Origin of the sequence: Sinorhizobium fredii NGR234 (assembly GCF_000018545.1) — a bacterium.
GTDB classification, from domain to species: Bacteria; Pseudomonadota; Alphaproteobacteria; order Rhizobiales; family Rhizobiaceae; genus Sinorhizobium; species Sinorhizobium fredii_A.
On record NC_000914.2, the window covers coordinates 57,672 to 115,342 of the forward strand.

46 protein-coding genes and 9 pseudogenes (2 of these 55 cut by a window edge) are annotated in these 57,671 nt (G+C 58.1%); 16 read left to right on the top strand and 39 right to left on the bottom strand.

Going from position 1 to position 57,671, the window contains the following annotated elements; all coding sequences use genetic code 11:
- Positions 1–730, top strand: partial view of a squalene--hopene cyclase gene (gene shc, locus NGR_RS29935; protein WP_164924766.1) — the 3' portion only. 1,163 nt of this gene lie to the left of the window's left edge; the window shows 730 of its 1,893 coding nt (coding positions 1,164–1,893); its start codon lies off the left edge, out of view; its stop codon occupies positions 728–730.
- Positions 731–1,003: 273 nt separating this feature from the next.
- On the opposite strand, the pseudogene NGR_RS29940 reads toward shc, so the two are convergent.
- From NGR_RS29940 to NGR_RS29965, 7 genes and pseudogenes are all read right to left on the bottom strand, one after another.
- A pseudogene (locus tag NGR_RS29940) lies at positions 1,004–1,169 on the bottom strand (1-aminocyclopropane-1-carboxylate deaminase); the annotation flags it as partial.
- A 3-nt stretch (positions 1,170–1,172) separates the two neighbouring features.
- Positions 1,173–1,421 carry a helix-turn-helix domain-containing protein gene (locus NGR_RS29945; protein ID WP_078070602.1) on the bottom strand — a complete coding sequence of 83 codons (249 nt, stop codon included), beginning with the start codon at positions 1,419–1,421 and terminating at the stop codon, positions 1,173–1,175.
- A 309-nt stretch (positions 1,422–1,730) separates the two neighbouring features.
- Positions 1,731–2,750, bottom strand: a complete 1,020-nt coding sequence (locus NGR_RS29950) for a LysR family transcriptional regulator (protein WP_010875089.1) — start codon at positions 2,748–2,750, stop codon at positions 1,731–1,733.
- A 693-nt stretch (positions 2,751–3,443) separates the two neighbouring features.
- A pseudogene (locus NGR_RS33705) lies at positions 3,444–4,174 on the bottom strand (Tn3 family transposase); the annotation flags it as partial.
- 1 nt (position 4,175) lies between these two features.
- Positions 4,176–4,665, bottom strand: a pseudogene (locus NGR_RS29955) (ATP-binding protein); the annotation flags it as partial.
- Positions 4,662–5,054 (bottom strand): annotated as a pseudogene (locus NGR_RS29960) (IS21 family transposase); the annotation flags it as partial. The pseudogenes NGR_RS29955 and NGR_RS29960, both read right to left, overlap by 4 nt.
- Positions 5,055–5,515: 461 nt before the next feature.
- On the bottom strand, positions 5,516–6,301 hold the full coding sequence (locus NGR_RS29965) for a YopT-type cysteine protease domain-containing protein (protein ID WP_010875091.1): 786 nt from the start codon (positions 6,299–6,301) through the stop codon (positions 5,516–5,518).
- 332 nt (positions 6,302–6,633) lie between these two features.
- On the opposite strand from NGR_RS29965, the gene NGR_RS29970 reads away from it, so the two are divergent.
- Both NGR_RS29970 and NGR_RS33340 read left to right on the top strand, forming a co-directional pair.
- On the top strand, positions 6,634–6,843 hold the full coding sequence (locus tag NGR_RS29970) for a hypothetical protein (protein WP_164924712.1): 210 nt from the start codon (positions 6,634–6,636) through the stop codon (positions 6,841–6,843).
- A 217-nt stretch (positions 6,844–7,060) separates the two neighbouring features.
- Positions 7,061–7,236 (top strand): annotated as a pseudogene (locus tag NGR_RS33340) (integrase); the annotation flags it as partial.
- A 287-nt stretch (positions 7,237–7,523) separates the two neighbouring features.
- Here NGR_RS33340 and NGR_RS29975 read toward each other — a convergent pair.
- The 18 genes and pseudogenes from NGR_RS29975 to nolB form a co-directional block, all read right to left on the bottom strand.
- Positions 7,524–7,853 (bottom strand): hypothetical protein, encoded by a 330-nt coding sequence (locus NGR_RS29975; RefSeq protein WP_164924713.1) that lies wholly within the window; start codon positions 7,851–7,853, stop codon positions 7,524–7,526.
- A gap of 451 nt (positions 7,854–8,304) precedes the next feature.
- Positions 8,305–9,448, bottom strand: a pseudogene (locus NGR_RS29980) (IS4 family transposase).
- A gap of 865 nt (positions 9,449–10,313) precedes the next feature.
- Positions 10,314–10,421, bottom strand: a pseudogene (locus NGR_RS32705) (ATP-binding protein); the annotation flags it as partial.
- Between the two features lie 986 nt (positions 10,422–11,407).
- Positions 11,408–11,956: a tetratricopeptide repeat protein gene (locus NGR_RS29995; RefSeq protein ID WP_010875093.1), complete on the bottom strand. Its 549-nt coding sequence runs from the start codon at positions 11,954–11,956 to the stop codon at positions 11,408–11,410.
- A gap of 16 nt (positions 11,957–11,972) precedes the next feature.
- On the bottom strand, positions 11,973–14,066 hold the full coding sequence (sctV, locus tag NGR_RS30000; protein ID WP_010875094.1) for a type III secretion system export apparatus subunit SctV: 2,094 nt from the start codon (positions 14,064–14,066) through the stop codon (positions 11,973–11,975).
- Between the two features lie 189 nt (positions 14,067–14,255).
- Positions 14,256–15,146, bottom strand: a complete 891-nt coding sequence (locus NGR_RS30005; protein ID WP_010875095.1) for a SctD/MshK family protein — start codon at positions 15,144–15,146, stop codon at positions 14,256–14,258.
- Positions 15,147–16,533: 1,387 nt separating this feature from the next.
- Positions 16,534–17,349, bottom strand: coding sequence for an effector protein NopP (gene nopP, locus NGR_RS30010; RefSeq protein ID WP_010875098.1), 816 nt, complete (start codon positions 17,347–17,349; stop codon positions 16,534–16,536).
- A 797-nt stretch (positions 17,350–18,146) separates the two neighbouring features.
- Positions 18,147–19,184 carry an EscU/YscU/HrcU family type III secretion system export apparatus switch protein gene (locus NGR_RS30015; protein WP_010875099.1) on the bottom strand — a complete coding sequence of 346 codons (1,038 nt, stop codon included), beginning with the start codon at positions 19,182–19,184 and terminating at the stop codon, positions 18,147–18,149.
- Positions 19,181–19,999, bottom strand: coding sequence for a type III secretion system export apparatus subunit SctT (gene sctT / locus NGR_RS30020; protein ID WP_010875100.1), 819 nt, complete (start codon positions 19,997–19,999; stop codon positions 19,181–19,183). The genes NGR_RS30015 and sctT overlap by 4 nt, the downstream gene beginning before the upstream one ends.
- Before the next feature lie 8 nt (positions 20,000–20,007).
- Positions 20,008–20,283, bottom strand: coding sequence for an EscS/YscS/HrcS family type III secretion system export apparatus protein (locus tag NGR_RS30025; RefSeq protein ID WP_010875101.1), 276 nt, complete (start codon positions 20,281–20,283; stop codon positions 20,008–20,010).
- Positions 20,283–20,951 carry a type III secretion system export apparatus subunit SctR gene (gene sctR / locus NGR_RS30030; RefSeq protein WP_010875102.1) on the bottom strand — a complete coding sequence of 223 codons (669 nt, stop codon included), beginning with the start codon at positions 20,949–20,951 and terminating at the stop codon, positions 20,283–20,285. The genes NGR_RS30025 and sctR overlap by 1 nt, the downstream gene beginning before the upstream one ends.
- Complete coding sequence (gene sctQ, locus NGR_RS30035) at positions 20,944–21,999, bottom strand: type III secretion system cytoplasmic ring protein SctQ (protein WP_164924714.1); 1,056 nt, start codon at positions 21,997–21,999, stop codon at positions 20,944–20,946. The genes sctR and sctQ overlap by 8 nt, the downstream gene beginning before the upstream one ends.
- A gap of 45 nt (positions 22,000–22,044) precedes the next feature.
- Complete coding sequence (locus NGR_RS30040; protein ID WP_010875104.1) at positions 22,045–22,581, bottom strand: hypothetical protein; 537 nt, start codon at positions 22,579–22,581, stop codon at positions 22,045–22,047.
- A complete protein-coding gene (sctN, locus tag NGR_RS30045) occupies positions 22,557–23,912 on the bottom strand; it encodes a type III secretion system ATPase SctN (RefSeq protein ID WP_010875105.1) in 1,356 nt (451 codons plus the stop codon). Before sctN ends, NGR_RS30040 begins: the two co-directional genes overlap by 25 nt.
- Positions 23,909–24,535, bottom strand: a complete 627-nt coding sequence (gene nolV, locus NGR_RS30050) for a nodulation protein NolV (protein WP_010875106.1) — start codon at positions 24,533–24,535, stop codon at positions 23,909–23,911. Before nolV ends, sctN begins: the two co-directional genes overlap by 4 nt.
- A 1-nt stretch (position 24,536) precedes the next feature.
- Positions 24,537–25,175, bottom strand: a complete 639-nt coding sequence (gene nolU / locus NGR_RS30055) for a nodulation protein NolU (protein WP_010875107.1) — start codon at positions 25,173–25,175, stop codon at positions 24,537–24,539.
- Positions 25,172–26,041, bottom strand: coding sequence for a nodulation protein NolT (nolT, locus tag NGR_RS30060; RefSeq protein ID WP_010875108.1), 870 nt, complete (start codon positions 26,039–26,041; stop codon positions 25,172–25,174). Before nolT ends, nolU begins: the two co-directional genes overlap by 4 nt.
- 9 nt (positions 26,042–26,050) lie before the next feature.
- On the bottom strand, positions 26,051–26,545 hold the full coding sequence (gene nolB / locus NGR_RS30065; RefSeq protein WP_010875109.1) for a nodulation protein NolB: 495 nt from the start codon (positions 26,543–26,545) through the stop codon (positions 26,051–26,053).
- A gap of 155 nt (positions 26,546–26,700) precedes the next feature.
- Here nolB and nolW point away from each other — a divergent pair, with 155 nt between their 5' ends.
- From nolW to nopL, 9 genes are all read left to right on the top strand, one after another.
- A complete protein-coding gene (gene nolW, locus NGR_RS30070; protein WP_010875110.1) occupies positions 26,701–27,405 on the top strand; it encodes a nodulation protein NolW in 705 nt (234 codons plus the stop codon).
- A 280-nt stretch (positions 27,406–27,685) separates the two neighbouring features.
- On the top strand, positions 27,686–29,476 hold the full coding sequence (gene nopX / locus NGR_RS30075; RefSeq protein ID WP_010875111.1) for a type II secretion system effector nodulation protein NopX: 1,791 nt from the start codon (positions 27,686–27,688) through the stop codon (positions 29,474–29,476).
- Between the two features lie 185 nt (positions 29,477–29,661).
- Positions 29,662–30,090, top strand: coding sequence for a ParB N-terminal domain-containing protein (locus NGR_RS30080; protein WP_164924715.1), 429 nt, complete (start codon positions 29,662–29,664; stop codon positions 30,088–30,090).
- Complete coding sequence (locus NGR_RS30085) at positions 30,090–31,463, top strand: Y4yA family PLP-dependent enzyme (RefSeq protein ID WP_010875113.1); 1,374 nt, start codon at positions 30,090–30,092, stop codon at positions 31,461–31,463. The genes NGR_RS30080 and NGR_RS30085 overlap by 1 nt, the downstream gene beginning before the upstream one ends.
- Complete coding sequence (locus NGR_RS30090; RefSeq protein ID WP_010875114.1) at positions 31,464–32,474, top strand: cysteine synthase family protein; 1,011 nt, start codon at positions 31,464–31,466, stop codon at positions 32,472–32,474.
- The gene (locus NGR_RS30095; RefSeq protein ID WP_010875115.1) at positions 32,471–33,610 is read left to right on the top strand and encodes an NAD/NADP octopine/nopaline dehydrogenase family protein; all 1,140 of its coding nucleotides are present in this window, start codon (positions 32,471–32,473) and stop codon (positions 33,608–33,610) included. The genes NGR_RS30090 and NGR_RS30095 overlap by 4 nt, the downstream gene beginning before the upstream one ends.
- On the top strand, positions 33,610–35,496 hold the full coding sequence (locus NGR_RS30100; protein WP_010875116.1) for an IucA/IucC family protein: 1,887 nt from the start codon (positions 33,610–33,612) through the stop codon (positions 35,494–35,496). The genes NGR_RS30095 and NGR_RS30100 overlap by 1 nt, the downstream gene beginning before the upstream one ends.
- Positions 35,493–36,707, top strand: a complete 1,215-nt coding sequence (locus tag NGR_RS30105) for an MFS transporter (protein ID WP_010875117.1) — start codon at positions 35,493–35,495, stop codon at positions 36,705–36,707. The genes NGR_RS30100 and NGR_RS30105 overlap by 4 nt, the downstream gene beginning before the upstream one ends.
- A 258-nt stretch (positions 36,708–36,965) precedes the next feature.
- A complete protein-coding gene (nopL, locus tag NGR_RS30110; protein WP_010875118.1) occupies positions 36,966–37,982 on the top strand; it encodes a type II secretion system effector nodulation protein NopL in 1,017 nt (338 codons plus the stop codon).
- Positions 37,983–38,421: 439 nt separating this feature from the next.
- On the opposite strand, the gene NGR_RS30115 is transcribed toward nopL, so the two are convergent.
- The 3 genes from NGR_RS30115 to NGR_RS30125 are packed head-to-tail and all read right to left on the bottom strand — an operon-like array spanning position 38,422 to position 41,129.
- Positions 38,422–38,988 (bottom strand): CpaD family pilus assembly protein, encoded by a 567-nt coding sequence (locus NGR_RS30115; protein ID WP_010875119.1) that lies wholly within the window; start codon positions 38,986–38,988, stop codon positions 38,422–38,424.
- Between the two features lie 9 nt (positions 38,989–38,997).
- Positions 38,998–40,425 (bottom strand): type II and III secretion system protein family protein, encoded by a 1,428-nt coding sequence (locus tag NGR_RS30120; RefSeq protein WP_164924716.1) that lies wholly within the window; start codon positions 40,423–40,425, stop codon positions 38,998–39,000.
- Positions 40,426–40,448: 23 nt separating this feature from the next.
- Positions 40,449–41,129 (bottom strand): response regulator, encoded by a 681-nt coding sequence (locus NGR_RS30125; protein ID WP_010875121.1) that lies wholly within the window; start codon positions 41,127–41,129, stop codon positions 40,449–40,451.
- A gap of 1,703 nt (positions 41,130–42,832) precedes the next feature.
- On the opposite strand from NGR_RS30125, the gene nodD2 reads away from it, so the two are divergent.
- A complete protein-coding gene (nodD2, locus tag NGR_RS30130) occupies positions 42,833–43,771 on the top strand; it encodes a transcriptional regulator NodD2 (protein WP_010875122.1) in 939 nt (312 codons plus the stop codon).
- 127 nt (positions 43,772–43,898) lie between these two features.
- Here nodD2 and NGR_RS30135 read toward each other — a convergent pair whose 3' ends face one another.
- The 11 genes and pseudogenes from NGR_RS30135 to NGR_RS30180 form a co-directional block, all read right to left on the bottom strand.
- Positions 43,899–45,413 carry a tryptophan halogenase family protein gene (locus NGR_RS30135; RefSeq protein ID WP_240545262.1) on the bottom strand — a complete coding sequence of 505 codons (1,515 nt, stop codon included), beginning with the start codon at positions 45,411–45,413 and terminating at the stop codon, positions 43,899–43,901.
- Positions 45,414–45,842: 429 nt separating this feature from the next.
- A complete protein-coding gene (locus NGR_RS33605) occupies positions 45,843–46,145 on the bottom strand; it encodes an exopolysaccharide production repressor protein (RefSeq protein WP_010875124.1) in 303 nt (100 codons plus the stop codon).
- A 131-nt stretch (positions 46,146–46,276) separates the two neighbouring features.
- The gene (locus NGR_RS32485; RefSeq protein WP_010875125.1) at positions 46,277–46,453 is read right to left on the bottom strand and encodes a hypothetical protein; all 177 of its coding nucleotides are present in this window, start codon (positions 46,451–46,453) and stop codon (positions 46,277–46,279) included.
- A complete protein-coding gene (locus tag NGR_RS30145) occupies positions 46,450–46,653 on the bottom strand; it encodes a CCE_0567 family metalloprotein (protein ID WP_010875126.1) in 204 nt (67 codons plus the stop codon). Before NGR_RS30145 ends, NGR_RS32485 begins: the two co-directional genes overlap by 4 nt.
- A gap of 22 nt (positions 46,654–46,675) precedes the next feature.
- The gene (locus NGR_RS30150; protein WP_010875127.1) at positions 46,676–47,164 is read right to left on the bottom strand and encodes a NifX-associated nitrogen fixation protein; all 489 of its coding nucleotides are present in this window, start codon (positions 47,162–47,164) and stop codon (positions 46,676–46,678) included.
- A 252-nt stretch (positions 47,165–47,416) separates the two neighbouring features.
- Positions 47,417–48,958, bottom strand: coding sequence for a nitrogenase molybdenum-iron protein subunit beta (gene nifK, locus NGR_RS30155; protein ID WP_010875128.1), 1,542 nt, complete (start codon positions 48,956–48,958; stop codon positions 47,417–47,419).
- A gap of 95 nt (positions 48,959–49,053) precedes the next feature.
- Positions 49,054–50,568, bottom strand: a complete 1,515-nt coding sequence (gene nifD / locus NGR_RS30160) for a nitrogenase molybdenum-iron protein alpha chain (protein ID WP_010875129.1) — start codon at positions 50,566–50,568, stop codon at positions 49,054–49,056.
- A 96-nt stretch (positions 50,569–50,664) separates the two neighbouring features.
- Positions 50,665–51,555, bottom strand: coding sequence for a nitrogenase iron protein (gene nifH / locus NGR_RS30165; RefSeq protein ID WP_010875130.1), 891 nt, complete (start codon positions 51,553–51,555; stop codon positions 50,665–50,667).
- A gap of 244 nt (positions 51,556–51,799) precedes the next feature.
- Positions 51,800–51,970: pseudogene (locus tag NGR_RS30170) on the bottom strand (LLM class flavin-dependent oxidoreductase); the annotation flags it as partial.
- A gap of 508 nt (positions 51,971–52,478) precedes the next feature.
- Positions 52,479–52,886, bottom strand: a complete 408-nt coding sequence (locus tag NGR_RS30175; protein ID WP_010875131.1) for a phasin family protein — start codon at positions 52,884–52,886, stop codon at positions 52,479–52,481.
- A gap of 438 nt (positions 52,887–53,324) precedes the next feature.
- Positions 53,325–53,498, bottom strand: a complete 174-nt coding sequence (locus NGR_RS30180) for a hypothetical protein (protein WP_164924717.1) — start codon at positions 53,496–53,498, stop codon at positions 53,325–53,327.
- Positions 53,499–53,591: 93 nt separating this feature from the next.
- On the opposite strand from NGR_RS30180, the pseudogene NGR_RS30185 reads away from it, so the two are divergent.
- The 3 genes and pseudogenes from NGR_RS30185 to nifS all read left to right on the top strand — a co-directional run.
- Positions 53,592–54,007, top strand: a pseudogene (locus tag NGR_RS30185) (C4-dicarboxylate transporter DctA); the annotation flags it as partial.
- A 282-nt stretch (positions 54,008–54,289) separates the two neighbouring features.
- On the top strand, positions 54,290–56,281 hold the full coding sequence (locus NGR_RS30190; protein ID WP_010875133.1) for an extracellular solute-binding protein: 1,992 nt from the start codon (positions 54,290–54,292) through the stop codon (positions 56,279–56,281).
- 846 nt (positions 56,282–57,127) lie between these two features.
- Positions 57,128–57,671 carry the start of a cysteine desulfurase NifS gene (nifS, locus tag NGR_RS30195; RefSeq protein WP_010875134.1) on the top strand. The gene runs 620 nt beyond the window's last position, so the window shows 544 of its 1,164 coding nt (coding positions 1–544); it begins with the start codon at positions 57,128–57,130; the stop codon falls past the right edge of the window.

Consider the following 57,671-nt stretch of genomic DNA (forward strand, 5'->3'; position numbering starts at 1 on the left):
CAGCAAGGAATACGCCACCGCGATCGCACGTGGCCGGGAATGGATCGAAGGCATGCAAAGCCGGGATGGCGGCTGGGCCGCCTTCGACGTCAACAATCTCGAATACTACCTGAATAACCTCCCATTCGCGGACCATGGCGCGCTGCTCGACCCGCCGACCGAAGACGTTACCGCACGGTGCGTCTCGATGTTGGCCCAGGTCGGCGAATTCACCCAAAGGAGCAAGGCAGTCGCCGAGGGGATTGCATATTTGCGCCGCACCCAACACGCGGAAGGATCATGGTACGGCCGCTGGGGCCTGAACTACATCTACGGTACCTGGTCGGTGTTGTGCGCGCTGAATGCCGCAGGGATCGATCACCAAGACCCCATGATAAGGAAGGCGGTGGAATGGCTAGTATCCATCCAGAGTTGGGACGGCGGTTGGGGCGAGGATGCAATCAGCTACCGACTCGACTATAGCGGATATGAGCAGGCGCCTTCCACGTCCTCCCAAACGGCGTGGGCCTTGCTTGGACTGATGGCGGCCGGCGAGGTGGAGCATCCGGCCGTCGCACGCGGGGTGAACTACCTAAAAAACGCACAAACCGAGAACGGTCTGTGGGATGAGCAGCGCTACACCGCCACGGGTTTTCCGCGGGTGTTTTATTTGCGATATCACGGCTACTCCAAGTTCTTTCCGCTCTGGGCATTAGCACGGTACCGGAACTTGAGGAGCACGAACGTTTGATGAGAAGAGTTTGGTCGTTAGGAGAACTCGTGAGGGTGAATGTCGACTCGATTGCATTTAAGTTTTCACCTGCGCCCATTTGCCTGACTTTATGGAGGTGACGAAGCACTTTGTTGTTGACGAAGAGGTTCCAGGCCTGACTGATTTATCGATGATTTCGCCGCCGACGCAGATGGTGAAGTCGTTCTCGCACAGATACCGAGATGTTCTCGGCTGGATTGATGTGCATAGGAATGCAGAAGCGCCGGGTCGTGTATCACGGCCGATGGCACAACTGTTCTGAACCAGGAGGCATTTCATGCCGGTCTTCGCTGCAACCGCAGCGACACTCCGCGTGTGGTTCGACTGTACGCCACCTATTGAAATGAGGGTGTCGGCATAGGTGGCAATCGCGTCGGGGACTATACTCGAGCTTGCGGAGCTTGTTTCCACTGAATGCTGTTCATGAATGTTTCAATGCGAAGGTGGTGGCTGGCACTCGAAGGGCAGCGACTACACGCCTGAGCCGTTCAGGGTCGACATCAGCACCTAATTCGATCCTTGAAATTTCGGCGCATGTCAGACCGCATGTTAATGCGAGGTCGTCGACGCTATATCCGACCGCTTCGCGAGATCGCCGAACCGCATCACCTATATCGACGTGGTCCCTACGGGCGTCGTTTGGGCCCACGTTGTGGATTAAATTTTTCATGAGATGGAACTCCTTCTATCGTGCGCAGCGAGCGCGCGTTCCCGCTTGAAGGGAACCTGTGACCATAATGGTGGATCAGGCAAGCCTACCATTGTTGCAGTGCAATATAGGTCAAATGTTGACGATGCAAAGCGGCACTTAGCAGAGTGGCGCCAGCGTCCACGGCGAGTGCGATGACATGGCAGCGAGAACCCCGAGATGAACTGATGCCTTGAGGAAGCTAAAGCGTCAAACACCCGGCGCTTGATGGGATCAATCGCACGCGGTGTCGGGCTGTCCTTCGCTGCACCCTTCCGTTCAGCGGTGAGTTCAACTATCGTTCTGCCGCCTCGCCCTTTGGTCTTGTGACACGTCTAGCCGGCCCATCCGCGCTGCGGCGGCGATTTCGCGACGCAGCACGCGATGTTCCAAGTCATGATGGCAGCGCTGGTGCCAGATCAACGCAACTTCGTATGGCTTCAGCTCCACGGGTGGATCTACAATAGCGAGCGGCAGCATAGTCGCCACCCGAGTTGCAACTCGGTTCGGTATCATCAGCACTAGGTCAGTCATCGCCACTACAACTGCCGCAGTCAGCACGTTGGAGACCACTATCGGACCGGGTAGTCCGAACCTGACCAGCCCATCATAGACTTGACCCAGGCCCTCGTTGGAATCCGAGGCAATAGAGGCGTGACGCAGCGCCGCGAAGGTTCCGACGCTCCACTCCTGCTCTAATGCAGGGTGGTCGTGGCGAAGCAGGCAAGTGAAGCGGTCCGCATAGAGACCGCGCCGCAAGTAGCCTGGAGGAGCGGCACCAATCTGCCCGATCGCAAAGTCAATCTCACCTTGCTCGAGACGCCGTAGAGCGCCGTCCAAAAGTGGCTCGGTGACGATGTCAACATGAGGCACACGCTCACCTAAACGCGGCAATAGATATGGCAGCAGAACTAGCGATTGGTGATCGGGCATTGCCATAGTTACCTTCGACCGCAAATCCCTTAAGCCGGAACTGCAGCTCACCAGTTCGCGGATAGCATTCAATACCGACGGCAGCATTTGCGCCAAGTGTTCGGCCTGCGGTGTTGGGACTAGGCCACTCGAGCCGCGTACCAAGAGATCGTCATTGAACATGTCACGCAGCCTTGATAGGGCTCTACTCATTGCCGGTTGGCTCCTACCGACATGTTGAGCCGCATGCGTGATGTTTCGATACTGCAATAAGGCCTCGAGCTCCACTAGCAGGTTTAGGTCGACCGACGCCAGATTCGGTATACGCCGTTGACGTGCAGCGTCACTGCCATCGACGATCAGGGCCGTACGCGGATTCTTCCAAGCGGGCTGATCCATTGATGTCTTCTCCTCGTAAGTGGTGTTTGTGGGCCACAAGATGGCACCCGCGATAAACTGAGCTTCAACGGAGCCGATGAGATGCGTTACCTGGCGATGCAGTGTCTCGGGAAGTGTCTTCCGAACTCAAGCCGGAGCAGGTCTCCTCAAAAAACGCTTGGCGGGTTCGGCGTTGCGCTGCCGTTGTAAAGCAAAGAACAGCTATGTTGCCCCGCTCGTCGCCGAAGCGGCCAATAGATCGACCGAGCTTTGCTTTCAAACAAGTGCCTCATGAATCTGCCAGTTGCGCCAATTCAGCACCCTCGGCGGCGGCGCCTGTCGATTTCCGTCGCACCGAGCTAAACCAAGCGAGGGCTTGTGATGTACTGGAGGGCACGCACGTACGGGTGAGCACCCGAGATTGCGCTGCCTGCGGCTATAGCTGGGGAGCCGAGAATTCAGATCGCCGCGAATGTGACCCCACTTGAATTCGCTCATGAAGCCTGCCTCAATGCATCCGCGGACGGATTGCCAATCATATCTGCGTGGCCGGTGTCTGACTGTCCACTCTGCCTCCAACCTGTACGAGTTTCTTAATCGAATTTCGCGAGAATGGAAAAATCGAGTTTTTGCATAGCTATCATCCATACCGTGGATGAACATGTAACATGCTCACTCAGTCGGGCTTGGGCATAAGGTGTTCGTCTATAGCCCCCGGGGCGAGTCGAACGTGAACGCCTGGAAGGAAGCCTCCCGCGAGCTTACGAACGTGTGCTCGTTGCTGGTCGCTATCACCAGAGGCGATACCTCCCCTTTCTCCACCATCCCCTCAAGACCGGGCTTGATCTGCAGCAGCCGGTGTCAGCGACTTTCCGGTCTATAGTCCCGATCGCATCTTCATCGGCGTCATTGGCAGCCTGCAGGGGCCAAAAATCGCGGCGAGGAACAGTCACAGCGCCTTAGATGTTTCTATGCGAGCGTTCATATGGCGCTGCATTTTGCGGTTGTTGACCTGCGAGAGCAGGCAGCCGATTGGCTTGATGAACATCGTCTGCCGCGTCATCAGTGAGCTTCTGGCGGAGTTTGATGCCTGCGTTATGACTGTCGCGTACCGACGGCTGGCGTTGAAGTCACCAGCGAGCCAGGCTAAGTGGCGTCACCCTCCCGGATGTCCCACCCCCCAGACCGGATGCGGGGCCTGCAAGCGAGGATCGATCTCGAGCGCGTAAGCGTCAGCTCCGATCAGAGCTGCCTAGGCACGACGCCGGGCAATGGCGCGGGCCGACAACCCATGCGTTCGATCACGGTTGCCATTGGCAGCAGGGCCCGGCGTACCCGGTACGTAGCACTGATTGTTTTTGCGATCGTTGACCCTGGTCTGTCGTTGAAGCTGTCTCGATCGCTGCCCGCAGCGCAGCGCGACTGTCCATGTCGGTTGGGCTTCGTGGCGATGGCGGATTCGAGCTGGAGTTCACGACGTGCCACCTGCAGCTTCTGAACGAGCTCGGTCGTACGCATGAACAGCACCCGCCAACCGTTCTCGATGAGCGCGAGGCCGATTGCGGCGGCGAGATGGCTCTTGCCGCCACCGGGCGGGCCGAACAACAGGATGTTCGCTCCCTTGGCGAGCCAGCTATCGCCCGGCGGCGATCGCCATGACCTGTGCCTTGGAGACCATCGGCACGGCGTCGAAGTCAAAGCTGTCGAGCGTCTTTCCCGGTGGCAATCGCGCCTCGGCGAGATGGCGTTCGATGCGGCGGCGATCGCGTTCGGCCAGTTCGTGCTCGGCGATCACCGACAGGAACCGGGCCGCTGGCCACCCCTCCTTGTCGGCCCGTTCGGCAAAGTCCGGCCAAAGGACCTTGATGGCCGGAAGGCGGAGTTCATTGCGCAGCGTGCTGAGCGTGGCGGCGTCGATGGCAGGGGCGTTTTTCATGCGGCGTCCTCCAGATGACGCGCGTCGATCAGGGCCTCATAGCCCTGGAGGGAGGCGAGACGAACGTTGACGGTGGGCAACTGTGCCGGATCGGGCGCGAAGAAAGTCCTCAGCGCGATGATGTCCGGCAGTTCGTCCGCATCGAGTGTTTTAGCGAGCCGCTCTGCCAGTTCCCGCTCGCAGCCCCGATCGTGGGCCAAGGCCAAGAGCTCGACGGTGATCTTGCAGGCCTGCTTGTCGGAAAGCCGGTCGAGCAGGGTCTCGAAGGCCCTTCGGTATTCCTGCCGCGGAAACAGCTTGTCGCGATAGACAAGCTGAAGGAGCGCCATCGGCTTTTTGCGCAGCGAATGGATGACATGCCGATAATCGACGACCTGGTCGTGCTTGCCGCTGGCGTCTCATCTTGGTTGTCGCGCTGCAAAGCTGTCTTCATCGGCTGGAATGTCGAAAAGTCCTGTTGCGCAAGTCAGATGGAGAACCTTGCATGACCGCGAATGTGGGCGCGAGGAACGTCGACCTGTGCCGCGACACTGCTGAACCGATTGTCCTGCCAGTTGGATTGCGGCGGCATCAGCATCGAACCGCGGAGGCTAATGCGCTGAATACCTCCATGCACCTCTACCGAACCAGTGTCGGGCGAAATCGGCTCGGCGGAGTTCTCCGATAAGCTGAGCTGCAGATGGCCAGCTGCTGCTCAAACCCACCTGGTCCGCCGGCGCGTCGTCCAATTCCTGCCCCGCACGCAGCAGCTATTGCTGCTCAGCGTACCAAAATCCCACCTCTTCAGCACAAGCATCGACGAGGATTTACGTGGACTTCAGTGAACACTACGCCGCGCAGGACGCCCGACTCATGTCATCTTTTGGGTGGTCACCGTTGTTAAATGCTGCCGGTTTGGATTGCTGTAGCGATTGGCTAGGCTTCGGAACAAATCATCTATCTGATCTGATTGCACAGTAAATTCGCCGAAATTAGGATCGAAGAGCGTGGTGTTTCCATCCATTGCCGAGGTCGCAACGGTGTGTGCGCCGCCCTCAGCGAAATACAAGCTGAGCAAATGGTTGGATCCGTCGGCTGTAATCTTGGTTAGCATGCGCGGGAAGTTAGGCTCGCCGACTTTGTATACTTTCTCCTTTCCGGATGGAGCAAGGCCTGCTTTCTGCAACATAGTGTTTTGCGCCGCGAAGTCGGCCTCAGAAGGTCCTGCTCCTTGTCTTCGGAGGTGAACCTTCAGATTCTCGTACTCCTTCTGCCGAACAGTGGCTGAGGCGTGCCTTTGCGATCCGGGTACTAGGGCCTCCATTCGGATTGACGGATGACTGTTGAGGTTACGCAGCCACTCCGCAGTCAAGCCGACGCAGATTCCATCTGCGTTCGCCTGGGCCAATTCGGCCGTCCTGTATCGGAACAGGGAGGTGCTCGGTCTCGCAGGAGAGGAGGTACTGGGATTGTTCGGATCAGATGCTTGTGGCTTGCTGGCGCAGCACCCCATCTTATCGGGGCACTCCGCACTTGGTGATTTCGTCCGGAGTTCAACATTCGCAAGCGTCTCCCTGAAACCATCGCTGTTCGCTGGATGAATCGGATCGTGAACTTGCGTAGAGCTTGTGAATGAACCACTGATGGGACTGTGCATGGCGTTCGTTTCCCTTCGCACGGTTATTGCCAATATGGGGCCGCTTAGACCGCGCTTCGCACGATGCTTCGTTAAGCTGACGGCGAACTTACGGTCCGTTGCTCACCTCGCGAGGTGCATCGGTTTCTTTAAGCTTCAGCTATGCCGGCAACGGTGTAGGCTGCCTCAAAAATGGCCCGCGCTTGGCGATAGCCGACCCGCTGTAGAAGCTCAATTCTTGGCGATCTCCTGGTGCCGCGCTCCTGACCGAGAATGATGTTGAAACCCTGAGCGGGATCGGGGAGCGCTGCGACTGTTCCGCCACACGATTTTGGCCCTCCAGGCTGCCAATGATGCCGATGAAGATGCGATCGAAAGTCGGCTGGATTCGGCAGCTGCAGATCAAGCCCAGTCTCGAGGCGATTGTGGAGAAAGGGAACTTATCGGTGATGGCGACCGAGCAACATGCATACGTCCGTAAGCTCGCTGGAGTCTTTCTTCAGGCATTCAAGCCCACTCGCGCCGGGGCGGCACCATCCGCTGCTTGCGACGATCGCGACTGATGTGCTCCGAACTGAGCAGCGAGACGTGCTTGAGCAGTTCGTCGGGAGAAGGATCGACCGGTGCCCTACTCCCCTTCGCCAATTGGGCCTATTTGCATGGAGACGCCCCGAAACAGCTTTCAAGATAAGGAATGGCGGTTTCTGCTCCACGAACTGCCTATCTCAAGAATCCCCCGGCCCTCCAAATGCAACCAAAATAGTCAAATGCGATTCCCTACTCCCCTGCCCCGGGCCGGAAGCCCTGCTCCTGATATTCGTGCCCAGGGGTCCGTGTAAGCGCAGGGAGGACCCGAGCCACGGCATGCCGGCGGTGGCGAGGCCCGATTACGGGCCGAGCGCCTGCTGAGGGCCGACCGCCCGCACGCACCAGGCACGGTGCAACGGCGGCTGACCTACCGTAGTCCGCCGCGCACATTCACTATCCCCCGGCGACAGGTTTTCTATTGTAGTGCGGCGGCTCGGGCCGATGCTCTCGCAGGTCAACCACCACAAAAAGCAGCGCCATATAAACGCCCGCATAGAAACATCCAAGGCGACACGGCGCTCAGGCATGGAAGTGATCAACGCACCAACGACGATAGCCAGTGCCGCAGACACTCTGGACCTGTTAGCCATTCCCCGAAGAACACGGCTGCGAAGAGCGCGGAAAAGCTTCCATGCGAAGATAAAGCTGGCGTAACCTAGGCCGGCGACAAGAGCGAGGCTGACGCGACAATGCTTCCGGTCGTCAGGCCGTCACCAGCAATCAGGAAGCTGCCTCCAAGGAAGGCCATGATCATAGATGAGATCTGCTTTGACGCTTGGCTGACGATCGCGTGGGCAGAACCTCCATTGCATGCGTGTTGATATTCGTTGACGAGCCTCCCCGATTGTTTTGGAAACACAACCGTCAATGACCACGGATTGAGCAATACCAAGACGCCCACTGAGCGAAGTGCTGCTGCGAAGCCCTCCGCGCGTTCGATGCAGGCACGAAGATTGTTGCGGAAACCAGCGATGTCAAGGCGCATGCGCCCGTTCCAAATCGCGAGAACGGCGTGGCCGTTTCGCGATCCCATCGGGGTCGCATCATCTGCGCAGGTAGCTGACGGCGGAAAGAAGGGCGGATGCCCCTCTGTAAGCCATCGACAAAGGGAAGTACCATTGCATTCAGCGCGCCCTCGACGTGGACAAAGCGTCGGTTCGGATCGATCCCGACTTGGTCCAGAACCTTGATGCAGGACGCGATATCGTCGTGCGCCCCCTTTCATGGTCGGTCCACAGGTCAATGCGAGAATGACGGTGCGATGGCGATTTGCGTGAATAACCTCTGAGAGAGCATCGGGGGAGATAGAGCCGGCATGTCAAGCGAATCGGAGAATTGACCCCCCCTATTGCCTCATCCAGGAATGTTACTGAAGTTGGGGGCACTGAGATGGCCCGTATATCCTCCCGCCGCGGCGCAGGGCTGTCCGGGGAAATTCAGACATAGGCGAAGCTCATTTGATGGGGGGAGCACCGGGGTCTCCTGTGGCTGGGATTGACCGGTGGCGGCCGCTCGATGGCGGCGATGTCGCGGCGCTCGAAGAGGCAGCGGATAACCAAGTCGGTGAAGCGCAGGATCGGCATGGTGATGCGGTTAAGGCGCGCCGCGATGCGCAGTAGCGCATAGGCGATCATCGCGGCGAAGAGCTGCAGGCGCACGGCGTTGTCGTTGTTGCCAAGGAAACTGCGGATCTTGAGGTGCTGCTTGATCCAGCGGAACAGGAGTTCGATCTGCCAGCGGCCTTTGTAGAGCGCCGCGATGGCCACGGCGGGCCGCTTGCGATCATTGGTCAGCAGCGTGATGGTGTCGCCGTCGGCGCGCTTGACGGTGAGGCGGCGCAACGGGATCGGCAGCTTGGAATCACCCTTGCTGGCCAGGCGCACGGTGGCGTCGTCGATGACGGTGAAGCCGTCGCCCTCGGCGACCTTGATGCGCCGTTGGCGCACCACCTTGAGGCCCATGTTGGACTTCGGCCGGGTCACGAAGAACGCCTTCGCCTCGGCGATCGCCGTCCACCAGCCGTAGTGGCAATAGCCCTTGTCGAAGATATAGGTGGCGCCGCTCTCGATGGCGATGGTGCGACCGATCTGGGCGTCGTTGACGTTGGCATCGGTGATGTCGAGGAGGCGCGGGCAGTCGCTGTCGGGGTCATAGACGACATGCATCTTCATGCCGCGGATGCGGCCGTTCGACTTGGCCCAGCCGCACAGCTTGCCGAGCGGGATCGGGGTGGAATCGATCAGCCGCAGCATGGCCCGGCCCTCGCGGCGCGTCTGTCGGTCGAGTTGGCCGGCAAGCAGGCCGAAGGTCTCGGCAAAGACGGCAACCGGGCGGCGGGCGTTGGCATCGGCAAGCGGTCGCTGCCCAGGTGATAGTGGTGATGGCTGTTGGCGTTCCAGCCGGCCTCCAGGCCGCGCAGGCTCTCCGCACCGCTCAACTGGGCATAGATCAGCACCAGCAGTCCCAGCTGCGGAACGCCTTGTCGTAGGCGTCCCCGTCGTGATCATCCACTATCGTCTGGAAGCGGCGCCGATTGACCGGTTCAATCAGCTTGCCAAGAATGCTACGTGTGAACCGCATGCCCCGTCCTCTTTCTGAGTCTCGACAACCAGAAGGTAGACGGAAAATCCCCGTCTGACGGGGCATGCGCCTGCGACATTTCGATTCAGCCGCAACTTTCCCCGGACAGCCCTGCGCCGCGGCGGGAGGAGATACGGGCGCGCGCTTCATCCAGTTGCCATCGAGTATGATCTGCCCGGCTATTTCCATGCGCCAAGCCTTGACGGCCATTTGCACCGTCCGCAGCGCTTTCTTGGTGAAGCGTGACGGATCGGCGCTCACAAGGCGCTGGAGCACCGCGGGCTGCCGAGAGCGCCGGATCTGCCTCAAGCCACGCTCGAATCTGGGGCTCGAATGGCTCCAGCATGCTCGGCCTTTTCGGGTAAGGCTTGGTTCGCCGATAGGGCCGCCGATGTGTCGGCCGTTTCTCTCCAGCCTGCCAGGCTGTCTTCAAGCTCACGGTGAATCGCTGCAGATCGATGGCGAGCGGTTCTTCGGTCCCGGCATTCAAGCCACGGCGATCGACCCGCTTTCCGAGCTCCTCCTGTGCGGCACGAATTCCGGCAAACAGCATCACCGGATCTTCCCTTTCCAACATCGCCTGCAGCCGCTCCTTATCGGCCTCGGCCACACCGGAATGGGCAACCACCCGCGCGATAGGCGGCACGGGCGGATGGTAGCGTTTGACGACGCGGGCGCCGATCCGTGTCTTCTCTCGCAGCTTGAACGAAGGCTGGAACAGATTGCCGTACAGACGCACCACGTCGTAGAGCCGCCCAAGCACAACCGTCGCCTCCGCGCCGACGAGCCTTCCGTAACCGACCAGCCGTCGCACGATCGCGCCGTTCTTCTGCTCGACCCAAGCCTGATCGTTCTTTCGATACGCTCGCGAACGCGCTGCCTCGTCCAGCAACGTGTCGAGCTGGTCGGGGATCGCCGTCAGCTTCAGCCGGTCGAGCGTTGCGATCAGCACGTCATGATCCACGTTCGTCATCACCAGGCTGCCATAACCGCCCCTCTCAGAGAATTCTGCAGAACCTTCAGCACACTACCCTCTGTCGAGTGTATAAGAATAGGATTATCAAGGGTCTCGCGCGCAAGGTATATGGCCATCGATTACCTTCAGTTTCACTTGCGCCCACAGTTCCCCAGTATTCTTCTGGATCAGCGCACTCCCCGACCCGCATGGTCCAGTCGACCACCTCGCACTCTAGTCACAGACCTCGGTCGCATAGTGTGAGCCGACATATGGCACCCATGTTATTTAGAAATTTGTGGGATTGAGAGATTGGTCTGTGGTCAAAGTCGAGGTTGTACGGGTATCCTAGGTGCTTATCACGCGTGCCAGAAAACTTCGTACCAAGTTTGTTCAAGGTCTTGTCGACATCCTTCTGCTTATTTGAGGGAATAGTTTCGTTTTGTCCGCGTATAGGCATCACGCACTTGACCCTATGTTAAATACGGTTACGCAGAAGCAACACTATGGGGCAATATTAATGCTATAAATATTCTGTAGGGTGACACTTTTGATGCCGCATGCTGTTTAATCGCCTAGGGAACCAAATTGGCTCCATTTGATGAGCCCCCTTTACGCACTACTCTTATAATGGCCCTGGCCTGCGTGTTGCACCCGTGAGCTCGGCTGGGATTTATCCTGGAGCGCAGCGAACCGATGATGATCGTCAGGACAACGGCAGTGAGTTCAGCGGTAACGCGACCCTGAGATAGGCGGATGCGGGCAAGGTCAATAACCGGACCGACAAAACGCTGTACGCCGCGCGCCGGCCGCGCCCTCGGTGTCGAGCGCCACGGACACAGCGCCAATTCAAACCAGAGCCGCTGTCAGAAAATAGGATTAGCCGCTCAGTTCCGTCCCTTTAATGTCGTGTTCAGCGCTCAATTGCTATAGGGCCTGCCTCGTCCCCAGGCACGCACGACGTGCTGCGTCTGCTTCTCAAAGGTGAATTCATCACAGCAACGTTATCGCGATTGTGGCAAAGTCCTCTGTTCGGACTTCCCTTCAAACGCAAGAGACAGATGGAGGTTATGGTGCAACATCTGATTCTCTGGGTTGGTTTCGAGAGCTTGCCGGTACAGCTCTTGTGCCGCGTCATGCCGCCCCTCAATGTCCAAGATGACTGCCTTCGCATTCAATGCACGCAAATTGTCTGGGGTCACGACCAAGACGTTGTCTAAAACCTGAAGCGCCTCATGCGGACGTTTCTGCGCCACCAATGCTTTTGTAAGACGGATTGCCGCATCGACATTGCCTGGATGCTGCTTCAGATCATCCCGCAAAGCCCGCTCTTGAGCGTCCTCACCGACGGCGCGCAAAATGCGTTGGCGCGTAGCCGCATTGATTTGGTTGGCGCCGAGCAATTGTGCGGCTGACGTCTCCTTCACTGAAAGAACGGGGTTATCCCACCTAGCACAACCGCCGAGAGGCAGAACGGAGAGTACTGCGAAGAGAACTAAGCTCAAACGAAATGAAAGCAACGGCGCGGCGACTCTATTCTCATGTGAATTCATGTTTGGTTCTCACCTATCATCCAGTAGTGGCAGAAGGGCGGATACTGCGAGGTTCCCCTGACGTTCCATTACTGGGCGGGAGCCTGATGGATCCGACGGGTTGAATTTTAAAATCGGAGGCGAGGTCCTGATAAGACAGTACGGCAAGCTCGATACCGTTTCGGGTAAGAAAACCGCGGACGAAGCGTCGGACATCCATTGAAGTTAAGACGATCGGGCGCGTCTGGCCCGGTGCCGTGCTCGAAAAGACCTGCCGCATCTGTGACAGCAGCGCCTCGCTTTGCCGATCCTCTAGTGCGAGGTAGGGGCCTGCAGCCGTTTCCCGAACCGCGCAGCGCACCACATCCTCAGTCTCACGTTCCATGACGAAGGCAGGTAGGACACCGTGTCTGCCATAGCGGTGACAGATCTGCCGCTTCATTCCAGAACGAACGTGTTCCGTGAGCAGGGCGACGTTTTGCTCACGTTCGCTCCATTCGGCCAATGCCTCCAAGACGAGCCGGGTATTTCGGATTGGTATACCTTCGCCCAAGAGGCGGCGCAGCACATCTGCAATCCGGGGGATCGGCGTGGTACGCAGCACCTCCTTCACCAGATCAGAGTATTCCTGCTCCATCCGGCCCAGTAGTTGGCGGGTCTCTTGGATACCCACCAAGCGCGGCGCATGGCAAGTCAACGTCGCATGGACACGCATCGCAAGGAGTTCGCTGGGACTATGATGCCGGATACCGGCGGCTTTGAGCGCCGGCTCGTGGCTTTGTTCAACCCAAATTCTGTGGGTTTCAGGATCATGCCGAAAAGGGATGCCGCTTGACTCAATCTTCTTCAGATCGTCTGCGAGGGACAGCTGCGCCGGATTAATCAAATCCTGTTCGACTGGCACGCCTTCGACATCTATCCTGAATTGCGACTCGGGCAGCTGCTGGTCGACATCGACTGGGATCGGAGGAACGATAATGCCGAGATCGGCCGAGACTAGTTGGGAAATACGCGCAATGTGCTGCCGCAATTCGACCTGGTCGATCGCATTCGTAAGGCTCGGCGCGAGGAAGACGCCAATGGGATTTGGCTGCGCAGCCACGTTTGGCGTTTGAGACTCCGCCGGAGTTACAGTTGTAGCATCGACTTTGTCGGCATCTAGGACGTCACCTTTGACGAAGCTTGCCGCCGCGAAGACTGCGGCCAACATAAAAAAGACAGGCAGAGGGAAACCAGGAACGAAGCCCATGGCCACCAGGACGCAGGCCGCCAACCGCAATGCTCGTGTACTGGCGGTGAGTTGATTGGCTATGTCCTCACCGAGGTTGAGTTTCGAAGCCCCAGTTACACGAGTAACCATGGTTGCCGCTGTAATTGAGAGCAGCAGGGCGGGAATCTGCGAGATTAACGCATCACCTATCGTCAGCAGAGTGTAGTGATGCAGCACCTGGGCGAACGACATGCCCTTCGAGAGCAGGCCGATGGAAATTCCACCCAGCATGTTGATGCAGATAACCACTAGCCCGGCGATGGAATCACCCTTCACAAACTTCATCGCGCCGTCCATCGCCCCATAAAGTTTGCTTTCTTTTTCTAATGCGGCGCGCCGCCTGCGGGATTCGTCGGCATCGATGTGACCGTTCCGCAACTCTGCGTCGATCGCCATTTGCTTGCCTGGCAAAGCATCGAGGGTGAAGCGCGCCGCCACTTCTGCCACGCGTTCGGCGCCTTTCGCGAGAACCATGAACTGCACCATGGTCACTACCAGAAATATAACGAAACCCACGACAATATTGCCTGAGATCACAAAACTGCCGAACGTGTGGATGATGCTGCCTGCCTCGCCCTCGGCCAGAATTAGTCGCGTCGTCGCGACGGTGAGCGCCAGACGGAATACCGTGGAAAGCAAAATGACGCCGGGCAAAGAGGAAAAATCAAGTGGCGTGCTGACATACAGGGCCGCCATCAGCAGCAGTACAGCCAAACCCATGTTGAAGCCTATCAGCGCATCGACCGCCATGACCGGTATTGGCATGACCATCATGCTGACGGCCAGAAGCAGCATCAACGCGACCATCAAGTCCGGATTGGCCGGCGCATACTCGGTGAATCTACGCAGGGCGTTGGCCATGAGGTCCCTTCACGATCGTTTCTGAACCACTCTGCTGCTACACAGGTGCAACGTAGCTCTAAGACCGCAGGCGCGTCGTCCGTGAGGCCGACCCCTGCGGCGGATGGCTGCGCATAAGATTCAAAGGCAAGTGCGAAGTTGACCGGTCATCAAGTCTGTCCAAGATCGTCAGCCCTGCGCTGGAATACTTTAATACGGGACAGCAGCAAGGCGGCCATTTCGGCTTAGCATTACACGACCGTCCTCGATCCGTTCGACCATCCAACCATCATCCAAAAGAGCGCCGACGAAATATTTCTCTCCTTTGATGACAAGATACGGAAGCGACCCACGCCAGACAGCTTCGACTGCGATTGCGGATGGCGCCTTCTCATCGTCGATAATCACTCCATTCAACAGCGCTAGAGCGCCCCTCGTCCGATGATCGAACCACTGCTGCACTTTATGCCAACTGATGGCCGAAGCAGACGTGACCGTGCCTTCGACTGTCACAACACCCTCAGCGGCGCTGATCTTAATGTTGGACAGACCGGCTCTGTCGACTTCCTGTTGCAGGGCTTTAGCGGCTGTGAATGCAGTCTCATCATCAGTGCGATTATCAGGCAGCTTGGGTTCCCGGGCCTCACCAGATAAATCGGCGTTCGATACAACAGCGTTGTCGTAGTAAGAGAAAATGGCCGAGAGCACGCCGATCCCGAGAGAACCGAGCAACACCAAGGCGAGCACAGATATCGAGAGGCGTGGTTTACCGATCGAACCAGACGACGCTGCATCCTGCACTGACCAGAGAATGGACATCGCGCCTGCATGAATGACGACAGGAAGGGGCGCGACAACCCGCTCGCCTGCGGCAATATTCCCGTTTCCCTCTATGCTGAGACCGGCAGCAAGCGCCTCGACCTCAAGTGTTTTGCCCAGAAGAGTGACGCGAAAATGATGCGGCGCGAGGCCCTGCTCGACGAACACTATGTCGGCGTCGAGGCCGCTACCGATCAAGCTCGTTTCTAGAGCCGTCGTACCAGTCAGTTCACAATAGAGCCCTGAGATAACTTTGAATTGAAGCGAAATGGCGTCGTTCACTGACGATATCCAGACAAAAGAGAAGCCGCACGGCGAGTGGCATGCGGCTCATCTCGGCTCCACTTCGTGCCAATTGTGCTACGCAGTGCCTAGAGCCCCATCCGCATCACTGTACGCGTTCATCCGCCGCCTTCTTGGTTGTCTGGAGCTCGGTCGTAACAGTGCGCAGTAGCATACTCCTAGCCGTAGCCTCTGCGCTCACCGCTGCCAGTTCTGCGATTTGGGCCTGGAAGGCCGCAGCCCCAGCACCTTTGGCCGCTACGTTCTGGCCAGCCGCGGCGCCAGCTCCAACTGCACTCGTGAGAGTACCTATTTTAGACATGTCATTTCCCTTTCTGTTACAATTGTGCCGTCACTAACGGCACGCACCTCCTGACGGGGGCCACCCAGCGTCAGGCATCCTCTTCAGTTTCTGCCATAGCTTCGTCGGCATCAGCCATGGCATCGTTCATAAGTTGTAGCGCAACCGATCGAAGAGCTAGTTCGAAGGCTTCGCTTTGAATTGCAGCCTGCGAGCGATCCCCAGAAATGGTCGGGCCATCCGTAACGCCGCTCCCGCGATCCGGCCTGTTGTGACCAGAGGGCCCGCCTGAATCGCGCGGCGGCTGTCCAGTCGAATGTCCATGCCCCCCTTTGCGGGCCAGGGAAACGCCGATGGAGCCAACTCCACTTCCAATCACTCCGACCATCAGCTACTCCTGCCTTAGCGGCGAATTGTAGATAACATCTACTTATGAGCTCCAGCTTTCGAAAAGCTGACAATTGTCAAAAAAAGAAGCGCTATTGCATATAAACGTGCTGCACGATCTGGACTCCCTGGAACTCCGGCAGGCCGAGGCGGCGCTCAGTCCGATGCACTTGAGTGACATAGCATACAACGGGCAGCCGACAGCAAGCGACAACCTGTTCGAAAAGCCGGTCGGCTCCAGGACAAAAAAACGCTAACGTGTGCAGTTGGACCAGCAGGGCGAGAAATTCGGCATTTTGCGCGAGCGTGAAGCTCTCTCAGGTTCGATGAAGCCTCGAATGCGCAAAGGCTTGCTTTACACGAAACTTCGGGCCGGCGAGACCAACTGCTTTGCGTATCGCCATTGCGGTGTCGGAGCCACCCGATGGCAAAAGAGGCCGGGCATCAAAGACGCTCCGGCCTCAATGTAAAGAACGGCCTCGAGGTGTTTTACGGGACTCGGGTGCAAAACCCCGAACGAACTACTACGATGGTCTCAAAGAAACCCTGCGTTCAAGCCCCTTTGCGCCTAAACACCGAATGGGTATCGCTCGTTAGCGCGTGGCAGTTTGTAACGCTCTTTCGTTCCCTGTCCGTGACATGAGGGCCGGTCTTGGCAGATGGGGCCGGCCGTCGCGACCAAATCTGGCGAGAATCCGGTCACATGAAGTCATCTTCGTAAGTCTCGTAAGAGCAGCTGGTTGAACACTGTGCGGTTTCGGCATCCTCAAATTTGCGGAGATAGAGCGGCGGTTTGTCTTTACGCCGCCATTCAGCGGCACTGGTCTGCGTCCATTTGTCGGGATGCTGTTTGGGGTCAAGGACCATGTCGCAATCATCCACTTCAACAAACCCCATCATCGCTGCACGGGCTTTCGCCTCTGGGTTTTCCGCGCGCCAGTTCAGCAACGGTCGTTCGCCGTCCCTCCGAAGTTGGTGCTCGAGCAGAATATCGCCTGCATTCTCAACGAGAGGATGGGCGACTTGAAGATCCACGGTGGAGGTAATCTCTTGGTGACCAGGAAATTGGTCTCTCCAACTTTTGGATTCGAACTCTTCTTCCATGCTGAACCCACCTTCCGTTCTCATCAGTCCAACACACTGGTTTCCCAACTGGTAACTGAAATATCGAGCGTTCTCAGAATCCCGACGAATGCCGTATTGCTGAGCAACGTCCGCAGTGCGTCTGGCTTTTGCGGACACGAAGTCTGAATATTCCTGTGGATTGTTGGCGATGTCAGTGATTTCTTTGCCATGAAATTTCCTGATCTCCCTCCTGAAAGTCTCGAGATCAATCGGCACCACCGGAGGTTCGTGATCGAGGGTATATCTGGCCGCCGACGATGAACCGCCGTTGGACCTGTCTAAGTGCATTCGGGCAAACGTGTCCGCGAACTCTTGGGTTTCTGCATCCATTTGCTTGCTGGCACTCTGCGTGTAATGGAAATCGGACGAGCTATCAATTCGACCGTACATGGTGATCTTGTACTCCTATTTTTTTGCACTGAGAGCGACTGGTAGGGAAAACGGGTCAAGATGATAGACGCGCACAACTGACGTTCAGCTGACTAGTGGGACTTTCAGCGCGGACAAAAAGCTTTCTGCCGCTATTTGCCGATACTCGGGTTCACTGGCTCTGTTGCTGCTTGCGCGGACGGCCGGAGCTCGGAACCATTGAACCATTATCGGCTTGGGTGGCAGATCTGGCTGGAACGGACGTGTCGTGGAAGTTTGGGCTTAAGCCAACTGTTTGCGCCGCCGCGTTTCCAATTTGCTGAAGCGTCGACGTTATCGCAGAGGTTCGCAGCATTTGACGCCATCTGTAGAAAAAATGACCGATCGATCTCGTGGCGACGAGCAATGTCCGCCACAGACGTGTTGTCATTCGAAATCTACGACCCTGTTGCTTTAGCCCGGGCACGGGTCATGACGCGGGAACTCTGCACGCACGGATATGGCGGGGGCGCCGGACCAGCGTCCCTGCGGCCGCCGTTACGTCCGACCCCAACACGTGCGGCACCTCTATCGATTCTCAGCCACAACTACCATTTGAAACAACGTGTCGCCACCGGCGGACATGCCAAACCTGAACGACAAGCGCGAGCCACGTTTGCCGCCATTCGCAGAAACCGATTGCCAGATGATCCCGCCGTGCGATGTGCTTGCGGCAGCACTGTTTCTTCCTGGGCCATCCATTGCGTCCCGACTTAAAGCCAAAGGAATCACGCCCGGAAGTCAATGTCTTCAAAGTTCTTTTCCGAATTCAGGGATGCTCAGGCCAAACCTGCGGCCAAGAGTGCTCTCGCGATGGGCTCGAAATATTGCATGGGGATGGCGGTGCCCAGTTTCGTTGTGCTCATGAGTTGGTGCGCTAGGACATGATCATCGACAATCTTGAGACGCAGATTCTGCGCCTCGCGAAACATATCTGAAGCGGCCTCGCCCTCGGCGCGGCAAACTAAGATCGGAACTCCGGTCTCACCACGAACGTAACGCAGACCGATCAGCACCGCAGTTCCTCTGTAGACTAACGTGGCGCGATGCACACCAAGCGGAGGCTCGCTAGCCATCTCGTTGCGAATGCGACGCCGTTCACCCTTCAATTCTGGCGTTCCTTGCTGTTCCTTCAACTCGCGCTTTATTTCCGTCTTCGTCATGCGCATTTCGCGCAGAAATAGCGCACGCTGCAACAGCAGATCGATCAGTCCGCCGATCAGAAGTGCGCCGGCGCCAATTCCGATCAGCTGTTTCGCTCCGGTAAAGACGACGCCGAAACACCCCATTCCGCAGACCGGCAGATAGACCATCGTCTTCCATAAACCGAGAAAGAAGAGGGAAAAGGTCCCGCCGAGAACCAACACCTTGAACAGCGTTTTGCCAACCTCGACTGCCGAACGCGCCGACCCCAAGCGCTTCAGCCATTGAAAAGGATTGATTTTATCGAAGTTGGGCTTCATTGGCTCGAGAGAGAATACAAATCCTCTATTGGCCAGTAATGCAGCCAAGATTACCGCGCCAAAAAGAGCTGAGAGCAGCGGGCCAACGGTTGCCAGGGTGAGTTCGACTAGCAGAACCAGCGCCTGCCGGACCGCGAGATTGAAAGGCAGGTTTTGCAGCTTGTCGGTTAATAGTAGCGCTTCCCTGCATTTATCTTCGATAACGCTACCTCTTAGCCATAAGTAGCCAAGCCCAGCGCAAGTGGCGGCCGCGCGGACGAAATCCGAGCTACGCGGTATTTGACCTCTTTTGCGCGCGTCGCTCAGCTTCTTAGGGGTAGCGCCGTGTGACTTCTCTTCGCTCGTATCGCTCATTTCAGCAACTTGTCGAGCCACCCAAGCGTGCCGTCCGCTTGCGTGATCTCAAGTTTAATGCCCTCGAGCAAATAGGTAGCGTAGGTAACCATGATGATCGGAAAGACGATATTCTTGATCGGCGGGGAGAGCTGGCCAGATTTGAATTGTGGCGCAAAGCGACGTAGCATCATCATTGATATATCAATCAGTCCCAAAAAGAACACTACAGGCCCCGAGACTAATAATGTCGTGCGCATGATGTGGTCGAGGAGCCCGAATAACTCCACTGCGCCTTGGGTACTCAATGTTGGCTGAAACCGATATACGGGCCAGATTGAGTAGCTACCATAGAGGGCGCTCAGCACAGCTTCCACGCCTCCCGCTGCGACGAAGATCGTAATTGCAGTGATTCCGAGAAATACTCCCATAGCGGAAGCCTGACTGTTCGTTGCTGGGTCGGCCTGAGTAGACGGGCTGGTGATGCCGCGCTGGTTGTCGATAAACTCACCCGCCGCCTGAAGGCCCCATAAAGGAATTCCGAGAAAAGTGCCAAGTAGCACGCCGACAAACACTTCCTTTAGTCCGAGAAGGGGTATCTGGATCAGACTTGTTTCCGGATCCGGCGCCTGCAATCCGTCGCTGACGTGTGCCAAGCAGGGTAGTCCGAAGGCGATAGCCAGGCAGCCGCGGATCAGCCCGCCAATTTGAGATCGTGTAAATACAGGAAGGATCAGCATTATGCCCAGCGCGCGGGCCGCTCCAAGACCGGCTGCCGCAACGAGTTCGATAGCCGCATGGAGCAAGATCTGAATCTCGGCAGGTGACAAATACATAGCGCAGACTAATAGCCGAGTGTCATTGCTGGAAACTCGGTAAAGATCTGGTCCGCGAGCTCGATGAGCGGAGCGCTCAGCACAGGCGCAAACAGGCCAATCACCGCGACAACGACCAGGAGCTTCACAGTGAGTGGCAGGCTTTCATCCTGGATCTGCGTTGCTGCCTGGATGATGCCAATGGTTAGGCCAACAATCACCGATGCAATGAGCGGGGGCAGAATCCAGATCATGAAAACCACCAATGATTGGCTCATTAGACTAACAATACTGGATCCGGTCATCATAAAGCTCCCGGCATCGTATAACTGAGCACAAGTCCGTGCATCAATCTTGACCAGCCATCAATAGCGACGAACAAGAATAGTTTGAACGGGACAGCTATAATCGTCGGGGATACCATCGACATCCCCATGGCCATCAATATCGTCGTGACGATAAGATCAATGACGATAAAGGGTAGATAAAGGAGGAAGCCGATTTCGAACGCGCGCTTTAGTTCTGATATCAGAAAAGATGGTACAAGAATGGCGAAATCATCTGCTGTAACTCCAGCGCGCATTTCCTCAGGCCAGACCTTTTCCGTCGAGGAGAGGAAAAATCGCCGCTGCTCTTCGTTTGTGAACTTCTTGAGATGTTCAAGCAAGGGCTGACTTCCTGCTTTGGCGGCTTCAGCCCAGTCGTCGAGCGATTGATAACGGAGTCTCGGATCTGTTATCCGATCATAGGTCTGCTCAGCAACGGGTGCGCTAACGAACATGGTGAGGATAAGTGCGGCTGCGTACAGCACTATGTTAGGTGGTATCGTCTGGGTCCCGAGTGCGTTGCGGACGAGGAATAGAACAACAGATACTTTTACAAATGCCGTGGTTGTGACGACCGCTAACACCAGCAAGCCGAGTGCCGCGGTTATCGCAAGAAGGGCCAGAATTGCCGGCTGCATTTCAGTCATTGCATGCCAACCTTCCACGGAGTCTGATGCCCAGATCATCTCCGATGCGCACGATGTCGCCACGTCCGATACACCGACCATTGGCAACTATGTCTACAAGGCCATCGATTGGCCGCCCAAGTTCAAAAACATGCCCATCGCCGGCACTCCTCAATTCGCCCAACGAGATGGGCCAGCGGCCGCATTCAAAGACAAGCACGATCTCGATGTCATCGAGATCGGCATCCGACGGCCTTAGTTGCGATTCGATTTCTGTCATATGCGCACACTCCAAGGGGCGTGATTGCGGGCGGAAGGGTCCCCGCAGGACTAGGTGGTCGCCCTCAAGGTCTGCCCTGGTCCATAACTGACCCACAGACAGAGCGATTTGGCCACGGCCGAACGGCGATATGTCTGGCAACAGAGCATCACCGACGGATGCTTTTCGAAGGAGCGCCGCCGAAGCTCGAAGCGTGCCGATCTCACCTGCAATTATCACCGGAAGCTCTGGGGAAAGCTCGCGCGGTTGCCGCGGCAACTGGGCAAGCAGTTCGGCCAGCGCGCGGAACGCAAACGGCACCAAGCCATCAAGAGGCGAGAAGAGGAACAGGCGACCCTTGCCACTGACCGGGCCGATGACGATCTCCAGTTCCACATAAGGAGCCAATGTTATGGCTTTACCCACGCGAAGGAGATGCAAGGTCCGGTTCGTCTTATCCTCCAGTCGAGCGATGAGCGGCTCGAGCGCAAGTTCGAGAATGAGCGATGCAGTTGGCTCGGTAGGAAAAGCAAGCCCGCTCTGCACTGTCGAGACGAGCGCCTCTACAAGCGGCCGAGAGAGCGACAAGACGACCGTTTCACCTCCCAAATCCCAAACGCAGTCAAACATCGGAATGGCAGAAGACTCGTGTTGCCAAACAAGTCCTTCCATCGACACCGAAAGTGGTTTGTCGCCGACACGGCTCTGAAACGGCCCGCGTGAAGCCGCTATGTCGTTGATCCACGCGACGACCTCGGGGGACAGTGTCAGCGCTGGTTCGAATATGGTGCGTCTGGCCACGCCAGTCATCAAAGCGGATCTTAGCTGCACGTGCGGTCAATCAGAAACTTGCAGTTACCGGAACTCGTTGCGTGACCTCTGGTCGAGCGAACCCCTCCCATACCGCAGCAATATCTCGTCGTCGGCCTCTATCTCACCTGCGGCTTCAGAAAGAATATCGACGGCGCGCCGGAGGTCGTCCTGGATCTGTTGCCATTTGTGCCGTGCTTCCGAACGCTTCACCCACAGGGCCTTTGTCTCAGACGCCGCTGTCTCGGCCTGCTCTTGAGCGATGCGCGCGTCGTCAAGTACCTGGCCTCGGATAGTGATCTCAGCCGCAAGCCGCTCTATATGAAGGTGGTGATGGTCGAGTGCGGCGCTAGACAAGGTGTTCAGCGATGTCAGTTCTTGGTAGAGTTGAGCTTCCTTTCCAGCACGCTGTTGCTGTGCGATTTCAAGCTCCCGAGAGGCATTCTGTGCGGCTACGATGGCCATGTGGTGCTGAGCTTCCTTCTTCGACAGCTTCCTACGGGCGTCGCGCTCTTGCATTTCCTTTAAAAGCCGTAGCCTTGAAGCGTAAGCATAATTCACGAGGTCAAACGCGACATCCATCCGACCGTCTCCTCAAAATCTGATACCTCGTCTTCGCTCTGGCGCAAAAACTCTTTCAACTCACCAATTGACGCGACGGCGCGGTCAGTTAGGGGGTCGCCGCCTTGCTTGTATTCGCCGACGTTGATCAGAAACTCGCACTCTGCATAGCGCGCGAGGAGATCACGAAAGAAGGATGCTGCCTTGCGATGCGTCTCAGAAACGACCGCATCCATAACTCGGCTGCGACTCTGCAGCACGTCGATAGCTGGGAAATGGGATCGCGCCGCAAGAGCGCGTGAGAGGACGATATGTCCGTCGAGAATGCCGCGCGATTCCTCGGCGATCGGATCGCCTGTGCCATCACCTTCGACAAGCACAGTATAGAAGGCTGTGATTGAACCGCGCTCACCCAGGCCGGCGCGCTCCAGCAGGCCTGGCAGGGCGGCAAAAACAGAAGGAGGGAAGCCCCGCCGGGTCGGCGGCTCTCCCGCAGCAAGACCTATCTCGCGCATCGCACGGCAGAAGCGCGTCAGCGAGTCCAACAGGAGAGCGACACGCAGCCCTTGTTCGCGAAAGTACTCCGCCAGGGCGGTCGCCATGGGAGCACATTGCGCCCGCTCAGTTGCCGAGCGATCGGAGGTCTCGACCACAACTATCGCACGGCGGAGGCCTTCCTCCCCAAGATGCCGCTCTACGAATTCACGTACTTCGCGGCCACGCTCGCCTATCAGCGCGACTATGACGACATCGGCGGCGGCACCTTTTACGATTTGTGATATTAGCGTCGACTTGCCCCCGCCAGGCTCGCCATAAATCCCGATCCGCTGCCCCTCACCGCATGTGAGGAGACCATCGAGCGCGCGCACCCCAAGCGGGAATGGCCGCTCAACCATGCGCCTCGTCATTGGATTGGGCGCCCTGCCGTGCAGCGGACGAACTTCGGTGGTTTTAACTTCGCCTTTGCCGTCGAGTGGACGGCAGCGGCTGTCGATCACACGGCCAAGCAAATCGGGGCCGATCGGCACTTCACGCATTCGTCCAGTGGAGACGACTTCCGCGCGGCTGGACAGACCCGCCAAGCCTCCGATCGGCGTGAGCAGCACGCCATTGTCCAACAAGCCGATTACCTCTGCTTCGAGCGACAGTCCGGTTCGCGTATCCTGCAGCAGACAAAGTTCCCCAATCCGAGCCTCTGGCAAGACGGCATGGATCAGGGTACCAACAGCCCTCGTGATCCGTCCTCGCACGACGCGCGTATCGATTCTCTTTGCCGTGGACCACAAAGACGAGATCGCTGGCTCGAGAGGAGTCCCCTCAAGGCTATTATGCTGTGGTACCGGAGTGATCACAGTTCTCCTTCTTCAGAAAGGTACTCGAAGCCAAGGCGCAGCGCGCGCATCTGCGCATCAAGTCCAAGAGCGACGTTGCCATACTCGCTCCACAGCACACACTCTTGCGGCGACAACGTAGGATCCGGTTCAATTCGAACCTTCGGCCGCTTCTCCCGTCCGTCGCAACCGGCGAACTCGCGCGCGAGCATATCGACTTGCGTGGGACACACATGAAGGCAAACTTCTTCCGCGCCGTTGTATCTGCGCTCAATCGCGTGACGAACAGCCCTCACCAACAGCTCACCCGGATCGAAAGCACCTAAAAGATCGCTCAGTATCTCTATGACAAGCTGTGGCAATTCCTTTTCCAGAACTGCCTTTCGTTGCGCTACTTCGGTGACTGCTCGTGCAATCAGCCCTGACATTTCCTCGGCGCCTGTATTCAACCCCTCGGCGTAGCCGCGCGCCCGCTCCCTCTGATAAGCGGCGCGTGCCCAGGTACGGACCCGCTGCTGATGCCGTTTTGCTGCGGCAAGCGCATCTCCAGCGCTGTGCCAGATATTAAGCTCACTCGCGGGTATCAGTGGCCCCAATGGGCGCATCTGCGGCGCGACGGGTGCCGCTGAAATGTCGGCTGTCATATTACGGGCTCTCCATCTCGAAATGGGCTATCACGAGCGAAAACAACCCGCTTGAGGCACCATCGTGCTCAGGCGCCGGGTTCTCCGCGGCTGTACCGAGCGGCAAGCGTAGAAGCACGCGATTCCGCTCAAGCGCTGGCCTTATGTTGAGCCAAGCACCAAGACAAGCATGTCCATCGTGTTCGATTTGCAACGCAAGTTTTTCCGGATCAGAGATCAATTTGTCTGCGATAGCATGCGCCAGATGTCGGATGCCAAATGCGTGCGCATCAGCGCCAATACGTTCAACGAGCCGGGCGAGGTCACGCTGAGAAACGACTTTCAGAAGCGAACGGGCATGCCAAATACTTCCGGCAAGAAGAGCAGCGCGACGAGGATCATGGCCGCGCAGGAGATCGGGCCCCCATCCGATTCGGTTCCAATCCATGTCATTGCCAAGCAGCAATTCTGCCAGTCGTGGCTGAAGCCTCGCACACTTCTGCAACTGCACCACTGTCGCAGCCGACAACTCCGGATCGAGACGGGCGGCAAGACGCGTCGGATGGGTCGACGCAGCAAGCTCGCTCCTGGAAACGGAGTGCGATTGGAACGAAACATCAGGTTGGGTAGTCTGTATCGCTATCGGCATTGGTAATTTCACCTACGCCCTAGCCCCGGTATCTTTTTACGAATAGCCGCGAGAGCGGAAACACCGGGGCGCTCCTGGACTCTAGATAGTTCGCCAGTTAATTGCCTGCGCCGATGCCCAAGAACGATGAACAAGAGGTAACACGTCACAGCGAACACTGCAGCGGAAACACCCACCGCGACAGCCAGGAGCGGCTCTGGGATAGGCCTAGATGCTTGAGCCAAGTCAGTCGCCAGTAAAGACCGTTGCTCTTGTGCGGACCTTTCCACCGGCACCAAAACCACTTCTACCTTGTCGTAGGCCAAGCCTTCGATGCTTTCGGCGACGAGCATCTTTATCTTAGGCAGCAGAGCTGGGAGATTCGTTTTGGCGTCGTGGCGGATAAAGACCGAGGCTGATGACGGTGTGTCGCCTGCTCGCAGCAGGTCGTTATGCGGCAGTACCACATGAACACGCGCCGAGAACACGCCATCGATATCGCTGATCGTATGCGACAACTCTTCGCTAAGGGCATAGACGTAACGTGCACGCTCCTCGGTCGGTGATGCAATCAGGCCCGAACCTTGGAATATTTCGCCAAGGTTCTTGAAAGATTGGCGCGGCAGCCCCTTGGCATTCAGGAGCTTGATTGAGAAGGCGAGCAACTTTTCGTCGACCTGGATTGTGCTGGTGCCATCCTTACCGGCCACCCGGACCGCATCAACCCCGCTGTCCATCAGAAGCGCGAGCATCTCATTCGCCTCGCGCTCTTGCAGCTGGGTATAGAGATCGACCTTGCAACTGCTCAGAGCCAGGAGAAGTGGCAGCACGACGAGGCGAAGCGGTCGCCGGCCAGACGTGTCGCTGCTCGTTGTGTCGCCATGGGCTGAGCCGAACATGCGCGCAACTCACCCTTCCTTTAATAGTTTGTTTACGGATGAGGTGATGCCGCTGATACCCTTCGAAACAAGAGCAACTTGGGTCACGCCATTATAAAGATCCCGCAGACCGGCAACCATCACGTCAAAATCATGCCCCCCTTGCGGGATTCCCAACCTTTCGGTGCCCGCCCCACCTTCGACAGGGAGCTTCTGCGACGGCCCGGGCGGAGCGCCGCTTATAAGGGCCGCCTTATGGTTGGGCGCGGCAGCAGCAACTATACTATCCGGGCAAATCGAAGAAATCGTCTGCAGCACGCGATCCTCCAGCGGGCTCGTTGGCGCCGCGCGGTGAACGTCCATCGGCGGAGAAATAGGCGCCGTCCTCACTGGCGTTGAAGCAGTATCGTTTTTCATCGAATCAGCCGCCTGTGCCAGAGCACGCTCAAACTGAGCCTGCTCGCCGAATGACGATGACGCGACCCTGGGGAGACTGTTAGAGATTGACGTGACAGGCAGCATCATGAGAAGGACTCGATTACTTAACTCTTTGACGTGGAACTCTAGCGAGGCGAGCTGACGACACGCTGACTACCGGCAGCGTCGCTTGCCCATTGAAGAGTGATGTTAGTCGAGTTGAACCGCATGGGAGATTTTCAGATTTGGTTTATCAAGACGAGATGCCGACAACGCCGATCCCATTCACACCGCTTCATATGTTTAGGAGACTGCTCTGTGTCGGGCTTTTTCTATTTGCCGGAATCCACACAACTCTCGGGGCCACCCTGCCACTCCCCTCGACCTCCTATAAGTATACGGTTCTAGATCAGGATCTCTCTGCCGCGTTGCAGGAGTTCGGCAACAACCTGAAAATCAGTGTTAACATCAGCGCAGAGGTGAAGGGGCGGATTCGCGGGCGTATACCGGAGTTGTCACCGCGCGAGTTCCTCGACCGATTGACCGATCTCTACGATCTCCAATGGTATTATGACGGGGTTGTGCTCTATGTGTCTGCTGCAAAAGAAGCACAAACTCGGATGCTTGTGTTGAGTTCAGTTCACTTTAGTGCTTTCAAGCTCGCCCTCGATAAGCTTGACATCTCTGATGAGCGCTATCCGGTGAGACCCGCGCCGGGAAATGGCCTGGTCTTAGTGTCCGGCCCGCCGCGCTTCATGGCGCTCATCGAGCAGACGTTGAACGGTCTACTGGCAGTGGCGCAGGCGCAGCCTCGCGCAACCGATACGCCCGCCAGGGAATCTGTGATGGTACTGTTTCGGGGCTCCTCCACCACGGTCGTCCGCGGCGGGAGACCGGAAGTCTTTTATACTTCTGAGATGCTGCCAGAGAACGACGATGGCGGGAAGGCTGAGCTGAGCAAGAAATGAAATTCAGACTTTAGGATTAGAACCTCACTGCGGTCACCTCTTGATTGTTATTCGTCTGAGCCTCGTCAGTTTCTCGAAAGCTAAACCGCTCATGATGTGAATCGGTAGCTCCAACGATGTCGCCGACCATTGTGCCGGAATTGACCTTTGTAGCTAGCATGGAGCGAAGCAATCAAAAGCACGGTTACTCCAGCTGAGGCTTTAAGATTGTCACTTCGTGAGCGCAAGCGCCTTATAGAAGGTCCTTGTGGAGGGACAACATCACGTCTGAGGATGCACAATGTCGGCCAGCAACCTTTTACCAATGATCAGCTCTAATCCTGCACAGTTCGCCCAGGCGTCGCTCGCCAAAGCTTTCGCGCCTCGGGTAGCCCAGGGGCAGCAAAGCGTATTGTCCTTCGAGGCGATGCTGTCCACTAACATGCTAGACAGGATTGGTCCTTTAGCCAGTCGGGAGGACCTGCCGCCGCCGGATGCCGAGTCGACCTTGGAGGATTTGCAGAAGGACCCTTTGGCCCTACTGCCCCCCCACATGAGGGCGGCGATCGAATCAATGGATCAGACCCCGCAGTCGGCTGTTGTGATCGATGACCATTATGTCGCGCCAGCTCCCATACAAAGCTCGAGAATTACCTGGAACGGTGGATCGCTGACTAAGCCTGAGTTGCAGATTGTCGCAGTGCTGAACCGTCACAAGGATCTGTGCCCACTCAGTTGGGAGTCGCTGGAGGCTAAAGCCAATGATCCCTCTACTCCGCCGGATCTGAAAGCGGCAATCGAGGCATTGCTACAGGATCCCGAACTTTTTTATGCAATCGGCTCGCAAGGCGATGGTCGCTGTGGAGGCAAGATCAGTGCAAAGGACTTGTCTGAATTTTCCAAACATCACCCACAAGTTGCCGCATTTCAGGAAAGCCAAGCGCAAAGCTACGCGCAGAACTACATCCCATCCGACAGCGCCGAGAATGCCCAGCCATCGGTCATGACCGAGAACGATGCTCTACGGGAGCTTTACCGGTACTCGGAATATCTTCCCAAGAACCTGAGTCTGGCCGACTTCAAGCAGATCGTCGACGGCGAAGCGAAAACAGGCAAATGTCCACCCCAGGTCATTGCGGCGGCTCAATACTTCGTCAGTCATCCGGAAGAATGGAAGCAGTTGTACGGTGGTAATATAGATAAGGTCCACAAAGAGGACTTCCTGCAAGTGGCCTCCTCGTCGATGAGCCTCACACAAGCCGAGCTGGACACGCTCAAGACAATTAACAGCCATCAGGAGTTATTTTTCGGGAGCGGTGATCTCACACGCGACAAGCTGGCGAGTATGGCAGACGACAAGAGCTTGGATCCGAAAGTACGTGAAGCTGCCTCGCAGCTCCTTTCAGATCCTCTTCTGTTCGGTCTGCTAAACAATGCGATTACGGGCTATAAGACTCATCATGGATTTTTCGACTTCGGTGGCGGACATACGGTCGATTCTGGCAACGTCAGCAAAGAAGACTTTGGCCGTTTCTACACAAATATGACTACGGCAAACCGCACCGTTCAGCAGCCAAAGTTCCATGTGCCGGAAACTGAGGCTGCGCAGAACGCTGTCGCAGACATGAAGATGGGCCTGGCGGACCAGCCTGACATCAAGTCACCGAAAAAGAACGGCGGAGCCCTCATGCATGTCGTCGACTCCGTGCTGCGGGTAGGATCTAAAGTGCTTGACTGGGCTGCAACGGCCGTGGGAGTGCTCAGCTTCATTCCGGGAATCGGACAGGTGGCCGATCTCGTATCCATGACGCTTGCATGCGAGGCGCAAGCCGCAAATCTCCTCCGTACAGCGATTACCGGAGGCAATATGAAGCAGGCGCTGATAGAAGCTGGCATAGGGGTCGCAGCACAAGCAGTCGGCCTTGTCTCGGGACCCGGGGTCAAGCTGGCTATTCGCAACGGGCTCGCAAGGAAGGCGATTGAAGAGGCCGCGACGGCCGGGATTAATCTGCCGCTTTCAATGGCGCAGCACTATGCAGAAGGCTATCTGAACGACCTGAAGGCACGCCTTGCGGCCGACCATCCGGCCTAGGCCGTCGGCCTTCCCGGCTAGTTCATGACCCCATTTTGCCATGTGGGTATCCTCACCGCGCCTCGCCGGCCGCTGTCGCTTGCACATTTGCGAGCGACGAGGCAGCGAACGCGCAGGAGACTAGACGTGAACGCGGATAATCAAGATATGTGCGATGCGAAAGAGCGAGCGTGAGGCCGGACCGCATGGAACATTGCCTTCTCTCCGCAGCACAATTGATCCCAACAGAAGAGGTGAACCCTGACAGGGTCGATGCACTAAAGGCCCAAATCCTGCAAGCAGGCTCATGGACCGCGCCAATAACAGCCGAGAAGGATGCCTTGTTCGTGATTGACGACTATCACCGGTTGACGGTTGCGCATCGCCTCCGGCTCACCAGGATGCCCGTGGTTCTCCTCGACAATGATTCGGTGCGGGTAGAGAGTTGGCGCCCAGGTGGGAACATTACTCCGGCTGAAATCTTCGCGATGGCGCGCAGCGGCCGCAAGTTTCCCTACAAGACGACCCGGCACGTTTTTGCCCACGGCTTGCCGACATGCGATGTGCCGCTTGAGCTTTTGAGCAGTCCCACTCCGATGGAGATCGCGCCGGTCTTTTCCGCGGGGGCGCTGTGATGACGCTGCATTGCCAGAAGATCGGCCATGGGCTGCCACCGATTCTGCGATCGGCGACTGCGGACCTTCTCACCAAATACGGTCCTCTTCTTTTCGATTGGGCCGCCCGCCACGGCTCCCCGCTCAATCTGGTCTGGCCGGATGCGTTGCGGGAGAATCTTGCCGCCTTGAAGGGCGTACTGACGGAGCGCCGCCTCGAGCATGCGATCTATTACGGGGCGAAGGCCAACAAATCGCCCGGGCTCATGCAGGCAGCGCTCAGCGCAGGCGCCGGGCTCGACGTCTCCAGCCTCTACGAGCTTCGCGACGCAAGGCGGCTTGGGGCCGATGGTGCCAGGCTCGTGGCGACGGGACCGGCGAAGACGAGCGCATTTCATCAAGAGCTGATCAATTGCAACGCGCTGATATCGGTGGACTCGCCGGAAGAACTGGAGGATCTCATCCACGGTCTGCCGGCAGATGCTGGCCAACAGTCCATCCTCTTGCGTTTGCGGCCGAGGGACCAAAGCAAGAGCCGCTTCGGCATGCCGCCCGACGCGGTCGTTCATTGCCTCGCTCGGCTTGCCGGTGAAGGCAGGGTGCGTTTCGACGGGCTGCATTTCCACCTCAGCGGCTATCGCCGGGAGACCCGTGTGGCAGCGCTCAGAGAGGCCGCCGACCTCATTGCCGAAGCCAGGCGGATGGGATTTTTTCCGGGCATGATCGATATTGGCGGTGGCCTGCCTATCCAATATGTCGACCGAGCCAGGTACAAAGCGCATCTCGCGGCGCAGGCGCCCGAGGACTACCGCACCGGGAAAATACCGGACTCTTTCTATCCCTATGGCAGCACTCTTTCAGCAGCCGACTGGCTGCACCGGCTCTTGGAGGCGGAGATGAACCAGGGCCGAAGCGTAGCCGGCTACCTGGCGCGTGAGGGTCTCACGCTGGCGATGGAGCCCGGCCGCGCGCTGGCCGACCAGGCGGCGATCACTGTCTTTCGAATCTCGCGGGTGAAGGCGCTCGGTCCGGATTCGCACGTCATCTTTGTCGAAGGTAGCAGCTTCAGCGCCTGCGAAACTTGGTTCGCCTCCGAATTCCTGATCGACCCTATTCTCGTGCCTGCCACCAAGGCGACCGTTCAATTGCCGCCGGTCCGCGCCTATCTGGCCGGCCATAGCTGCCTCGACGAGGACGTCATCAGCAACCGGTGGCTGACGTTCCCGACCGCGCCGCGCGCTGGCGACCTGCTCGTATACGCCAACACCGGCGGCTACCAGATGGACCTCCTCGAAAACGAGTTCCATCGCCATCCCATGCCCGCTCGCTTCTGCGTCATCGAAGACGCCGAAGGGCGGCCCAATCTCGTTCCCGACACAATTGGAGAGGTTTAGATGCTGCACACGACCGTAACACAATTGATCGGCCAGACGCCGGTCATGTCGATCGACGTGCCGGGCCGCAACGCCACCTTGGTTCTGAAGATCGAGAAGAACAATCCCGGCGGCTCGATGAAGGATCGTATGGCTCGCAGCATGGTGATTGCGGCCCTTCAGGATGGGCGCCTCCCTCCGGGCGGCACGATCGTTGAATCATCGTCGGGAAATACTGGCACGGGGCTGGCGCTCGCAGCGCTGGAATTCGGGCTGCGCTTCATTGCCGTGGTGGACCACCATGCAGCGCCCGACAAGATCCGCATGATGCGGGCGCTAGGGGCTGAGATCCGCTATGTCGAAGGCGACTTTCGCGAAGACGAGGTCGCAGTCGTCGAGCGCCAGCGCCTCGCAGCGCAACTCGGCGCGCAGCTTCCGGGCGCGCTGTTCATGAACCAGTCCGACAACCCGGCAAATCCGGAAGGCTATACCGGCCTCGTGGACGAACTGGTTGCCCAGCTTCCCGACGGCATCGACGCCTTTGTCGGCTGCGTCGGGACCGGCGGCTCGATGACCGGAATCTCCCAGCGTCTGAAGCGTAACAATCCGGCCGTACGCACTATTGCCGTGGAGCCGGCCGGCTCGATCGTTTTCGGCAAGCCGGGGCACCCCTATTACCAGTCAGGAACGGGCACGCCCGCCGGCGATGAGGTCGGCAAGGTGCTGGACTATGGCTGCATCGACGAAGGCGTGCAGGTGACCGATACGCAAGCCTTCGAGACGGCGCGCTACATCGCCCGCCGCAAGGGACTGCTCGTTGGCGGCTCGACCGGCGGCGCCATCTACAAGGCGCTGGAGTTCATTGGCGCCGGCAAGCTCACCGGCACCGTCGTCACGACGGTTGCCGATGGCGGCGAGAAATATCTTGGCACGATTTTCGATGAGGAATGGATGGCGAAGCGCCGCCTGCTCGACCCGGCAATCGCTGCCCAGTTGGATGGCTGGCTATTCGGAAAGGCGCGGGCAGCATGAAGGTGACCATTTGCGGCGCTGGCCGCACCGGACATTTGAATGCGGTCCTTTTCAAGCAGAACCCGGGCATCGATGTTTCGGTCCTGACCACGTCCGCCACCGTGGCCGCGCGATGGGCGAGCGGGGACGGTCTCTGGCAAGCGGTGACGCGAGACGGTCGCACCCTGAGTGCTAGGCCCGACTACATCGGAACCGACCCGAGCGCGGCGCTCGACAACGCTGACATGGTCCTCATAACGCAACCCGCCCAGGCAAGATCCGCGCTCTTGCATCGTATAGCGCCGTATTTGCCGACGGATAAGAGCGTCTATATCGGCGCGATTCCCGGCTTTTGCGGCTTCGACTGGCTCGCGGCAAAGGTGCTTTCGGGGCGTGACAATGTGGTGATCTGGGGCATGAAGGACGTGCCCCATATCGCCTATGATCTGATTGCAGGCCAGCGCGTGCGGATGGGCGGCGCCAAGGCAGAGCTCTTCGTTGCCCTGCATCGCCGGGAAAGCGCTGCGAGCGCCGCCGCACTGATGGCGATGTTGAATCACATCTACGAGGCGCCCGTCAACCTGCTCAAGGACTATCTCGAAATCACGCTGACGCCGGGCAACGCGCTGATGCACCCGGCCGTGCTCTACGCGCTCATCGGCCCCGGCGCACCGTGGGAAAAAAGACCGTTCGACGAAGCCCTGTGCTGGTGGAGCGACTGCCCACAAGCAGGCGCCGAGCTCCTGGAAGCTTGCGATGCGGAAAACCAAGCGATCCGCCGGGCGAGCGAGGCACGTCTCGGCATTGATCTCAGCTCAGTGAAGCCGCTTCAGCAGGAACTGATCGAGGCCTATGGCGACCAGATTGGGGATGACCGAACCATGTACACGCTTCTACGCACAAATCGCGCCTATGCGGGCATTCCTGCCCCCCTCGTTCCCAATCCACATGGCCCGGGGCTCGTCATCGATCGCGGAAGCCGCGCCTTCCACGAGGATATCGCTTTCGGACAGGCGCTGCTCGTCACGATGGCAGAACGGCTCGAGGCGACGGTACCGGCGATCGCCAAGATCTATCGCTGGGCGTGCGACTACCACGGCAAATTGGCTGCGGGTACACCAGACTATGTCCCAGCCGACTGGCCGGAGGCCGCCTGATGGACGAGAAGACGCCCTCCGTGACGAATCCCGTCGAGAACGAGGATCTTGCGCTTTTGACGCAGGCATCGCGCAACGCGATCAACCGGCTGGTGCGCTGCCTGTTCGCCGAGCGCCTGCTCGCGCCGAACGCCTTGCTGTGGGCACGCGAAGGCCGCCAGGCCTGGTTCCCCCTCTGGCCCTCGCAGCGCATGCTGCACTTCACCGATCTCAGCCTCGCGCCCGCCGGAACCTTGCGGAACCGCGGACAGATCGAAGTGCTGGACGGCACCGGGGCACGGCAGCGGATCGATGATCCGGCCGCCCTGATGCGGGAGGTTGCCTCCTCTCTCGCGATCACGCCCGCTTCTGACGGACTGGAGCATCTGCTGCGCGACGTGGACAACAGCATGCGCAACGACATGCTGGCGCGCCGCGAGCGCGGGCGCTGGAGCGCCAGGCTGCGCCAGGAAATCGCCGAAGCCGGTGCGCCCGGCTTCCTTGCCTATCTCGAAAGAAGCTTGCCGACGCATTTGGCCGCGATGACCCTCGACCAATGGGGCGCGCTCGAAGGCCACCCGTTCTATCCGACCTGGAAGGCCAAGCCCGGCCTGGCGGCGGAGGAGGTCGCCGCACTGTCCCCCGAGTTCGGCGCGCGCGTGCCCCTGCGCATTGCGGCGCTCCGCAGCAGCTGGGCCTACGTCGAGAAGATGCCGCACGTCGGAAGCTATTCGGAATGGTTCGCTGAGAACTTCCCGGACCTCTCGCGCGATTGGGCGGAGGGCCTGAAAGCGCGGGGCCAGTCACCCGAGGACTGGCTGCCTCTGCCCGTCCACGCCTGGCATCTGGAGCACTTCGTGCGCCGCGAATTCGCGGCAGAGATCGAAGCCGGCATTTTCGATCCTGACGGCCCGGAGATCGTGACGTTGCCGTCCATGTCGTTTCGCACGATGCTGCCGACGACCGAGGCGCCAAGACCCTTCATCAAACTGCCGGTTGCGATCTGGATGACGAGCGAGCAGCGGACGCTGCAGGCGAAGTCGATCCATATGGGACCGCGCCTCAGCACGCTGATTTCCGACATTGTGTCGGAGGAGGATGACCTCAGGTGCAGGCTGGAGATCCTTACTGAAGAGCTTGGGGCGATTCTGCGTCATCCCGAAACCGGCGACGAGCATCTCGGCCGCTTTCTTTCGGTGGTCTATCGCAAGGCCGATGCTCTTGCCCGTCGAGATGGCTTGCTGCCGGTAACCGTCGCCGCGCTTCTGACCGCTGGCCCTGTCGACGGCCGGCCACTGATCTGCGAACTCATCGGAAAAAGCGGCGACGAGAGCGAAGCGGCGATCGCTGCGTTCTTCCGGCTCTATGCTCGCACCGTTGTCCGACCGACTCTGGCCATGTATCTCCTCTACGGCATTGCATTCGAGGCGCATCAACAAAACAGCACGATTCTTTTCGATGATCGCGGCCTGCCACGGAAGCTCTTGATCCGCGATTTCGGTGACGGCCGCAGTTTTGCACCGCTCTTCACCGAACGCGGTTATGAGCTGCAGCCGTTCAGTCGAGGGGGCATCCTGCCAACCACCTTCGACGACGATATCAGCCTCGTGCGCTCGTTCCTCATCAATGCGTGCTTTGTCTGCCATCTTCACGAGATCGCCCTTTGCCTGACCGAGCAATATTCGGTTGCGGGTGACAGCCTTTGGCGCGTCCTCAGGGAAGAAACGGAAGAGGCGTTCGAGACGTTGCGGCCGCGCATGCTCTCGGATGCGTTCTGGCTCGAGGAACGCCAGGCCTTCCTCGAACGGCCCTGGCCGGCACGCTCGGTCCTGCGGATGCATCTCGAGCGCTATCGCGACTACCGCATCGAGCACCAATTGCCCAATCCGTTGGCGAGTGCGGAATGACCAGGACAGTCGCGGTCCTGCGCGGTTTCGGACCGGTCTTCGCGCTGCTGTTCGGCCTTCAATTCATCTCCATGGGCGCCATGGAGATGAACGGTCCCTTCTGGCCGATTCAGATCAAGGCATTGAGCCCCTCGGACAGCGTCTTTGGCCTCGCGGGTATCGGCGTCTACGTCTGCCCGATGCTCGGCGTGTCGCTGACGAGTGCCTTTTGGGGACGTATGGGCGACCGGTACGGCAATCGCCTGATGATGGTCCGGGCCTTGCTGGGCCTGGCGATCACGCAACTGCTCGTCGCCTTCGCCCAGGATGTCTGGACCATTCTGGCGTTGCGCTTTCTGCAGGGGGCCTGCGCTGGCTATATCGCTCCGGCCCAGGCCTACGGCGTTGAGGTCACCGGCGGGCGCGATCGCGCCCGCCTCTTCGCCTGGCTGCAGGTGGCGACGAATGTCGGCTCCCTGGGCGGCGCTTTCCTCGGCGGGCTCATCCTCGACGCCTTGCCTTTTGCGGCCGTCAACCTCACCGCCGGGGTGATCTGCGCATTCTGTGCCGCAGTCGCCTGGACAAGCCTGCCGGTTCCACTAGGAGGAGCGGGACTCACGAAAACCGCGAAAGCAACAACAGTCTCTTGCGCGCCTTCCACGGGGGTGTCCGTGTTCGGACTACTTGCTCTGATGGGATTGCTGCTTGCGAGCAGGATGGTGCTGCAGGTGCCCTTTTCCCTCTATATGTCGGAGGTCTACGGCTCTCAGCATTGGATCACGGGATTGAGCTATGGCCTTCTTGCGCTCGGCTTTGTGGTCGCAGCGCCGGTGTGGGCCCGGACCTTCGAAGGGCGAGAGCCGTCTTTTGTGCTCGGATGTAACGTGCTGATCGCTGGCGGATGCTTCGTCGCCACCGGGCTCGCTGGCTCGACCCGTGCGATAGGGCTGTTCGCAGCGCTCTATTTTACCTGGGGCGCGCTGCTTGGAGGAACGACACCGGTTCTCCTGTCGCTCGTCTCGGCCGCGACGCGAAGCGAAAGGCAGGGATCGGTCCTGGGGCTTGCGCAGACCTGCCAGCAGGGCGCTTCGGTCGTCGGGATCATTGCAGGAGTCGCCGCCACGCAACGGTTTGGGCTCAAGGCAGCTTTCCCGCTCGTCACGGGCCTCTACGGCCTGTCTTTTCTCGTGGCGCTCGGCCTGTGGCTGAAGGCGCGCCAATCACGTCGCTAAAGAAGAAATATCGTGTTGAAACATTGTCTCTTGGCGCGTGCCATGTTGACAGCTGTTGTCTCTATCATCCTGGATCTGTCAACGGCCTTCGCCAGCGACGCGACGTTCGAGCGGACATAAGTCCGGTCTTCATTCGGTCCATCTGATTGTCAGCTTCTCGAAAGGTATGTCTCTTAACAATTGCAGGGCGGATTAGATGGTGATGCCGCCTCCGCATCGGAAAGGCTTGGGGCCTCCATATTTCAAAGGAGAAACAGGATGGATATCAATTCAACCAGCCCACTAAACGCAAGCCCACAGCCGGACTCTCCACCACCCGCCAACGCGAGTGCATTTGCGCATCAGCTGAGCGGATTTCAATATAGCCCTCCACATGCCGCTGACTCACTATTGCCGCAGGTTGAAGCCGATTCCCCATATTTGGACACCAGGCATCCCTACTCGCAGTATTTGGATTCGGCATATCCTTATCCATCACCTTGTGAATGGCAGCATGACCTGTATACCAGGACTAGGGAAAGGTCTCCCCATCCTAGCGAGCAGCGACCGCATGCTCGGGTGCTACAGGGCGCGCCCGAACACGACCAGGATCAGCACCTGGAAGCCGCGGGACCGCGAGAAGGATCATGGCAAGTGGGGCCATCACGATCTGGACCGTCGCAAGCCGGGCTATCCCCGTCCGCCACCCCACTGAACCCAAGCCCACCGCCGCATGCCACCGACTTAGAAACCAAGCATCCCTACTCGCAGTATTTGGATTGGGCGAATCCGTCATTGCTTGATTGGCAGCAGGACCTGCATACGCGGGCTACAGCTTCTCCCGCGCCACTGACCGCTGAGAGGGGAAGGTCTCCCCAGCCTAGCGAGCAGCAACCGCATGCTCGCGCGCTGCAGGTGCCCGAATACGATCAGGATTTGATATGGCAGCGCGTGGATGCCGCGGGGCCGCAAGCTGGACCGTGGCAGGTGGGACCATCACACTCTGGACCGTCGCAAGCCCGGCCATCGCACGCTTGGCCGTCCTCGTCCGCAGGGGCCGAGCCGGCTGAACTTTCTGATTTCGTTATGGATAGCGGCGTTCGTGCGTGGGACCACTGGTTCTTAGCTCCTCACATGGCCTCAGAAGACCAGATGAGCATGCTGAGGGCCACGGGGCTAATGCCAACCGCAGAGGTCCCGACAACAACGTTTTTGATGATGGGCATGCGGCACGTTGCCGAATTCCGAGGCGAGGGAGTCATTCGCATCAGGCCATCGGTGGATTTTGACATTTGATCTGCGGACTCGGGTGCGGGCTTTCCTGCAGAGTAGGCGTTCACGATCGAAGCGCACAGCGTATGCCCTGAAAGGGGCAGGAATTCTTAGCACCCCCGTCTGACCGGCGCCAAACGTTACAAGCGTCCAAGATATTGACGCAGTCAGACCTATATACACGTCGACTCAGCTTCGTATCGGCGAGACTGACGTACCGACCCTCTAACTGGCTGTCTGGGCGTCGATCGATCTTGCTTGTGCACAAGCGCCGATAGGGGCTCAACAATTTCCGTGCCGACTGACACACCGGCAAGTGATCCCATCCGATCTCGCCACATTCTCAGTGACTGCAACCGCGGTAAACAAAGTCGGGAGCGCCGCGCCGCTCATGCGGGTTGAGTGAGTTGAGGGGACACCCAACCCGGATGAAGCGATCATCGAGAACAGTCGCGTTCATGCCTCATAAGCCACCTTTACCCGTCGAGGTCCTGTAGGTGGTAACTGGTATGGCCGCCCGATCACCATCGCTGGGCTTGACAAATCTATTGCCGAGCAAATCGCGCGGATCGTTGATCATTACTGCCAGATTATGGCTCGTCGAACAGCCGATCGGCTGGTCGAAGAATTCGTCATTAAGTAACTGGCTGGAAAGCGACCGGCAGATTGGAGGGAGGGCATGATAGACAACGGCCTCTATCCGCAGGTGCCCGCGGTCATTTTGGTCAAGCAAATGGATGTTGGAAGCGCCGATGCCCATCTGTCTGGCTTGATGGACCGCCTCTGCGCTGAGCCGGGACGACCCGCTGATAACGAGGTGAAGGGCATCCCTCCGGCCGCGACTGGCCTTCCATAGGAAGGCAAGAAGACGCTGCTGTTCGGAAGCGTGAAAGCTCTCCAACTTCAAGACGGTGGACTCCTGTCGGACAAAAATCGGTGTCGGTTGCTCGACATAGATCGGTGCAGTGCTTGTGCAGCCTGCTAAGCTTGCTGTCAAAGCGAGCAGGTGAGCTATGATCCGCAACGTCATTCGGCACCACTATTCGATGATGAAGCCGAGATCGCCCTTGACGCTTGGCGCGTCGGTGCTGATAGCAGCGCGGGCTCGCGGCGGAGTGCCCAAAGCCGGAGCCATCCGGTCCGTGGGTGCGCTCATTTGGTTGGGGTTGGAGCCTGGCCTGACGATGTAAGGCGTAACCAAAATAACTAATTCCGACTCCTCCTTTTGAAACGAGGACGAACGAAACAGAGCGCCAAGGATCGGTATTCGGCCAAGCCAGGGAAATGCACTGATATCATTGTTGACGTTACGCCTGATGAGACCGCCAATCACGAAGCTCTGCCCGCTCGCGAGCTCGACGACTGTATCGGCACGCCGCGTGGAAACTGCCGGCACGGCGATCCCGTTGACTTGAACGGCACCTTGTAACGATAGTTCACTGACTTCCGGCTTTACGTGAATGTTGATTAGGTTGTTGTCGAGAACAGTTGGTACGAATTCAAGACTGACGCCGAAGCGGCGAAATTCCACCGAGGTTTGCCCATTTTCCTGCAGGACAGGAATGGGAAATTCGCCGCCGGCGAGGAAGCTGGCAGTTTCACCCGACATAGCAGTGAGGTTCGGCTCGGCCAAGACGGAAGCTATGTGCTCCTTAGCAAGCGCGTCGAGAACCGCGCCGACGCTGACAGCATCATTGTCGAATCCGATTTCTGCTGTACCGCCGCTACCAGTTGCCGAACCAAGTCCAGCACCTCTGTTTAACACACCCACCTTGAAATTGCCGAATTGACCGAACGCGGACAAGTTGATGCCGAGTGCTTTCAGACCGCTGCGGGAGACTTCCGCTACGCGCACACTGAGATTAACCTGCAAAGAGCCGGCGACCTTGATATTGTTGACGATCGGCGCACCGTCACCGAGAAATTGCTCAGTAACTCTTTTTGCAATGTCAACGACTTCGGCATTGGGCGCTGTACCGCTGAGGATTGCGCCGCGTGGCGTATAGCTGACGTGGATCGGGTAGTCGCCGACCTGGTCTCGCAACATGGCACGCAAATCTGCGATCGGCTGCGTTACTACAACATGCAACTCGGCGAGAGCCTCGCCGTTTTCGTCCAGAGCGAATAGGCTGGTCCGACCAAATTTCTTGCCAAAGACGAAGATCGTTCTATTGGAGGGTGCCTGATAATCAGCAATTGTTGGGTCGGCCACAAAGATGGTCGCGGCTGGCGCGGGCAAATGAACTGTCTTGCCCAGCGAAGAGGAAAGGTTCAGCGTGGCGTTGATGCTGTTGGGAGCGGCACGAGGCACCGCTTCATCCCCGTTGTTTTCGGCAGCGGCGGACATAGGAGACAACAGAACGAGCGCGTAGAGAAGATTGCTCCAGTATGGAACAGTTGGCCTTGAACCGACGATGGGGGTCGGCCATCGATCGGCGCTAGCATGACCAGTTGGAGTGGCTTTCAAGGCAGTCCTTCCTTCAAATTCGACTATGCTGATGACGCGTCAGTCAATTCAAGAGTGTAGCCAATGCCGCGCACGGTCCTGATCCGCAACGTGGCACCTGACCTACTGAGATACCCGCGTAAGCGGTAGATTCCGGCTTCAAGCGCGTTGCCTGAAACTTCGTCGTTGAACGAATAGAGTTGATCTTCCAACCGCGCACGCGGCACGATGCGACCTGCGCGGTTAAGCAGATGCTCTAGAATGCATAGTTCGCGACGTGCGATCATTAGCGGATGACCGTCAACCGACACCTGTCGGCCGATCGGATCGAAGTGGAGGTTGCCAAATTCAATGATGGGGCAAGTGATCTGTGTCGATCGGCGCAGAAGGGCCCGCATTCTGGCGATGAGCTCATCCGTAGAGACGGGTTTACGGAGAAAATCGTCCGCGCCACTATTGAATACCGAAATTCGTTTCTCGAGATCGTCGAGCCTGCTCATAATGACGGCAGGAACTGAATACCCGTCGCTCCTTAGCTGCCTCAGCCAATCCAGTCCATCGCCATCTGGCAGTACCAACTCCAGCAGGAGAATTTCATAGCTCGCTGAAAAAAATGCGCTCGACGCCTGTTCCAGCGTGCCAACTACATCAACGGCAAAGCCGCCGTCACCGAGCGCGCCTCGGACCGCGCGGGTAAGATCCGTATCCACGAGCAACGTTCGCATTTCATTCTCCTATCAAGGCAGGACAGCCAATTGAGCACGTCACCGCGGACTATGACCGGGGTGACAGCAGTACCGCGCGACTGATCGCAGTTTTCGTACCCGCTCCGTGCGAGGGCTAATCGAAGGAGCATGTAACCCAAACACCTGTGATAGCGGGGGCGAAGGTCTGTTGACGAGCAGAAATACACCGGTCGGCGAGCCCATGATGCCAAAAATACACCTGAGATTTCTCTGCGCATTGATATCCCTTACACCTTCATTAGATCAGCCTTTGCCTTAAGAGAAACTGATTGAGCAAATCGATTCTTCGGATCGAAGGCATCTGCATCATGGATGCATTTCGCTACATTTACTTCGGGGGTCGAGCTATCGTCGCACACTGCTTTGCCGTTACATGAACCACTCAGGCTGAACGGCGAGCTCCGGTTCGATCAAGGATCGCGAGACGAACACTGATGGACATCCAGAACACACTAGCGCGAATGACTATTACCCAATCCTAAATTCGCTGGAGGAAGTTTTGTGGATGTACATGAACAACGCCCTAACCCCTCCGCGTCAGCTTTCTGTCAGCCAGGCTGATTAACAGCAGCAGTAGATATTGGGCGCAGATTTAATGGTGCTCTTCGGAAACCAATGTGGAGTGGGGCACGTCTGGCATTAATGGCTCATCACATCGGATCAACGTTTGGTTCCGACGCGGTTGAAGTGAGGCGATTCGCGGCGAACTAAGAAACTAGGAGCAAGCTGGCATACAAAAAGGCTTCGCGGGTGTGTCGCCTGCCGTCTGCAGTCCGCGATGTCAAGCTCCTGAAGGTTCAATCAGGAGCTATTCGTCCTCTGCGAAAGTGAGAGGTCGGTCGTTTTACTCCATCTGTGGGTCAGGACTGTTCGGCTGGCAGCACTGATCCTGCAAAGAGTTTAGAACCATATCTCAAGCGCATGGCGGGATATGAACTTTGCATAGCGCGACCGGGTCGATGCGGCACTAGTATCCGCCATCGCTTCGTCTGATTATCAGAAGGATGCCATTGATGCACTCAGGAAAGTTCCAGCCAGGCGGCACGCCCGCACAAGACAATGTGATCCTGGGCGGGTCGCAGTGGATCGAACCGGTGTCCTCTCCTGATCCTGCTGTCGAGACATTAACCCGACGCGTCGATCGGGTTGAGGAGGTCGGCGTCGCTAAAGAGGGTCGAACTCAAGGCCTTTGCTGGCACGCAGGAATGGTTCATTGAGGCGATGGGCGAAGAGTTCCACAGCCGCGTGCCAGATCGGCTCGAAAACTGCGGACTGCCCGGAGCCACTGATGCCCCCAGCAGATTGGAAACCACGTCCGAAATTGAGACCGCCCGCAAAACCAATATCGCATTGAAGAACAGGCTAACCGAGGGTCACTCTGTTATCGGGGAACAGCTGGTCACCGACGTCAGCTCCCGAAAGTGCCGGGGTCCGGGTTGCACTCCATTCTCATCAGCACGCTGGAAAGGCCTCTGCAAGCCGAAGTTTTGTCGCAACGCACCACTCATTTGGTGTGTCGAATGTGGTGGGATAGTCCCGCTCTTTACGGTACTCGGGACGGAGTGCGCTCCACTCCCTCATGTTCTTCTGAGCAGCGGGAACAAGGCAACGGCGCTCACTCTGTAACATCACTGAAAACTACCTGTTCTATGAGGGCAGAAACGCTTTGGTTGAATTATATAATGCGTTTTAAGGGACTTGATCTTAATCTGCTCGTAGCGCTCGATGCTCTGATGACAAAGCGAAGCGTTACCGCAGCTGCTCGCAGTATCAACCTCAGTCAGCCGGCCATGAGCGCCGCCATCGCCCGCCTACGCACCTATTTCGGCGACGACTTGTTCACGATGCGAGGTCGCGAACTTATCCCAACTCCGCGTGCGATAGCGCTCGCCCCCGCAGTCCGCGATGCTCTGCTGCACATCCAGTTCTCCATCATTTCTTGGGATATGTTTAACCCAGTTCAGTCGGAGCGACGCTTCAGGATCAGGCTTTCCGACGTCATGATGCTGGTGTTTTTTGAAAGAGTCGTGAAGCGGCTGGCGCGAGAGGCGCCTGGCATCGGCTTCGAGTTGCTGCCTCTCACTGAGGATCCCGATGAACTTCTCCGGTACGGTGACGTCGATTTCGTGATCCTTCCGGAATTGTTCGCGTCGAGCGATCATCCAAAGGCGAAACTGCTCGACGACACGCTGGTTTGCGTAGGTTGCCCCACTAACAAGCAGTTAAAACGGCAGCTTTCTTTCGAAAACTACGGATCGATGGGTCATATTGCGGCTAAGTTCGGACGTACGCTAAAGCCCTCCATCGAGAATTGGTTGTTGCTTGAGCACGGTCTCAAGAGGCGTATCGAAGTCGTCGTGCCGGGATTTAGTCTAATCCCGCCTTTGCTGTCGGGAACCGATCGCATAGCGACCATGCCGTTGCGGCTGGTGGAACATTTCGCAAAAACAACGCCGCTGCGGGTCGCCGAACTTCCACTGGCACTTCCACCATTCGCCCAAGCTGTCCAGTGGCCTAGCCTACACAACAGGGATCAGGCGAGCATCTGGATGCGGCAGGTACTACTACAGGAAGCGTTGCACATGACAGCTCCGCGTGATTCAGTGGAATATCGACCCTAGTCGTTCGCAGCCGCGGATTTGACCGGCTTTGAGACACCCTGCTCACGATCAATGTGCCGCTCCGCCATGATCATGAAGCAAGACCCTGGTACACGGCTTCGGCCGCGGAGTGGCTTTTGTGTGACGATTAGTGCATGTATCCCCTCGTGCTGCTGATCTTGGCTATTGTTCCCTTCAGCCGATCAACATAGGCCTGGACCTCACTTCGACTTTCCGTAGAGAGCCTGCGTAGTTCGGCGCATGCGGCCGCCTGCGGCACTACTCCTAGAGGGACCGCCACTGAAATCCAATCAATTTCGTGGAAGAGGCTCTGCCATCCGCTTCCGACATACGGTTGGATATCGATAAAGCGTGGTGTCCGTTTTTGGAAGCAAGCCCTCAGGTTGGCATATCCTTCCGGCAACTCGGCTGCGGCAAGATCTCGCCAAAACGGTGTGTCAATTCGCTTGGAATCGTAGTGCAGCCTCAGGAAGTCCCGAACACCCGTCCAGCACCGTGCGTTTGCGCTGTTATAGCCTTCGATGGCCCGAGCGGGCACAATGCCGCTTCCGTTGGCGAGAATGCGCTCCAAATTCCTTAACGCTTCGAAGGTGTGGGCGGCAAGTGCAGCCTCCAGGGGCTCAACAAAACCCGACGCTGTTCCCAAAGCCACGAAATTGTTAACCCATGCGGTCGAAAAGTAACCTTGATCCAGCGAAAGCTCGTGTTTCGCCTCCACACGGAATCCATAGTGATTCTCAACCTCGGCGATTGCCATCGCAGCGTCCGCATATCTGCTGCTGAATGCATAACCGGCACTGATCGAGCGATTCAATGGGGCTTCCCACATCCATCCGGCTTTCATGGCGGTGGCACGGGTAACGGGGGATGATCCCCGCGGCTCAAGCTCAAAGATGATCGCACGATCAGTAGGCAGCACATTTGCGAACGAACACCAGCGCGTATTAAAGACTTTGCCGAGACCCAATCTGGCAAATCCGGACGCATCGACGGCGAAGTCGACTTCAAGTTCTTCGCCTCCGAGCTGGAAAGCGTTTACATGCCCTCGGTCGTCGAGTCTCATCCCGTGTACCACAGCCCTACGAGAAGTGATCCCACGTGCCAGCCCGACGCGCCTTAGGTATCGCTCGAAGCCGGCGTGATTGAAGTGAAACGAAGGGTAGAGTCCAGACTCACCGGTTGCCAGCAACTCGTCGATTTCCACTTGCGATGCCTTCTTTGTGATTAACTCAAAGCCAGGGATGCACGTGTGAAGGTTCTCACCTGCGGCAATTCTCGCCGACAGCAGAGGGAAGAAACCGCCGACGCGACATTCGATTTCCGGTATGCCCGATCCGCCGAACATGCGGTAGTAGCGATCCGGGATTCCTCCACCCCTCCAATTTTCATAGAGCACACCAAGCTTGTGGGTGGCGCCGGCTTCACCAATGAAAACGTCCAGGTCGAGCTCATTGCGACACAACGTGTCAATCAGGTTGAGCGAGCCCCCCTCCCCTGGGCCAAGCGGAAACACCGTCGGAGCCTCTATGACCGTTACATCGACATCAACGTCGAAAACACGGCGAAGCGCTATCGCTGCAAGCCAACCGACAATGCCGCCGCCGATGATTCCTATGCGCTTCGCATTCGTCAGATCCAGCATCACTTTTCACTATCGTCAAGATTATGTTAAAAGGTGGCGCATCTGTAGGGAGAACCCACAGTAAGATTCAATGTAGGACCATCTGAAGCGGTAGCATTCCCCAGATTGTGCCGTCGGGCAGCAATCCGGCAGCGCTAACCTGAGCAAAGGCGCCAACGTATTCTCGGCGACTACCATGATCAGCTCCATTGATTGGAAGGTCCTTGGCGACATTACGCAAATTCCATGTTCGCTTTCCAGAACGGCTGCAGCTTACGCACTCTCTTGTTCCGCGCTTCAAGGGCTGACGCGGTCGCACGGCGCTGGTCCTCGGTGACAGTGAAGTCGGCCAGAAATCCAGCGCGGGCACTTGTCCTTGCACACCGAAAGCAAAGCTGAGCGGGGATTTAGCCGCACGAGAGAGATTTCATGAAGCGGTTAGCAAGGGGCCTATCGAGAGTCCTCGTCCTCGAAGCACGGATCCCCATCCGTGCGCCCGTGAGTGCCCGCTATACGAGGGTCCCCCGGCTGTTCCTCTCCATGGAATTGCCCGGTCGTTTGACGAGCTCTCCGGGCGCAGTGAGCCCGCCAGAGCAGAAAGAGTACGTTTGCGAAATAAGTTAGCTGCAGAAGCAGCGAACCAACCATAGTCGTGACGACTGCGTCACTGATGGACCCCGTTACGAGGTAGACTATAAGAGTGTTGGCGCACAGGAACAGCCATAGAATTCGATGAAAGATACCAAAAGACAACGCCGTTTTCCTGGTTTGTTTGTGGGATCATGCGGCAATGTCGTCGGCCGCAACATGATTCTGGCAGTTTGGGTAAACACGCACTCCGGCTCCGCAGCCGATACAGCGGCCGGCGCTGTCGCCGGACATGATCACATGATCTGGTTGCTGGAATGATCGTCCTCGGCGTCGCAAAACACCGAGAATTTCACCTGCGTCATTGATCCCGTGAAGGTGCATACCTCGCGCCCCGAGTCAGCAGCCGCAGCCGATGCATAATAGATATTCCGGCACCAGCTGAAGCGGCGGGTCACGAACGAGCTTTTCATCGTGAATTCTCCGACGCGGCGAGTTCTCTTTTGGCAGCGTCCAACTGAGCAAAAGCGTCGAATGTTTTTTCGGCGACGGCCACTATTTCGGTCCAATAGTTCGGAAGGCACTCGGCAAGGTCATGCAATTGCGTCTTCGCAGTCGCAGCGCGTGACTGCAGTTTTTGAACCCTCTGCTTGAGTTCTTCAAGATCTGTCATGGTCTTATTCCTTGCAGGCACATTATGCCCGCGCCACGTCCGGATAAGTTTCGATGCTTTTGATCGCATCCTTGACCAACTTCGTGCCAGTCTTGGCGCATTTGCCAAGTGTATTGAAGCCGAACCGGTGAACGTCACGTAGGGTCTTCGACAGCACCACCAGCCGCCTGGTTGTGAAGAGCACTCGGCCGATGCCCTCATCGCTGATCTCCAGCGTTCGCGAGATCAAAAGCCCCGAGCGCTCCTCGATAACGACGCCGACGGCGGCGTAAAAAAGGTCGAGCCTCAACAGCACGTCTGGCTCGGGGTCGCCGATGACGGGGATAGCTCGCCGCTGCTCCTCCGTAACTGTGAAGTTGGCCAGCAACTCGGCGTCACATTTATCCTTCCATAATCCGTAGGAATCATGAGCGCGGACCAACCGCGCGAGGCATTTCATGAAAGGGGTGGCCAACGATCCATCGTCACTGACAGCTCGAGTAAACCGGGGATCAGATAACGCTGTCATCATTTAGTCCTCGTCCTGAAGCACGGGCCCTCTTTAATCGAGGCGATCCCGTGAGTGGCCGGCAATACTACCAACCGTCTGTCTCTCTCCATGCAAAATTCATATGCCGCTATGCCCCTTTAGAATGATAAGGTGGCTGTCCGAATGCACTTCCGAGCGCAGTTCCGATAGCGCATGAGCTAAACGATCAGCCCATTTCAACGCTCGCGATCCCATGGTGCGGTTCCCGGGCCGGCGTTTTGCCGACCGCCGCTTTTAGCGGGTCAGGTCATAGGAATAATCGGTCACCGCCGTCTGCATCGTTTCGCGATCGAGGCGGTCGAAGATCGTGTCGAGGATCGTCGTCAGCAGGCGCAGGCCGCCCTGGTAGCCCATGAGCGGAAAGCGGTGGTGGTGGTGGCGGTCGAAGATCGGGAACATCAGCCGGATCAGCGGCGTGCCGGTATCGCGCTCGAGATACTTGCCGTAGGAATTGCCGATCAGCAGGTCGACCGGCTCGGTGAAGAGCAGCGAGCGCAGGGCCCAGAGATCCTTTCCCGGCCAGACCTTTGCCTGCTTGCCGAAGGGAGAAGAGGCGAGCAGCTCGGTCATCTCGGCCTGCCAGGCCGCCGTGCCGTTGGTGGCGAGGCAATGCCGCGGCTCGCCGCCGGTCTCCATGACGAAGCGGGCCATGGCGTAGACGAAGTCCGGATCGCCGTAGATCGCGTATGTCTTGCCATGCAGCCAGGATTGGCTGTCGGCCATGGCGTCGACCAGCCGGCCGCGTTCCAGGCGTATCGTCTCGGGGATTTCCCGGCCGGAAATCGCCGACACCTTCATCAGGAACGCGTCGGTGGCGTTGATCCCGAGCGGGTAATGGAAGGCGGCGGTGGCCTGACCGACCTCCCGGCAATATTCGAGCGTCTTGCGGCTGTTGTAGTGCTGCAGCGACAGCGTCGCCTCGGCATTGAGTGCCGCCCGCAGCGCCTTGATCGTCGTGCCCCCGTCATACATGCGGTATTCGCCGTCGGACGGCGTATCGAACTGGTCGGAGGCATCCTGGATGAAGGTGTAGGACACGCCCATCAGGGTGAGCAGGCGCTGAAGCTCGCGGTTGTTGCCGACGCAAAAGCCGTCGAAGCCCGGGATGATGTTGATCGTGCCGGCCGCTTGGGTGCGCGCCTGGCCCTTCCAGAAGTGCTCCAGGATGCCCTTGACCATGCTGTCATAGCCGTCGACATGGCTGCCGACGAAGGCGGGCGTGTGAGCGAACGGCACGTCGAATTCGGGCGGGACTGCGCCTTCGCTCTTGGCGTTCTCAATGAAGCCATGCAGGTCGTCGCCGATGACCTCGGCCATACAGGTGGTGGAGACGGCAATCATCTTCGGATCGTAGAGCGCGTAGGTATTGGCGAGCCCGTCGACCATGTTCTTCAGGCCGCCGAACACCGCCGCATCCTCGGTCATCGAGGACGAAACGGCCGAAGCCGGCTCCTTGAAGTGGCGCGACAAGTGCGAGCGATAATAGGCCACGCAGCCCTGACTGCCATGGACGAACGACATCGTCCGCTCGAAGCCGGCGGCTGCGAACACCGCCCCCAACGGTTGACAGGCCTTGGCGGGGTTGACGACGAGCGCCTCGCGGGCGAGGTTTTTCTCGCGATATTCCCAGCCCTTGCTGTATTCGCGCTGGTCCGTGACGAGCCGTTCGGGGTGCGGACATTCGAAGTTCAGCTTCTTCTCCGCGAGCATCTGCCGGTATTCCGGCTCGCGAAACAGCGGCGCATGGTCGAGTATCTTCTCAGCCGATTGCGGCATGGTGTTTGACCTTCTTGATCTGGCCTCTTAGGCCCAGGGATGTTCGAGAGGTTTCCGGTCTTGCCGCGGTCCTCGTGCCGCGCAAGACCGGCCGATCATTCGGCTGCAACTGCGGCCGTCGGCACGGTCATTTTCTTCCAGGGCGCGTCGTAGAGATCCCAGACCGGATTGTTGATGGCGAGATCCATGTCGCGGGCGAAGATGGCGAAGCCGTCATAGCCGTGATAGGGGCCGGAATAATCCCAGGAGTGCATCTGGCGAAACGGGATGCCCATCTTCTGCACCGGATACTTCTCCTTGATGCCGGAGCCGACCAGATCGGGGCGGATCCGCTCGATGAACGTGTCCAGTTCGTAACTGGTCGCGTCGTCATAGATCAGCGTGCCCGTCTTCACGTAGTGGCCGGTGCGCTGGTAGTCGTCGTTGTGGGCGAATTCGTAGCCGGTGCCGACGATCTGCATGCCGAGGTCCTCATAGGCGGTGATGACGTGGCGCGGGCGCAAACCACCGACATAGAGCATCACTCGCTTGCCCTGGAGGCGCGGCCAGTACTTGTCGATCACGGCGTCGACCAGCGGCCGGTACTTGGCGATGACCCTCTCGGCCCGTTCTTCGATCGTCGGGCCGAAATGCCTGGCTATCTTGCGCAGAGAGGCTTCGATCTGGGAGGGGCCGAAGAAGTTGTATTCCATCCAGGGGATGGCGTATCTTTCCTCCATGTGCCGGCAGATGTAGTTCATCGACCGGTAGCAGTGGATGAGGTTGAGCTTGGCCCTGGGGGCCCGCTCCACTTCCGCGAGCGTGGCGTCGCCCGACCAGTTGCCGACGACGCGCAGCCCGATCTCCTCGAGCAGGATGCGCGACGCCCAGGCGTCGCCGCCGATGTTGTAATCGCCGATGACGTTGACATCGTAGGGACCGGTTTCGAACTCGACGTCCGTCTTGCCGTCCGCCTTGTCGAACACCCAGTCGCGGATGGCGTCGTTGGCGATGTGATGGCCGAGCGACTGCGAGACGCCGCGGAAGCCTTCGCAGCGCACCGGCACGATCGTCGTTTCGTGTTCGGCGGCCTTCTTGCGCGACACCGCTTCGATGTCGTCGCCAATCAGGCCGATCGGACATTCGGACTGGATGGTGATGCCGTTGTTGAGGGGAAACAGCTCCTCGATCTCGTCGATGACCTGTTCCAGCTTCTTGTCGCCACCAAAGACGATGTCCTTCTCCTGAAAGTCGGAGGTGAACTGCATCGTCACGAAGGTGTCGACGCCGGTGGTGCCGACATAATAGTTGCGGCGCTGCGACCAGGAATATTGACCGCAGCCAACCGGGCCGTGCGAGATGTGGACCATATCCTTGACCGGGCCCCAGACCACGCCCTTCGAGCCCGCATAGGCGCAGCCGCGGATCGTCATCACCCCGGGGATCGACTTGATGTTCGACTTCACGTCGCATTCGGAGAGGGTCTCGCCCTCCTCCCCGACCGCCTCGCGGTCCGATGCGACACTGAGGTGCTTTTGGCGACGCTTGGCCGCCTTGTGTGGGTACTGCGACAGCACTTGCGTGATCAGCTCCTGATGGAGCGCACTGTCATTCTCGTAATCGAGGCTCATTGGGCCTGCCCCCTTTTTTGCGTGTCCTCCAAGAAGAGGCACCATTGGTGGAATGTCGCACCGGATCACCGTCCCGGGCAGCGTCTGCGGCGGCGGTCACTGGGCCGCTGCCGCCGCTTCCTTGGCCTGAAGTTCGGCAAGCATCTGCTCGTCGGTCTTCATGACGCCGAAATCGAGCAGCATGTCCTCCAGCTCCTCCATGGTGATCGGGGTCGGGACGGTGCCCTGGCCGGAATTGGCATGGATCTTGTCGGCCAGCGCGCGATACTCCGCCGCCTGTTGCGACTCCGGGGCATACTGGATCACCGTCATCTTCCTGAGCTCGGCGTGCTGGACGATGTTGTCGCGCGGCACGAAGTGGATGAGCCTGGAATTGAGCTTGGCCGCCAGCGCCTCGGCGAGATCGAGCTCGCGGTCCGTCTGGCGCTCGTTGCAAATCAGCCCGCCGAGCCGCACGCCGCCCGAATGGGCGTATTTGAGGATCCCCTTGGCGATGTTGTTGGCGGCATAGAGCGCCATCATCTCGCCGGACATGACGATGTAGATTTCCTGCGCCTTGTTCTCGCGGATCGGCATCGCGAAGCCGCCGCACACCACGTCGCCCAGCACGTCGTAGGAGACGTAGTCGACATCGTCATAGGCGCCATTTTCCTCCAGGAAGTTGATCGAGGTGATGACGCCGCGGCCGGCGCAGCCGACACCCGGTTCGGGGCCGCCGGACTCGACGCATTTGATGCCCTTGTAGCCGACCTTGAGCACGTCCTCGACCTCGAGGTCTTCCACCGATCCCTCCTTTGCCGCCAGATGCAGGACCGTGTCCTGCGCCTTCGCGTTGAGGATGAGCCGGGTGGAGTCGGCCTTGGGATCGCAGCCGACGATGAGGATCTTCTGCCCGAGGTCGACAAGGGCGGCGAGCGTGTTCTGCGAGGTGGTCGACTTGCCGATACCGCCCTTGCCGTAAAACGCGATTTGACGCAGACCTGCCATGTTGCTTTCCTTCGTTGTTCGAAACCATCGCGGTTGCCCGCAACACGAATACAGCGGCAGCTTCAAGCCGCCTGCACAAGGAAGGCTTCAAAAGCCGTGCCAAGTCGAGGAGGGTGAGCCCAGCAGAAGCTGGTTTACCTTCTTTTACAGCTACTTAGATTAGGAGAAGTAGCCGACCCAGAAGCAAGCCTGTGTCGCGGAGCCGACAATTTCACAAACAATTGTCGAAAGCGTCCGACGCGCCAATGGTCGTAGTCAAACCGGCGCAGTGGGTCACGATCGACAAAGGCGACGGACCGCTGTAGTTGTCGAAGTGGTGCTCGGCGAACCAGGCTGTGCTGAAGCCGGCTTGCAGAGTGTCCCACGATTCATGACAGCCGCGCTGGGCGGCCAGGATAGATGTTGCGAACTTGATAGTCGCTTCGTTTGCAGATCAGGCGCCGTGCAGGTCGCGGTGCCACGTGTCATTCGGCCGGCGCTGACGGTGTGGTCCCTATTAGGACGCGTCAGGCGAGGCCAGAAGTCGTCCCAGTTCAACATCCCTGCCTTTCGTGAGCCGCGGCCTACGCGACGTCCATTCGTGATCCGGTGTATGTTGCGCGGTTGGGTCTTCGAGACGTCGAGGGAGCTGAATGAAGATCAACGTGACTACTTGTGCGCAAGGACCTGCGCTGCGGTGCGCACAAGAGACCGGAGCAGAAACCTTGGGGCCGATGTGATCCCTGAATGCGCAATGGGGAGGTGCCGCCTTCCTGCAGGAGGGCGAAAGAAGCCGTAGATAGCGTCCAGGATTTCCCCCCACCTATAACACAAGCCGATGTCATCAATCCGACAAATCGGCGGAAATCATCGAATGGTACTCCAGGCTACTGAGCGCAAAGCCGTGGCGGGTCACGGCCTGCCACGGCGGGGATCGCTGACGATCAGGCCGTCTTGAGGTCTGCTATAGCCTTTTCAAAGAATTCCTTGATTGGCTTCGACATATCAATCAAAGCCTTGGTGCTGAGCGCCTGGGATTCTTTGACCTGCTCGACACCCATGTCTATACGCTTGCGCAGGAAGGAACACTGTAGGTCGAAAACTTGGGACGGCGATTTTGCCCCGAGAAACTCGCTAAGATGGTGCAAATTAGCGAAGGTGTTGGCTTGGACTGCAGCGAAAGTGTTCAGCGACAGTTCAAATCCCACCATCATTGTTGACTTGAAGACGGATCCGGCCAGCTCCTGTAACTCAATAGCATGCGTCAATTGCTCGCCCCTATTGATTGCCGTGGATTGACCGACGATCGAGTTTTCGACAGTTTCGAAGGGCTTTTCTGCGGTCCTGGACATTTCGCTTTCCTCTCGTTACGGCGGCTCTGGCGACCATCTTGCACATCGTCAACGCCCATTTGTCGCAAGAACTCAATTGAATAGTATTGTGAAATCTTCATACGTGGCGCAGTCGAGGCATAGGATTGTTGCCGCAATGAGCAGCTCCGCCGCCTCGCAATGAGCAGGTTCAAGATTTGTGCCAGTTCTGTCGGTGGCGCCAAAAATCTGTCATCTCGCTATCCTCCACCCGGGTCTTTATCGATAATCGATGCTGCGGCTGCGGACTTTGGCTGGAGGCCGATTAAGATGTCTCGGCGGTCATTTGATGGAGGCAAATAACATTTCTTGCCGGCCAAGGTTTGCCTTGAGACAAAGGTGAGAATTATGGACAGAAGGCGGTGAGGTGGCAGTCCCGTCGTGCCAGACCGATGGTGTTCGCGCACTCAAATTCGTGGATCACGTCGGCGGCGAAGAGCTTGGCGATAATGTCAGAGGCGTCGTCCTAATCGCCTGCACTACCATCAGTATGTCGCCGTGGCCGGTTACCGGGATGGCGGGGCTGGTCGGGTCGAGAACAGTAAGCACCTCGGGCGTCAGGATCTGCGGTTTAACGGCAACTGGCACGGTCATTGCTCATCAGCTTCACATGACAGTCGCCGCTGTCGGTTTTCGGAGAATCGGCTTGGCAGGCGACCGGGCGCGCCCCATATGGAGGATCTCCTGATGACCATTGAGCATTCCGCGGAGACCCGCGCCAAGCCACCCTTATATCGCCATCTCTATGCCCAGGTTCTGGCAGCGATCGCGGGCATCCTGTTTGGATATTTCTATCCGGACATCGGAAAGCTTGGAATGATCATTGCACCGGTGATCTTCCTGAAGGTCGCGACGGAGATCGCAGGCATAACCGGTCTCGCCAAGGTTGGTCCCATCGCCGGCAAGGCGAGTTTGATACCTGACCTTCTCGACTTTGGTACTTGCCGTCCACCTCGCGGTCACCAATGTGATGCAGTCGGGTGCGGGCAGTGCTTATCGATCCGGCCTCGCTCATTGCCGAGGCGGTCGCCGGCTGTGCGGAAAAGGCGCAAGAACAGTTGATGACCGGTTTCCTGATACTGGTTATCCCGTCGACGCTTGTCAGCGACGAAGGAAGACTTTGCGACACTGGTCGACATCCACGTCATCGCCGCCGCCAGAAAAAGTGACAACGGGTACAGCGACACAGGCCGCGACCCTACCAGGCACAAAGCTCCGCATATCCATAGACGCTATGAACAGAATTTAGAAAATCAATTTTTGAGGAGTGTGAATTGCCCATATCTAGGGACGATCGGCCACTGACATGCCGATCCTGCAACGACTTGGAGCCGCCCCACAAACACCGTGGCGGCGAATGGATAAAAACAAGGAGAAAGGACGAGATGCTGGACATCGGCGTCATTGGAAGACTGAAGTTTGCGACCGCGTTCATGGCCATGTCCTTACTACTGGTGCCGGCTGCGGAGGCTCAAGAGCAGCCGGTCTGGCACTACGGACTGTCGCTCGTCGATGATCTCAAATATCCGCCCGGCTTCAAAAAGTTCGACTATGTGAATCCCGAGGCACCTAAGGGCGGAGATCTCAGGCTTTCACAGACAGGCACCTTCGACACGTTCAATCCCCTGCTGGTGAAGGGCGAAACGGCCGTCGGCCTGGATTTCGTCTTCGACACGCTCATGAAACCGTCAGAGGACGAGATTTCGACGGCCTACGGGCTTCTGGCCGAAGGCGTTTCCTTCCCCGACGACATCTCCTCGGCCACGTTCCGGCTGAGGCAGGAAGCGAAATGGGCCGACGGCAAGCCGGTGACGCCGGAAGACGTCGTCTTCAGCTTCGACAAGGCGAAGGAACTGAACCCGCTCTATCAGAGCTACTATCGGCATGTCGTGAAGGCGGAAAAGACAGGGGATCGGGACGTCACCTTTCACTTCGACGACAAAAACAATCACGAACTTCCTCATATCCTCGGGCAGATCCGGATTGTGCCGAAGCACTGGTGGGAGGGCACTGGACCGGACGGCAAGCCGCGCGACATTTCGCGAACGACGCTTGAACCGGTGATGGGGTCAGGTCCCTACCGGATCGCTTCGTTCGCCCCCGGCGGGACCATTCGTTATGAGCGCCGGCCCGATTACTGGGGCGTCGCGCTCAACGTCAATGTCGGGCAGAACAATTTCGATTCGATCACCTATTCCTTTTTTGGCGATCGCGACGTCGAGTTCGAGGCCTTCCGCTCCGGCAACACCGATTATTGGCGGGAGAACCAGGCGATGCGCTGGGCTACGGCCTTCGATTTTCCGGCGGTGAAGGATGGCCGCGTTAAACGCGAGGAAATTCCCAACCCCTTCCGGGCAACGGCCGTGATGCAGGCGATGGTGCCGAACATGCGCCGCAAGCCCTTCGACGACGAGAGGGTGCGCCAGGCATTGAACTATGCGCTCGACTTCGAAGAACTGAACCGGACCATCTTCTACAATCAGTATCAGCGCGTGAACAGCTTCTTCTTCGCCACAGAACTCGCCTCCTCCGGTCTGCCGGAAGGCAAGGAACTGAAGAACCTCAACGAGGTCAAGGACCTCGTGCCGCCCGAAGTGTTCACCACCCCTTATAGCAACCCGGTCGGCGGCACGCCGCAAAAGGCGCGCGAAAACCTGCGCAAGGCGATCGAGCTCCTGAACAAGGCGGGGTTCGAGCTCAACGGTAACCGGATGGTGAATACTGAGACGGGCAAGCCGTTCTCCTTCGAGATCATGTTGAGCAGCCCGTCATTCGAGCGCGTCGCCTTGCCCTATGCGCAGAACCTTAAGCGGATCGGTATCGAAGCGCGCGTGCGCACGGTGGACCCATCGCAATATACCAATCGCAAGCGTGCCTTCGACTACGATGTGACCTGGGAAGTTTGGGGTCAGTCCTTGAGCCCCGGAAACGAACAGGCGGACTACTGGGGATCGGCAGCCGCCACACGCCAGGGCTCCAGGAATTATGCCGGCATCTCCGACCCTGGCGTCGACGCCTTGATTGAGCGCGTGATCTTCGCAAAGGATCGCGAAACGCTGGTTGCCGCAACGAAGGCACTCGATCGCGTCCTGCTCGCCCATAATTACGTCATTCCGCTCTATTACAAGCTGGCCGCCCAAATCGCCTATTGGGACGCGCTGGCCCGGCCGAAAGAGCTGCCGAAATACGGACTGGGCTTCCCCGAGGTGTGGTGGTCGAAGAGCGCTGCCTGTCATTTGCCCGCGGGCGTTCGCTGTAGTTGCATTTGCGGGAGCTCTGGCGAAGCCGGGCGTCACCAGTTCACGCCCGACCGTCGCCTCATCCGAAATGCGCAACTTCTGGACCAAATCTGCGCCGCCAGTGAATTTAAAGGATAGCCTGCTTTCGACGTCCTTTGCCAGCCCCGGGCGCTGAGCGTCATTCAGTGTCGCTCGGTCGCCGCGGTGCACCGTTCGTTGGGGACCCAACACTGCAGCATCTCGCTGCCGAATGGCGCTGCCTCCGAACGGGGGCCGCCATTGTAGAGTGAGGCAAGTGCCAGCAATCGCCGCTATGGCTGGCATCCTCCGTCTGCCATCAAGCTTTCGAAGAGCTGCGCCGCCGAAGTCATCACATTGCATCTTGTTTGCGGCACAGAGGCGCTCTTTGGTGTGGGCTAATTCGACAATGTCCGATTTCCGACATTGTCGGACAAATGTCACACCGATGTTTGAGTTTCGGTGTTGTTTCAAAACCGTTTTTTTCGTTGGCATAGTTTGTGCTTGACCGATTTGCAAAGGCCTTTTCGAACCAGGAGAAACGATCCATGATAGGTCTTAACGGAAGAGCCGTTAGTGCAGTGAAGCTCCCTCCTTCCCGCGATTCTGAACCGACCGATGGCTTATGCATATGACGGTTCAAGCGGACGGCTGTGCATATACCATTTTGCATTAGAGACTGAGTCGCGCGAGGGCGACACTGTTATCGAGAAGGATGGGATCAACATATTTGTTGACTCGGACCCCCAACCCCATGTGGCCGGCCTGGCCGGGACGTCATCCCAAGGGTGGATTCGCCCGGGTTAGTCTTCAACGTTTCAACGCGCGGGAGAGGTGAGCCTGGGGCAAATCGTTCGGCTGATCGCCACGCACGGGAGAACAGTAATGCTGGATCAAAAAGCACTTCTACAATGCCACGATCGCCATTTGTAAACCTTTCGTCGTTTCGGTAGCTGGAGAATTATCTTGAGGCCTATCTATCTCGACAACAACGCAACGACGCGCGTCGATGCGGAAGTTCTCCAGGCGATGCTGCCATTCTTTGCAGATGTGTTTGGCAACGCTTCCTCGATGCATGACGCTGGTGCTACTGCCGGGGCAGCGATTAACGTAGCGCGCAGGCAGTTGCAAGCACTGATCGGTGCAAAGTTCGACCCAGAGATCACCTTTACCTCGGGCGGGACCGAAAGCAACAATGCGGCGATCCTTTCGGGGCTCGAGGCTATGCCTGAGCGCACTGAGATCGTAACTTCGGCGGTCGAGCATCCTGCGGTGCTGACGCTCTGCACCCATCTGGAGAAGACACGCGGCACCAAGGTGCACAAGGTCCCAGTGGATCACCAGGGCCGACTTGACCTTGACGCTTATCAGGACGCCCTTACACACCGTGTAGCAATCGTTTCGATCATGTGGGCCAACAACGAGACGGGAACGATCTTTCCTGTGGTAAAGCTAGCTGAGATGGCCAAAAAAGTCGGCGCAATTTTCCACACCGATGCGGTGCAAGCAA

Coding starts and splice junctions, on each gene's coding strand:
- NGR_RS29945 (WP_078070602.1), bottom strand. CDS start 1,421: ATGAAAAATTTAATCCACAACGTGGGCCCAAACGACGCCCGTAGGGAC.
- NGR_RS29950 (WP_010875089.1), bottom strand. CDS start 2,750: ATGGATCAGCCCGCTTGGAAGAATCCGCGTACGGCCCTGATCGTCGAT.
- NGR_RS29965 (WP_010875091.1), bottom strand. CDS start 6,301: ATGCACAGTCCCATCAGTGGTTCATTCACAAGCTCTACGCAAGTTCAC.
- NGR_RS29970 (WP_164924712.1), top strand. CDS start 6,634: ATGCCGATGAAGATGCGATCGAAAGTCGGCTGGATTCGGCAGCTGCAG.
- NGR_RS29975 (WP_164924713.1), bottom strand. CDS start 7,853: ATGCGCCTTGACATCGCTGGTTTCCGCAACAATCTTCGTGCCTGCATC.
- NGR_RS29995 (WP_010875093.1), bottom strand. CDS start 11,956: ATGAATTCACATGAGAATAGAGTCGCCGCGCCGTTGCTTTCATTTCGT.
- sctV (WP_010875094.1), bottom strand. CDS start 14,066: ATGGCCAACGCCCTGCGTAGATTCACCGAGTATGCGCCGGCCAATCCG.
- nopP (WP_010875098.1), bottom strand. CDS start 17,349: ATGTACGGTCGAATTGATAGCTCGTCCGATTTCCATTACACGCAGAGT.
- NGR_RS30015 (WP_010875099.1), bottom strand. CDS start 19,184: ATGAGCGATACGAGCGAAGAGAAGTCACACGGCGCTACCCCTAAGAAG.
- sctT (WP_010875100.1), bottom strand. CDS start 19,999: ATGTATTTGTCACCTGCCGAGATTCAGATCTTGCTCCATGCGGCTATC.
- NGR_RS30025 (WP_010875101.1), bottom strand. CDS start 20,283: ATGACCGGATCCAGTATTGTTAGTCTAATGAGCCAATCATTGGTGGTT.
- sctR (WP_010875102.1), bottom strand. CDS start 20,951: ATGACTGAAATGCAGCCGGCAATTCTGGCCCTTCTTGCGATAACCGCG.
- sctQ (WP_164924714.1), bottom strand. CDS start 21,999: ATGACTGGCGTGGCCAGACGCACCATATTCGAACCAGCGCTGACACTG.
- NGR_RS30040 (WP_010875104.1), bottom strand. CDS start 22,581: ATGGATGTCGCGTTTGACCTCGTGAATTATGCTTACGCTTCAAGGCTA.
- nolV (WP_010875106.1), bottom strand. CDS start 24,535: ATGACAGCCGACATTTCAGCGGCACCCGTCGCGCCGCAGATGCGCCCA.
- nolT (WP_010875108.1), bottom strand. CDS start 26,041: ATGTTCGGCTCAGCCCATGGCGACACAACGAGCAGCGACACGTCTGGC.
- nolB (WP_010875109.1), bottom strand. CDS start 26,545: ATGATGCTGCCTGTCACGTCAATCTCTAACAGTCTCCCCAGGGTCGCG.
- nolW (WP_010875110.1), top strand. CDS start 26,701: ATGCCGACAACGCCGATCCCATTCACACCGCTTCATATGTTTAGGAGA.
- nopX (WP_010875111.1), top strand. CDS start 27,686: ATGTCGGCCAGCAACCTTTTACCAATGATCAGCTCTAATCCTGCACAG.
- NGR_RS30080 (WP_164924715.1), top strand. CDS start 29,662: ATGGAACATTGCCTTCTCTCCGCAGCACAATTGATCCCAACAGAAGAG.
- NGR_RS30085 (WP_010875113.1), top strand. CDS start 30,090: ATGACGCTGCATTGCCAGAAGATCGGCCATGGGCTGCCACCGATTCTG.
- NGR_RS30090 (WP_010875114.1), top strand. CDS start 31,464: ATGCTGCACACGACCGTAACACAATTGATCGGCCAGACGCCGGTCATG.
- NGR_RS30095 (WP_010875115.1), top strand. CDS start 32,471: ATGAAGGTGACCATTTGCGGCGCTGGCCGCACCGGACATTTGAATGCG.
- NGR_RS30100 (WP_010875116.1), top strand. CDS start 33,610: ATGGACGAGAAGACGCCCTCCGTGACGAATCCCGTCGAGAACGAGGAT.
- NGR_RS30105 (WP_010875117.1), top strand. CDS start 35,493: ATGACCAGGACAGTCGCGGTCCTGCGCGGTTTCGGACCGGTCTTCGCG.
- nopL (WP_010875118.1), top strand. CDS start 36,966: ATGGATATCAATTCAACCAGCCCACTAAACGCAAGCCCACAGCCGGAC.
- NGR_RS30115 (WP_010875119.1), bottom strand. CDS start 38,988: ATGACGTTGCGGATCATAGCTCACCTGCTCGCTTTGACAGCAAGCTTA.
- NGR_RS30125 (WP_010875121.1), bottom strand. CDS start 41,129: ATGCGAACGTTGCTCGTGGATACGGATCTTACCCGCGCGGTCCGAGGC.
- nodD2 (WP_010875122.1), top strand. CDS start 42,833: ATGCGTTTTAAGGGACTTGATCTTAATCTGCTCGTAGCGCTCGATGCT.
- NGR_RS30135 (WP_240545262.1), bottom strand. CDS start 45,413: ATGCTGGATCTGACGAATGCGAAGCGCATAGGAATCATCGGCGGCGGC.
- NGR_RS32485 (WP_010875125.1), bottom strand. CDS start 46,453: ATGAAAAGCTCGTTCGTGACCCGCCGCTTCAGCTGGTGCCGGAATATC.
- NGR_RS30145 (WP_010875126.1), bottom strand. CDS start 46,653: ATGACAGATCTTGAAGAACTCAAGCAGAGGGTTCAAAAACTGCAGTCA.
- NGR_RS30150 (WP_010875127.1), bottom strand. CDS start 47,164: ATGATGACAGCGTTATCTGATCCCCGGTTTACTCGAGCTGTCAGTGAC.
- nifK (WP_010875128.1), bottom strand. CDS start 48,958: ATGCCGCAATCGGCTGAGAAGATACTCGACCATGCGCCGCTGTTTCGC.
- nifD (WP_010875129.1), bottom strand. CDS start 50,568: ATGAGCCTCGATTACGAGAATGACAGTGCGCTCCATCAGGAGCTGATC.
- nifH (WP_010875130.1), bottom strand. CDS start 51,555: ATGGCAGGTCTGCGTCAAATCGCGTTTTACGGCAAGGGCGGTATCGGC.
- NGR_RS30175 (WP_010875131.1), bottom strand. CDS start 52,886: ATGTCCAGGACCGCAGAAAAGCCCTTCGAAACTGTCGAAAACTCGATC.
- NGR_RS30180 (WP_164924717.1), bottom strand. CDS start 53,498: ATGACCGTGCCAGTTGCCGTTAAACCGCAGATCCTGACGCCCGAGGTG.
- NGR_RS30190 (WP_010875133.1), top strand. CDS start 54,290: ATGCTGGACATCGGCGTCATTGGAAGACTGAAGTTTGCGACCGCGTTC.